Source organism: Marinomonas sp. S3726 (assembly GCF_000967665.1).
In the GTDB taxonomy this organism is placed as follows: Bacteria; Pseudomonadota; Gammaproteobacteria; order Pseudomonadales; family Marinomonadaceae; genus Marinomonas.
The window spans coordinates 1-57671 of sequence record NZ_JXYC01000028.1 but is presented as its reverse complement, the minus strand read 5'-3'; the positions used below and the strand labels follow the sequence as shown (position 1 = coordinate 57671).

48 protein-coding genes (1 of these 48 running past the window's edge) are annotated in these 57671 nt (G+C 40.0%); 27 read left to right on the top strand and 21 right to left on the bottom strand.

Annotation, left to right across the window (positions count from 1 at the left end):
• Positions 1–79, top strand: partial view of a phage tail protein gene (locus TW85_RS19940; RefSeq protein WP_046018906.1) — the 3' portion only. It extends 314 nt beyond the left edge of the window; only the last 79 of its 393 coding nucleotides appear in the window; its start codon lies beyond the left edge, outside the window; it ends in the stop codon at positions 77–79.
• A complete protein-coding gene (locus TW85_RS19935; RefSeq protein ID WP_046018905.1) occupies positions 63–287 on the top strand; it encodes a tail protein X in 225 nt (74 codons plus the stop codon). The genes TW85_RS19940 and TW85_RS19935 overlap by 17 nt, the downstream gene beginning before the upstream one ends.
• 133 nt (positions 288–420) lie before the next feature.
• Here the strand turns inward: TW85_RS19935 and TW85_RS26530 are convergent, their stop codons facing one another.
• Positions 421–564 (bottom strand): hypothetical protein, encoded by a 144-nt coding sequence (locus TW85_RS26530; protein ID WP_238326269.1) that lies wholly within the window; start codon positions 562–564, stop codon positions 421–423.
• Positions 565–739: 175 nt separating this feature from the next.
• Between TW85_RS26530 and TW85_RS26525 the strand changes: the two genes are divergently transcribed.
• The 6 genes from TW85_RS26525 (at position 740) to TW85_RS19900 (ending at position 8377) form a co-directional block, all read left to right on the top strand.
• Entirely contained in the window at positions 740–1291 is a 552-nt protein-coding gene (locus TW85_RS26525; protein WP_238326268.1) for a hypothetical protein, read from the top strand.
• A 1082-nt stretch (positions 1292–2373) separates the two neighbouring features.
• A complete protein-coding gene (locus tag TW85_RS19920; protein WP_046018903.1) occupies positions 2374–4218 on the top strand; it encodes an NACHT domain-containing protein in 1845 nt (614 codons plus the stop codon).
• A gap of 281 nt (positions 4219–4499) precedes the next feature.
• Positions 4500–5183, top strand: coding sequence for an antA/AntB antirepressor family protein (locus TW85_RS25665; protein ID WP_052702325.1), 684 nt, complete (start codon positions 4500–4502; stop codon positions 5181–5183).
• 154 nt (positions 5184–5337) lie between these two features.
• On the top strand, positions 5338–5700 hold the full coding sequence (locus TW85_RS19910; RefSeq protein ID WP_046018902.1) for a hypothetical protein: 363 nt from the start codon (positions 5338–5340) through the stop codon (positions 5698–5700).
• A gap of 350 nt (positions 5701–6050) precedes the next feature.
• A complete protein-coding gene (locus TW85_RS19905; protein WP_046018901.1) occupies positions 6051–6449 on the top strand; it encodes a hypothetical protein in 399 nt (132 codons plus the stop codon).
• 341 nt (positions 6450–6790) lie between these two features.
• Positions 6791–8377, top strand: coding sequence for a leucine-rich repeat domain-containing protein (locus TW85_RS19900; RefSeq protein WP_046018900.1), 1587 nt, complete (start codon positions 6791–6793; stop codon positions 8375–8377).
• Between the two features lie 303 nt (positions 8378–8680).
• Here the strand turns inward: TW85_RS19900 and dctP are convergent, their stop codons facing one another.
• Positions 8681–9799, bottom strand: a complete 1119-nt coding sequence (gene dctP / locus TW85_RS19895) for a TRAP transporter substrate-binding protein DctP (protein ID WP_046018899.1) — start codon at positions 9797–9799, stop codon at positions 8681–8683.
• Between the two features lie 712 nt (positions 9800–10511).
• Here dctP and TW85_RS19890 point away from each other — a divergent pair.
• Together TW85_RS19890 and TW85_RS19885 are read left to right on the top strand one after the other, a co-directional pair.
• Entirely contained in the window at positions 10512–11348 is an 837-nt protein-coding gene (locus tag TW85_RS19890; RefSeq protein ID WP_202904891.1) for a glycosyl transferase family 90, read from the top strand.
• Positions 11349–11382: 34 nt separating this feature from the next.
• Entirely contained in the window at positions 11383–12141 is a 759-nt protein-coding gene (locus TW85_RS19885) for a hypothetical protein (protein WP_046018898.1), read from the top strand.
• 264 nt (positions 12142–12405) lie between these two features.
• On the opposite strand, the gene TW85_RS19880 is transcribed toward TW85_RS19885, so the two are convergent.
• Positions 12406–14202 carry an FG-GAP repeat protein gene (locus TW85_RS19880; RefSeq protein WP_052702324.1) on the bottom strand — a complete coding sequence of 599 codons (1797 nt, stop codon included), beginning with the start codon at positions 14200–14202 and terminating at the stop codon, positions 12406–12408.
• A 322-nt stretch (positions 14203–14524) separates the two neighbouring features.
• On the opposite strand from TW85_RS19880, the gene TW85_RS19875 reads away from it, so the two are divergent.
• The 3 genes from TW85_RS19875 to TW85_RS19865 all read left to right on the top strand — a co-directional run bounded on the left by TW85_RS19875 (position 14525) and on the right by TW85_RS19865 (position 16970).
• Positions 14525–15004: a DUF1203 domain-containing protein gene (locus tag TW85_RS19875; RefSeq protein ID WP_046018897.1), complete on the top strand. Its 480-nt coding sequence runs from the start codon at positions 14525–14527 to the stop codon at positions 15002–15004.
• Positions 15005–15275: 271 nt separating this feature from the next.
• The gene (locus TW85_RS19870) at positions 15276–16019 is read left to right on the top strand and encodes a transporter substrate-binding domain-containing protein (RefSeq protein WP_046018896.1); all 744 of its coding nucleotides are present in this window, start codon (positions 15276–15278) and stop codon (positions 16017–16019) included.
• Positions 16020–16571: 552 nt separating this feature from the next.
• Positions 16572–16970, top strand: a complete 399-nt coding sequence (locus TW85_RS19865) for a hypothetical protein (protein ID WP_046018895.1) — start codon at positions 16572–16574, stop codon at positions 16968–16970.
• A 106-nt stretch (positions 16971–17076) separates the two neighbouring features.
• On the opposite strand, the gene TW85_RS19860 is transcribed toward TW85_RS19865, so the two are convergent.
• On the bottom strand, positions 17077–17550 hold the full coding sequence (locus tag TW85_RS19860) for an FKBP-type peptidyl-prolyl cis-trans isomerase (protein ID WP_046018894.1): 474 nt from the start codon (positions 17548–17550) through the stop codon (positions 17077–17079).
• 266 nt (positions 17551–17816) lie between these two features.
• Here TW85_RS19860 and nadE point away from each other — a divergent pair, with 266 nt between their 5' ends.
• Together nadE and TW85_RS19850 are read left to right on the top strand one after the other, a co-directional pair.
• Entirely contained in the window at positions 17817–18635 is an 819-nt protein-coding gene (nadE, locus tag TW85_RS19855) for an ammonia-dependent NAD(+) synthetase (protein ID WP_046018893.1), read from the top strand.
• A gap of 135 nt (positions 18636–18770) precedes the next feature.
• Positions 18771–19445, top strand: a complete 675-nt coding sequence (locus TW85_RS19850) for a hypothetical protein (RefSeq protein ID WP_046018892.1) — start codon at positions 18771–18773, stop codon at positions 19443–19445.
• Between the two features lie 13 nt (positions 19446–19458).
• On the opposite strand, the gene TW85_RS19845 is transcribed toward TW85_RS19850, so the two are convergent.
• Positions 19459–20388 carry a LysR family transcriptional regulator gene (locus tag TW85_RS19845; RefSeq protein WP_046018891.1) on the bottom strand — a complete coding sequence of 310 codons (930 nt, stop codon included), beginning with the start codon at positions 20386–20388 and terminating at the stop codon, positions 19459–19461.
• A 117-nt stretch (positions 20389–20505) separates the two neighbouring features.
• On the opposite strand from TW85_RS19845, the gene yjjG reads away from it, so the two are divergent.
• A complete protein-coding gene (yjjG, locus tag TW85_RS19840) occupies positions 20506–21198 on the top strand; it encodes a pyrimidine 5'-nucleotidase (RefSeq protein WP_046018911.1) in 693 nt (230 codons plus the stop codon).
• A 75-nt stretch (positions 21199–21273) separates the two neighbouring features.
• Here the strand turns inward: yjjG and TW85_RS19835 are convergent, their stop codons facing one another.
• Entirely contained in the window at positions 21274–22485 is a 1212-nt protein-coding gene (locus TW85_RS19835; RefSeq protein WP_046018890.1) for an ammonium transporter, read from the bottom strand.
• A 286-nt stretch (positions 22486–22771) separates the two neighbouring features.
• On the opposite strand from TW85_RS19835, the gene TW85_RS19830 reads away from it, so the two are divergent.
• Positions 22772–26728, top strand: coding sequence for a PAS domain S-box protein (locus TW85_RS19830; RefSeq protein ID WP_046018889.1), 3957 nt, complete (start codon positions 22772–22774; stop codon positions 26726–26728).
• 41 nt (positions 26729–26769) lie between these two features.
• Here the strand turns inward: TW85_RS19830 and TW85_RS19825 are convergent, their stop codons facing one another.
• The 4 genes from TW85_RS19825 to hemC form a co-directional block, all read right to left on the bottom strand.
• On the bottom strand, positions 26770–28014 hold the full coding sequence (locus tag TW85_RS19825; protein ID WP_046018888.1) for a heme biosynthesis HemY N-terminal domain-containing protein: 1245 nt from the start codon (positions 28012–28014) through the stop codon (positions 26770–26772).
• Positions 28011–29567, bottom strand: coding sequence for a uroporphyrinogen-III C-methyltransferase (locus tag TW85_RS19820; protein ID WP_052702323.1), 1557 nt, complete (start codon positions 29565–29567; stop codon positions 28011–28013). Before TW85_RS19820 ends, TW85_RS19825 begins: the two co-directional genes overlap by 4 nt.
• 9 nt (positions 29568–29576) lie before the next feature.
• Positions 29577–30338 carry a uroporphyrinogen-III synthase gene (locus TW85_RS19815; RefSeq protein WP_046018887.1) on the bottom strand — a complete coding sequence of 254 codons (762 nt, stop codon included), beginning with the start codon at positions 30336–30338 and terminating at the stop codon, positions 29577–29579.
• A gap of 76 nt (positions 30339–30414) precedes the next feature.
• Entirely contained in the window at positions 30415–31341 is a 927-nt protein-coding gene (gene hemC / locus TW85_RS19810) for a hydroxymethylbilane synthase (RefSeq protein WP_272947175.1), read from the bottom strand.
• A gap of 184 nt (positions 31342–31525) precedes the next feature.
• On the opposite strand from hemC, the gene argH reads away from it, so the two are divergent.
• The 7 genes from argH to TW85_RS19775 all read left to right on the top strand — a co-directional run bounded on the left by argH (position 31526) and on the right by TW85_RS19775 (position 40837).
• A complete protein-coding gene (argH, locus tag TW85_RS19805) occupies positions 31526–32926 on the top strand; it encodes an argininosuccinate lyase (RefSeq protein WP_046018885.1) in 1401 nt (466 codons plus the stop codon).
• Between the two features lie 178 nt (positions 32927–33104).
• Positions 33105–33536 (top strand): DUF3015 family protein, encoded by a 432-nt coding sequence (locus TW85_RS19800; protein WP_162197514.1) that lies wholly within the window; start codon positions 33105–33107, stop codon positions 33534–33536.
• A 178-nt stretch (positions 33537–33714) separates the two neighbouring features.
• Positions 33715–35667, top strand: a complete 1953-nt coding sequence (locus tag TW85_RS19795) for a DUF4105 domain-containing protein (protein ID WP_046018884.1) — start codon at positions 33715–33717, stop codon at positions 35665–35667.
• A 226-nt stretch (positions 35668–35893) separates the two neighbouring features.
• A complete protein-coding gene (locus TW85_RS19790) occupies positions 35894–37126 on the top strand; it encodes an argininosuccinate synthase (protein WP_009832246.1) in 1233 nt (410 codons plus the stop codon).
• Positions 37127–37371: 245 nt separating this feature from the next.
• Complete coding sequence (locus tag TW85_RS19785; RefSeq protein ID WP_046018883.1) at positions 37372–38268, top strand: ribokinase; 897 nt, start codon at positions 37372–37374, stop codon at positions 38266–38268.
• Positions 38269–38332: 64 nt separating this feature from the next.
• Complete coding sequence (locus TW85_RS19780) at positions 38333–39277, top strand: nucleoside hydrolase (RefSeq protein ID WP_046018882.1); 945 nt, start codon at positions 38333–38335, stop codon at positions 39275–39277.
• A 318-nt stretch (positions 39278–39595) separates the two neighbouring features.
• Positions 39596–40837, top strand: coding sequence for an MFS transporter (locus TW85_RS19775; RefSeq protein ID WP_046018881.1), 1242 nt, complete (start codon positions 39596–39598; stop codon positions 40835–40837).
• A 16-nt stretch (positions 40838–40853) separates the two neighbouring features.
• Here the strand turns inward: TW85_RS19775 and TW85_RS19770 are convergent, their stop codons facing one another.
• From TW85_RS19770 to metG, 11 genes are all read right to left on the bottom strand, one after another.
• Positions 40854–41183 carry a hypothetical protein gene (locus TW85_RS19770; RefSeq protein ID WP_046018880.1) on the bottom strand — a complete coding sequence of 110 codons (330 nt, stop codon included), beginning with the start codon at positions 41181–41183 and terminating at the stop codon, positions 40854–40856.
• A gap of 194 nt (positions 41184–41377) precedes the next feature.
• On the bottom strand, positions 41378–42712 hold the full coding sequence (locus TW85_RS19765) for an aspartate aminotransferase family protein (protein ID WP_046018879.1): 1335 nt from the start codon (positions 42710–42712) through the stop codon (positions 41378–41380).
• Positions 42713–42927: 215 nt separating this feature from the next.
• On the bottom strand, positions 42928–43908 hold the full coding sequence (locus tag TW85_RS19760; protein WP_046018878.1) for an ABC transporter substrate-binding protein: 981 nt from the start codon (positions 43906–43908) through the stop codon (positions 42928–42930).
• A 589-nt stretch (positions 43909–44497) separates the two neighbouring features.
• Positions 44498–45133 carry an endonuclease III gene (gene nth, locus TW85_RS19750; RefSeq protein ID WP_046018876.1) on the bottom strand — a complete coding sequence of 212 codons (636 nt, stop codon included), beginning with the start codon at positions 45131–45133 and terminating at the stop codon, positions 44498–44500.
• 28 nt (positions 45134–45161) lie between these two features.
• Positions 45162–45935: an electron transport complex subunit E gene (locus TW85_RS19745; RefSeq protein WP_084616443.1), complete on the bottom strand. Its 774-nt coding sequence runs from the start codon at positions 45933–45935 to the stop codon at positions 45162–45164.
• A gap of 26 nt (positions 45936–45961) precedes the next feature.
• Positions 45962–46579 carry an electron transport complex subunit RsxG gene (rsxG, locus tag TW85_RS19740; RefSeq protein ID WP_052702321.1) on the bottom strand — a complete coding sequence of 206 codons (618 nt, stop codon included), beginning with the start codon at positions 46577–46579 and terminating at the stop codon, positions 45962–45964.
• Entirely contained in the window at positions 46579–47640 is a 1062-nt protein-coding gene (gene rsxD / locus TW85_RS19735) for an electron transport complex subunit RsxD (RefSeq protein ID WP_046018875.1), read from the bottom strand. The genes rsxG and rsxD overlap by 1 nt, the downstream gene beginning before the upstream one ends.
• Entirely contained in the window at positions 47641–51405 is a 3765-nt protein-coding gene (gene rsxC / locus TW85_RS19730) for an electron transport complex subunit RsxC (RefSeq protein WP_046018874.1), read from the bottom strand.
• Positions 51405–52004, bottom strand: coding sequence for an electron transport complex subunit RsxB (rsxB, locus tag TW85_RS19725; RefSeq protein WP_046018873.1), 600 nt, complete (start codon positions 52002–52004; stop codon positions 51405–51407). The genes rsxC and rsxB overlap by 1 nt, the downstream gene beginning before the upstream one ends.
• Positions 52005–52013: 9 nt before the next feature.
• Complete coding sequence (gene rsxA / locus TW85_RS19720; protein WP_046018872.1) at positions 52014–52595, bottom strand: electron transport complex subunit RsxA; 582 nt, start codon at positions 52593–52595, stop codon at positions 52014–52016.
• A gap of 289 nt (positions 52596–52884) precedes the next feature.
• Positions 52885–54942 (bottom strand): methionine--tRNA ligase, encoded by a 2058-nt coding sequence (gene metG / locus TW85_RS19715; protein ID WP_046018871.1) that lies wholly within the window; start codon positions 54940–54942, stop codon positions 52885–52887.
• Positions 54943–55203: 261 nt separating this feature from the next.
• Between metG and apbC the strand changes: the two genes are divergently transcribed.
• From apbC to TW85_RS19700, 3 genes are all read left to right on the top strand, one after another.
• The gene (apbC, locus tag TW85_RS19710; RefSeq protein ID WP_046018870.1) at positions 55204–56271 is read left to right on the top strand and encodes an iron-sulfur cluster carrier protein ApbC; all 1068 of its coding nucleotides are present in this window, start codon (positions 55204–55206) and stop codon (positions 56269–56271) included.
• Between the two features lie 48 nt (positions 56272–56319).
• Positions 56320–56901 carry a dCTP deaminase gene (dcd, locus tag TW85_RS19705; RefSeq protein WP_046018869.1) on the top strand — a complete coding sequence of 194 codons (582 nt, stop codon included), beginning with the start codon at positions 56320–56322 and terminating at the stop codon, positions 56899–56901.
• A 26-nt stretch (positions 56902–56927) separates the two neighbouring features.
• Positions 56928–57671: GTP-binding protein (locus TW85_RS19700; protein ID WP_046018868.1), on the top strand; the 744-nt coding region annotated here is incomplete at its 3' end.

The window sequence follows — 57671 nt, the reverse complement described above, 5'->3', positions numbered from 1 at the left end:
CATCATAGACGATGGCACCCCCATCACCTTGTCATTCACCCTAGAGCTAGAGGAATACGCAGGTGAAAACATTACGTAGCCGAGAAGGCGACAGCATCAGCCTTATCCTCTGGATGGGCTTAAAGCGCACAGACGACGAAGCCGAGCGAGCGCTCTACAACCTAAACCCACACCTCATACAATACGGCCCCATCTTACCCGCAGGCTTACTCATCACCTTGCCAGCACTCTCCCTGCAGGCTCAAGAACAAACCCAAACAGACAGCGTGGTAAACCTATGGGATTAGGCTACAAACCAATTGTTCAAGTCACTAGCGAATCAAAGCAGCTTGCTAACATCATCAACTAACGCCTCATCTCATGGAAACGAACCGATGCACCAGGCATACAAACCGATCAAATCACCCTCGTTATCGACACTCAAGACCAAGACGGACTACCCAAAGAAGGCGCCATACTCAACTGGCACGAAGGCGTAGACGACACCCTAATAGACAGAGGGGCATTTAAAATCACCTGAATCACCCCCGTACTCTTCCCGCCCACCATGACAATCGTCGCCACCGCCGCCCCCTTTCAAGTCGAAGACAACACCCGCTTTAAAGAACGACAAACCAAAACCTTTGAGAACATCACCCTTGCCGATCTCTTTCGACAAGTTGTCACCGCCCACGGTTTTAGCCCCAGAGTCGCCCCCGAATATGAAAGCGAACTCATTGAGCACCTAGACCAAACAGATGTGGCCTTTCTGACAAGGCTCGCCAGAGAGCGAGACGCCATCGCAAAGCCGGTTAACGACTTATACGTCTTGGCCCCAAAAGGGCGAGAGAAAACCCTATCAGGCCAGCGCCTACCCACAGTCACTTTATCCATGCCGAGCAAGAACACACCCAGCGACAGCGGCTTTATCAACTGCCAACTAGAGCAATCAAGTCGATCTTCGGTAAATGGAATCAAAGCCAATTGGACCGACAGCGAAACAGGGGAGGAGCACACCATCAGCACAGGCAGTGCGCCTTTTAAAAAGCTGCGGCAAGCCCATTTGAACCAAGGCACTGCCATGAAAGCGGCCAAAGACGAGCTTTTAAAAACACAGCGTAAGCAAGGGTCTAAGCTCACCCTAGAGGTGCCAGGCAACATACCTGATTCTCAGGCGCTGGTTGTTGGGGCTCAGCTGATATTAGACGGGAGCTTCCCTGCGATTTTAGGCGGAGCGTGGCGAATAGAGTCCGTCACCGCCAGCGGGAATAAGCAAGGCTACAGAGTGTTGGTGAGGGCGCGTTTTTTATAAAGATTTAAGAGAAGATTAAAGCTTCGTTTTCTTAAAGGGTAACTGCTTACTCTGGATTAGTAACCATAAAGGTGGTTAGTATATTTATGTAGTGATAAGTACTTTGTTGATATCATATATAAATTTAATAGGGACTAGTAATGTTTGAAGTACAAACATTGGAAGACTTTTTAGGGTTAGCATGGATCTTATGTTTTACTGCTTCTTCGAGCGTTTTTATTTATTACACAATAAAAGTGAACAAATTTAGAAAGGATGTTAAGAGCAAGTTTAATGATCTATATGTTGAGACAACGCCAGAGAGCACTATTTTGTCATCAACAGATAATATGGTGTTTTTTTTATACATACACAAAAGAAAATATCGGTTAACAAATGATACTTCTCACATCGAACTGGGTGATCTTGTATTTAAGTTAGGCGTTGTTTATATATGTACTTTTTCTGCTCTTGCCTTTGTAACATTATATATAATACTGATGTGACTGTTTTACTCTTTAGTTCAAAAAGATAGCCAATTGGACCGACAGCGAAACAGGGGAGGAGCACACCATCAGAACAGGCAGTGCGCCCTTTAAGACGCTGCGGCAAGCCTATTTAACCCAAGCCACCGCCATGAAAGCGGCCAAAGACGAGTTCTTAAAAACACAGCGTAAGCAAGGGTCTAAGTTCACACATATCTAACAGAGAGTCTAATCGAGAGTGTTCCAAGAAACATACCTGATACTTAAGCGCTAGTCGTTGGCGCTCAGCTGATATTAGACGGGAGCTTCCCTGCGATTTTAGCTGGCTTTCCTAAAAGAGAATGGCGAATAGAGTCCGTCATCGCCAGCGGGAACAAGCAGGCTTATCTAGTTTAGAAAGTGAGTGTTGGTGAGGGCTAGTGTGATGAAATAATAAACAATTGTCAGTTTACCATATTTGAAATGTGGAGAAAGTGGCGTAAGATCATGAGCTTATATGCACACACAAGGATAGTGGTCTTTTAGAGAGACATCCTCGTGCTGCCAAGGAGAGAGGCTTTTTTCTATTTTCTTCTTAGTAGATGTTTTAAATTTAGGTTTATATTCGGAGAATATAGAGTGAAAGAAGTCGATCCAAATAAAATTTTTGCCGAAGTCGTTAAGCTGTTTTCAAAGCCCGTTTTTGATGGCGCTAAACTAGCAACTAAAGATATTTATGAAAAATTGAAAGTAAATATCGGTTTTTGCTTTTCAAAATACCTCGAACGTAATTATGTGAAATATTCAAAAACTAAAACTGTTTTATATCGAGGAGCGCCTGTAAATCTTAAAGATTTTTATATTAGAACTAATTTATCTGTTAATGATGTTGAAGTAGATGAGGCTGATTTTTTAAAGAAAATTGAAAAAAATAAAAAATTAATTGTTTCTGGTGCTGCTGGAACTGGAAAATCTACTTTTTGTAAAAGTTTATTTGTAGACTTAATTGAGAGTCCAAACGGAATATTTCCGATATTTATTGAATTAAGACATTTGAATAATAGGAAAAATATCAATTTAATAGATTATATAATTGAGACTATGATTTTAATAGATCCTAGTTTTTCTAAGTCTCAATTGGAGTATGCAATAAGGCTTGGTAAAGTTTTACTAATACTGGATGGTTTTGATGAACTTAATGGTGAATATAGGAGTGACTTTGAAAAAGAAATTGTTTCATTGTCAAATAGTTATCATAATATAATGATGATACTATCGAGTAGGCCAGATAGCCGCTTTGATTCTTGGGATGAGTTTTATAAATATAAAGTTTTACCATTGGATAAAGAAAAAGCAAAAAATTTAATTCATAAACTAGACTATGATAGGAAAGTTAAAAATTCATTTTTAACTTCTTTGGATGAAGAACTTTATGAAAAACACAAAAGTTTTGCCCAAAACCCACTATTACTAACTATGATGCTATTAACTTATGAGCAAATAGCAGAGATACCTAATAAAATTCACTTATTTTACGAACAAGCATTTCTAACATTGTTCAACAAGCATGATTCACTTAAAAGTTTATATAAAAGAAAATCTTTTTCAGGTTTACCACTAGATGACTTTAAAAGACTTCTTTCGAGTTTTTGTATACTTAGTTATTCAAAAAAATTATATTATTTTGAAGAAGAGGAGATACTTAAGTTTTTAGACGATGCGATAAAATTAAGCAGTGTTGATACATGTAGAAATAAATTTTTAGAAGACTTGTTAAATAGTGTATGTATTATGCAAAAAGATGGTCTAGGTTATACTTTTACTCATAGATCATTTCAAGAGTACTTTACTGCACTTTATTTAATAAATATGTCGAAAAAAAATAAATTTGATGTGTTTGAGAGGATTTCTGGATTAAATTTTTTCGATTCAGTTATGCACTTAGCATTTGATATGAACTCAGAGTTAATAGAACAAGAGTGGATTATTCCAAAAATAATAAAATCAAAAGATAAAGTTGAGAGTGATAAAAATGAAACTTCATCTGATTTCAATGTTATATCAAAAATGATTTCTTCTGTTTTTTTAATGGATGATGATTCTGTTAATCTTAGTTTTTCTCTAAGAGGTAGTATGCAAAGTGAATATTTGTTTATTAGGTTTGTTCACTCAATTTATGGTTCTGAATACTCTAGTTTTATAAGATTGAAAAATGGTGTTGATAAAGATTTGTCAAAAGAAAAAAATATAGAATTAGAGAATAAAATAATAAGGGAAATAAAGAAAACAAAAGAAAAAAGCATAGATTTAAAACTAAATAATCTAGGCTTGATAAGTGATGATTTAAAAGAGTGCCTTTCTACATATGGCTCTCTAAAAAGGATTTGTGCTAAATATTATTTTATGGATTATATTCTTTTGAAGTTAAATAAAAAATATGAAAGTAAAGAGGTTGAGTTGTCTGAGCTACTGTTATGTGACTAAATAATTCTTTCATTGACACCCAAACCCTCTTAGGTCTACCATTTAAATGCACTGGCAAAATCCAGTGCCGGGATTAGTACCCCGTTTATACAAAGGCGCACAAGTCGTCTGTTTTATGCATTACGGCTTTTTTTGTGCGTGAGCAACACCATTTATGGTGGGTTGTTCGGGGGGCCCTGTGCCCACCGTTTCTTTGTAGCGGCAGTACTAACCCGTTCAACCTGCCACCTTCAGATTAGTACCTTTTTGTGGCAGGAAGCCATATACAAAGGAGGCCACAGATGGCTATGCAATCCGAAATACAAGTAGAACACTTGAACTCAACCGAAATCCTTTCGCTACATTCTAATATCATCAACGAACAAACTTGCGATACCGTTAACGCACGTGATTTACATACCTTTTTAGAAGTTGGTCGCGACTTTTCAAATTGGATTAAGAATCGAATCAAACAGTATCAATTTGTTGAAAATGAAGACTTTATTTTGATTCGCCAAAACGGGCGAATCAAAAATCAGGGTGGTGATAGACGTTCTCTAAACTACTTCATCACCCTCGATATGGCGAAAGAACTCGCCATGGTAGAACGCAACGAAAAAGGCCGCGAAGCCCGTCGCTATTTTATAAACTGCGAACGCCAACTCAAAGCCACCAACTCGCAATCTCCAGAGTTAGGAAACCAAACCACACAGCACCCAGCGATCGACCCCGCCCAACATAGCCAAGCACTACAAACCAGCATGGTCACCCTAGAAGAGCAGGCCAAGTACCGAATGCTAAACGGCATGGTGAGAAGCTTGGAGTTCAAACAAGACACCTTAGTCATCCCAGCCATCGAGATGATCAACATGGTACGCGCCGTCCGAATGTACCAGAACCAAATCGCTAGGCTCCAAAGCCCAGACTGGGTAAACGACCAAATAGAAACAATCAAAACCTACACCAGCAGAAACTTCTGTGATTAGGTGAATAACTCAAAGAAGAGTCCACATATTCTGTACGCTGATTAGGTATAGGCTGTGGGCTTCTTCAATAAAAGCTGTAAAATCAGAGGCTAACAAACGCCAAGGAAGATGGCTATCCATCATTAATTTTTTAAATAGGTGTAAATAATTCAATATGGCATGTTCTTGTAAGCAATATTCAGACTACTTTGAGCCGCACCCTGATGAAGAGCTTTATGAAATTCTTAAGCCACTATCTCTATTAGATAAAAATATTGATTATGAGCTTTTTACTTGTATTCAATGCAAGCAGTTATATGTTGTTGAAAGAATGTCTCGTGGGCCACTAATTGTTAAAGTAAATTCAGTAAATGACTTTGCTGATTTTAAAGCGGTTGTCTATCGTAAACTGCTTTTTATTGAATATTATGGGGGTGAGTCTAATCGAGAATGCATTCAAGCTGGATGTAAAGAAAACTCACTCGTTGATATGTATTTTTGTGTTGAGCACGGTAATGATTGGGATATGTATTTATAACTCAAGCAAAGGAGTCCAGTGATAGTTTCTCATTTTCATGCCCAAGTAGAACACTAAACAGCATGGTCAGAAGCTTGGAGTTCAATCAAGACACCTTAGTCATCCCCGCCATCGGCTTTCTAATTCAGACAGGTAAACATGGTACGCGCCGTCCGAATGTACCAAAACCAAATCGCCAGGCTCCAAAGCCCAGACTGGGTAAACGACCAAATAGAAACCATCAAAACCTACACCAGCAGAAACTTCTGTGATTAGCTCCCACAAAGCCCACTAAACCAGTGGGCTTTTATCTTAAAGGTGTTTAAGATCAATCTGATAAAAATTAGAACTAGTTCTATCAAGGAAATTATATGGAATTCATACCTCGGCTATTAGCTAAAAGGTTTTCTTATTTTGAGTCTGTTTCAGGCTTTATACTTTGGCCGCTTTGGTTTGTTGTAATATTTGCAATGATGGTGTCTTTAGCTTTTGTTAATGAAGAGACTTCAGATACATTAGGGCCTTTTGTGATAGCTTTCTTTTTGATCTCATTAGCAGGCATTACCTCTGCAAGGCATTTTGCTAGAAAGGCATGGGTACCAACTAACCCTTTAATTGTTCAATTCACTTCGAAAGCTTGGTTTAATTCGATAATTTCAATTCTTGGATTAGTCTCGAATTGGAGTACTTTAGTTTTCGTACATGTACTATTAGCAATGACTGTTTTTTATATCACTGCACCAGTTATTGCTCCTTTATTTGAGTCTTAGCTGCTAGAGCTTCTCTAAAAGGAAGTAAGATCAAATCGCCATATCTAAAGGAAAGTCAAAGCCCAGACTGGGTAAGTACCCAAATACTCTTTATTGTTACAAGCATCAAAGCGCTCTCTAACTTAGACAAGTATTGATTAATTACTGTTGATTAATCGATTACCATACTATGCTTGCAAGTAATCCTCGTTACTATTGAAGTGCAGTGTGCTTTATAAGGTTTGAGTGTTACTAAATACTAAAAAATCTAATACCAACTCTAATAGATCGAATTCACCTTAAAAAATAAAATCTCACCTTGTTTTTTGTACGCATTATTGCGTTGGTTATAGGTGACATGGATGTTTTTACGTTTAGTTCAGTATTGTATTGTTTTTGGTATTTTGAGTGCCTGTTCTTCAGAAAATGATAGTTCAAGCAGCAGTGCGACAGATAGCACATCTTCTGGCGGTTCAACGGATTTGCCTCTAGATGATATTCCAACTGTAAAGATAGATAGCGTATTACCTGTTTATTCAAATTTAGATTTGAACTTAAATGCAGTTGTTGGAAACATTAAAAGTAATCAGTTTTCATATGAATGGAAGCAAACTGGAAAGATCGCTCCTCAAGCAAGCTTTAAGTCTGGTAAGAATGAGACTTCTACCACTATAACTCTGCCAAATTCTAATTATGAAATTAATCTGAGTTTTGCGTTAGACGTTATTCATAACAATAAAGTTGTTACGAGTGAAGAGGTGATTTTTACCTTGCTGCCTAACCCTAGAATTTCTGACTTAGGCAGAATGAAAGGCATCGGTTTGCAGCAATGTTTAGATGGGTACCTTCGAAGTGAGGGCTGGGTATATATGTCTGAGGTGACTACTTTGGATTGTGGCTTTAGAGCTTTAGATACTTTAGTAGGGATAGAGCAATTTCTTGAGCTTCGTACTTTTAGTGATGATTATGGTGACCCTCTTACAGACCATGATCTGTACATTTTAAGCCAATTACCTTCGTTAGAGTTTCTTGGGATAAGGGACCGTGAGGTAAATAATCTTGCATTAGTATCAAACTTTGACTCTCCTTTTTCAGCTTTAAAGACACTTGATTTAATTAATACAAGTTTAAGCGATTTAAAGTGGGTAACTTTGTACCCAAATTTAGAAGCCATCATGCTTGACGGTAATATGATTACTGATTTTAGCCCTTTGACGAGTTTAACAAATCTAGAAGAAGTTTGGCTTGGTGGACACAGTAGAAATGATCAGTTGGATTTTGCTGGCTATGATGTTTTAGAGAGCCTTAAACACTTAACTAAATTAACGCTTTACTATACTAAGAATACTGATATTCAGCGTATTAGCCGCTTAGAAAATATAACTGATTTAGCTCTTAATGGCACTGATGTAACAGATATTTCAAGCCTTGCTAATTTGAACAATTTAGAAAGCTTGCAGCTTTATTATGTTGATTCAAATTTTAGTAGTCAGGAACTAAAAAGCCTTAATACTGTGACTAAACTTGAGTTGTATGGCTCTGATATACCTTTGTCTGATATTTCAAAAATGTCACTTGAGACACTTTTTTTAGATACGATGAAATTGGATAACATTGATGATCTAAAAGGAATGGCGGGTTTAAAAAACTTAAAAATTTCCACTAACAACCTTAAAGATATTAGTGCTTTAGAATCGCTTGTAGGCCTTACTAAATTGAATTTGAAATACAACCAAATCGAGGATATCTCATCATTAGCTAAGTTATCTGATTTAGAAGAGTTAGATTTGAGCGACAATGAAGTTGAGGATATTAGCCCTTTATATTCATTACAAAAGTTGAAGACGCTGGATCTTAGCGGTCTTAATAAAATAACTTGCTATCAAATTAATGAGCTTATGGGCCAAACCCCTACTTTAGTGATAAAGGACACTACGAGCTGCTCTTAGTCTCTTTTGTTGTTTCACTGATGGCTTCTCCTTAATATAAAGCCGTCAGTGCAAGGTATTTTTGATTTACTCAAATACTAATGCAAACTAGAATAAAAATTCGGAATTGGGTTTTGCTATATGTGCTTAAGTGCTTGATTTGTAAGTGGAAATATTTCTATAAAAATTAAAATGAAATTCTCGAAAAAACTTTTGATTCATGACTTTATTCTAGCTCTGAACTGACTTTAACATGGATGAGGTCGGCTGTTCGAATCTGCATAATCTTACCGTTTAACTGTATGAATAACCTTCTAAATTGTTTCAAGAAGTAATGCTATAGCCGTTATTGGTTTTTGTGGCATCGATGAGTTTTTGGAAGGTTTTATCGTCTCCTAATATATTTCTTTTGATTGCGGTCCATGTTTCGTTATTCGGTCCACAGCGTCTAATCCATTCTTCTCTTTCTTCATGGGTGGGTATATAAATGCTAGCACCTAAGTCTTCGAAGCTATTTGTACAATTTGCTCTTATTTGACTGATGCTGCTTAAATGTTCTCTAAAGGTTTTTTCAGAAGCATCCTTGAGCACTAGTTTTAATTCTAAAGGTAAGCGGTTAAACCATTGTTGGCTTACTACTGCTATCCAACCGTCATATACACTTTGAATTTGTGAGATGTTCCCAACTTGATGGCGTAAACCACGAGGGCCATTATGTAGGCCAATCACACTGGGGTCTAATGCTTGAATCCGGCCATGTTTGGCCATGGCAGCAACGCTCACCCAGTCAACATCAACAGGTGATGCGCCAGCTAGTTCATAAAAGGTTTTGAGTGCCTTGCTATTAGGTATACGAAAGATGGTGCCTTTAACTTCGTCGGGCCGTCTGATGATTTTACCGTATTTCATCGTTGAGCTGGCCGTTCTTGAACCCGGTAAGTAATGAAATAAAACATCTAACTTCCCTTGAGATTTTACTCTATTAATAATGAGCTCTTTCCAAGTATTTGAAGTAATAAGGTTTAAGTAAGCTTGGTCTTTAGCGGACCAAAATGGAATATTAAGAATATCGAGCTCGGGGGCTGCGGGTGTTAAGTTTGAAACCGAGACTAATCCTGCTGAGATAGCACCTCTTGCCACTTTCGCCATTAGCTCATGACCTGTTCCTAAAATGCCTTTGTCTTTGATATCAACGTAGATTCTGCCAGAAGACATCTCTTCAATATTCTTTTTAAATTCAAGGTGCATATGAGGGCAGTATTTGTAGGCATCAGTTGCGTAGGGGGAAGCGTAAGTCATTATGTATTCAGCGGAGCTTCGAATTGCAATATCAGCTTCAGAGCTCGACTCAATGGCTGTCAGCAAAGGATGGTTTGTACATAATGCTGCGCATCCACTGCCTTTTATAAGCCTTGAAATCCAAAGGCGTCTAGTTTTATCCATTAGTCTCCCGTCAGGTGAATATATGCTTGTCTAGAGCTTAGTATAGACAAGCTAAATAGGTTTGCTTTATTACTTTAGAATAGAACTTCCTAATTGAGATTGTTTACGCATCTTTAGGTGTGGTTTTTTGTACCCGTATCAGAGACTTTCAGAAAGTCACGAGTGTGAACCGTTATAGCTAATCGTCCTAATTACTTCTAATTAGTTTTTATCTTTTTATATAAGTTACTTACTATCTGTTTATATAAAGTATTAACTATCCATTAATAGCTTATTTTTTTGTTGAAAATAATATGAATATAAACGAGTTGAATATTATAAAGCTAATTCTTAATTTTTAGCTTTATAAAGATTAAAAAATTTTAATCTTACCTTAATATTAAAAAAAGTTAATGTTCGACATTGATAGAGATAATTTGTAAAGTCTTTATTTTTCAAAGGGTTGTACCTTATCTAGTTCATTGTTTATTGCTTAGTTAAGTATTCTCTTTTCCTTTTAGATTACATTTTTTTAATAAAATTATTTAAAATCAGTATGTTAAGTTATCCAGGTGGTTTTGAAATGAACTCTGCTTCAATAAAATTTATTCTCTGGGTGCTTATGGTTTTTTCATCTTCTTATAATAAAACATCTAAACTGATGTTTTATACTGGGGCTTTTATAAGGCTATCCATGCCTTGCTACTTCTTTAAAAAAAGAAAGAAGCGTTTAATGACAATAAGTGATGCTAATACTCAAAAGGTTGAAAGGCGTATTCGTTATTATCTAAAACAAAATACACCTTTTATTACTCCTGATAATGCTAAGTTGATTGGTGATTTCAAAAAAGAAAAGCCGAGCGCTTATTATTACGACCTAAAGCAGTACCTTTATTATTTTTCGAGTGATCTGAAGTTTAATCATAGGTTTGGCGATGAGACGTATTTAGAAGATTATCCTTATATCGTTAAAGCTAGGCCTATTGAAGGGGATAATAAGCATGCCATTTTGATGAATCTAGATAAGCATAGGCATTTCCAGTTTGTTGATGATCCCTACTCATTTCGCCAGAAAAAAGACATGCTAGTTTGGCGCGGTGCCGCTTATCAAGAGCATCGTAGAGAGTTTATGAAGGCGTTTCATGATCATCCTAGATGCGAGATTGGGCAAACTAATAAACCAGCCGAGGATGTGGTTTGGCAGAAAGAAAAATTAACAATTGATGAACAGCTGCAATATAAGTTCATTCTATCTATAGAGGGCAATGATGTTGCGACTAGCTTGAAATGGAGCATGTCCTCTAACTCTCTTTGCTTCATGGTTAAGCCAAAATTTGAAACCTGGTTTATGGAAGGTACGTTAGTTTCTGGCGTGCATTATGTGGAGCTTAAAGAAGACTATTCAGATCTTGATGAAAAAATGGATTACTACCTTGCTCATCCTGAGCAGGCTGAAATGATCATAAAAAATGCCCATCAATTTATAGCGCAGTTTCAAAACCCTAAAGTGGAAGACGCTATTTCTATTTTACTTTTACAGCGCTATTTCGAATTATCTGGCCAGCTTTAGTGCTGAGTCAAAATTGATATTAGGTTTTAATTTTATGAATATTTATTGTATCCATGAACGCCTTGATAAGTATGAAAACCGAATGCTTAATATTCAAAGGCAGCTCTGTGAAATCGAAGATGAATATAATTTAAGTTGGGTCGATTCATTTCCTGCAAAAGACTTTAATCATGGTTGTTATACCCCATTTAATAATTTGCATTTATCTCGGAATAAAGCGGAGAAATCTTGCTTTTGGAAGCATTATGATGCGCTGAAAAGAATCTCGAATAGCGATACTCATGGTTTAGTGCTTGAGGATGATGCAGCTTTTAAATCTTCGATTGTGCGTGATTGTAAAACTTTATTAAACGCATTGGATGGAGAAGATAATTATTACATTAATATTGAATATTGCAGCTATGATGTGCCGATTTGGTATTTAAATAAAACCTTAGTGAAAATGAAAGGCACAAAAAGGGCGGCGGGTTATTTGGTGAGCCCTTTAGCGGCGAAAAAACTCTGTGGTGTGATAGAAGGTTATTTGGCTCGACAAGAAGCCTTTAATTATCCTGCTGACGCATTTGTGACTGCCTGTTGGGAGCAAGTCGAACTAAATATCTTCTGGTCTGTTAAGCCTTTAGTTTGGCAAGGCTCTAAGACTGGCCGGTTTGAAAGTGACTTGTCTTTGAGAAAAAGTACTAAACACTTTTTAGTGAATGAATTTGTTTTGTTTTACGTCATGCCTCTTATCAATAAGGTGAGAGCAAGTTTTAGAGCTAAGATTAAAAATAGAATTTTAGGTTGGGTGTAACAGGTTTCCTTTAATTTTTAGGCTCTATCACATTTTTATTGACATAGGACTAAGGACGCTGCGAACAAGTCGTCCCACCTCAGTGTGTGGATAAGCCTCTAGATTTATGGCTGGGGTCGCAATTTAATCGCTATTCTATTGATAAGCTCCTTCCTAATTTTCTTGCTCTGGTAAGTTAGTCCTAATAAAGGTTATATAAATAATATAAGCAAGAAAGTTTTTAGAGTGAGCTTACCCTCATTAATTTAGGGAATAAATTTTTCTTTAGTATAAGTATACTGCACCAGACGCACTGGCATTATTGTTCGTTTTTTCTCCATTAATGCCTATCGCATTGCTGTCTTCTAAATAGGCTCCGACAGCTAAAATTGATCCATCTGCTGCTAGAGAGACAGCTTCTCCAAACTTGTCACCTTTATCTGTATTGCTTGCTTTTAAATAAGCTTGTTGACTCCAAACAGTGCCATTTCGCACAAAGGTATAAACCGCACCAGACTTGTTCTGAGAGTTATCATTTTGATCTCCATTTAACCCTTCTGTATTGCCGCTTTCACTGATAGCCGAAACAGCTAAAATATTTCCATCTGAAGAAATGTCTAGGTGATAACCAAATTGATCGTCTGTTTGGGTGTTACTGGCTTTTATATAGGCTTCTTGTTCCCAGTTATTACTCATGTCCTTTGTGAAAATATAGACAGCACCAGAGTAAAGTGCATTTTTATTCGTTTGGTCGCCATTAACGCCTATTGAATCACTATCTTCATAAGGTGAGCTAACCGCGAGTGTACTAGCGTCTGCTGAAAGTGCTAAATGATCTCCAAAAAGGTTGATCTTATCTTTAAAGCTTGCTTTTAAATATGCTTGTTGTGTCCATAAAGCATTAGTATCTCTTGAGAAAATATAAACGGCACCTGATCCATCTGTAGAATTATCCATTTGGTCACCATTAATGCCTGTTGAGCCACTGTCTTCGTCTAAAGCGCCAACAGCTAGTAAGTTCCCATCGCTAGATAGTGACACACTGCTCCCAAATAAATCACCTGATCCAGTATTGCTTGATTTTATGTAAGCTTGCTGACTCCAGATATCATTTGAGCCACGTGTAAAGACAAAAACAGCACCAGAATCAGAGCTTGTATTATCGGTCTGTATGTTATTAATACCTGTTGAACTGCTGTCTTCGGAAGAGGCACTAACAGTTAACGTACTTCCATCAGAAGACAGTTTAAGGTTCTCACCAAAATAGTCTTCGCTGTCTGTATTACTGGCTTTTATATAAGCTTGTTGGCTCCATACGTTGTTATTATCTCGTGAGTAAAGATAGACGGCACCTGAATCTATAGCAGCATTATTTATTTGGTCGCCATTTATGCCTGTTGAACTGCTATCTTCTAAAACGGCGCCAACAGCGAGTGTATTACCGTCACTTGTTAGGCTTACGCTAAAACCAAAAAAATCTCCTGCTTCAGCATTACTGGCTTTTAAATAAGCGTGTTGAGTCCAATCGCCAGATGAACTTTTATCAAAGATATAGACGGCTCCAGCGTTGTTTGCCGTATTATCTGTCTGGTCTCCATTTATATCTGTGCTGCTACTATTTTCTGCATAAGCCCCAACAGCTAATGTCGACCCATCACCTGATAGAGATAGGCTTTTGCCAAAATTGTCGTCGTTATCAGTATTACTTGCTTTTACATAACCAATGCTGTCAGTTAAGGCGTTATTAACCGATAGTGTGTCAGAATCAATACACTCACTTGCGTTACAACTTTGTAAAATATATTGGGCATTTATTCTTGAATAGAGTGGTACTAAGTGGCTATAGCTTAGTGTATTACTTGAAATGTCAGTACCTACTTGGATAAAGCCAGAGTTAGAGTCTTTATTTTCTAATAGCTTGTAGTGAGTTGCTCCACTTTGAGCTTGCCAGCTAAAGTCAAAACTTTTAATGGAAGAGAAGCCTAAAGTGAAGCTCGATCCTGAAACATTATTATTTGTTTCTGAGCTGCCTCCACAAGCAGTTAGTATAAAAGTCATAGCAATGAATATGGCTTTTCTCATCCTTGAAAAACATCCTTTAAAAAATTAACAATCAATTTAGGAGAGAGTGAGGCAAAAATGCTGTCGTTCATTACTCACTCTCAATTGGCAAAAGAGATTATTAATAAATTAAATTGCTATCAATAAAAATAATGACAAATAAGCCCCTATATCTTTTCTGTTTATATCAAAAGATTCAAAATTTATAGTTTTATGTGGTCAAATAAAGTCAAATTTTGCTTCTAAAATACAAAAACAATATCTGGATGTTTTGCCTTAAAGACTCAGTTTTTAATGATCACTTATTTGTTTGAATGATAGTAACAACGATGAGTGGTTAAAGATGAAGTATCAAATAATACCAATTAAGCCTGAGTTTTTAGATAAAGTTAGGGTTGAAGGGCTGGATGATCAAAACCAAGCTGTTGAGATAATAACGGCTTCTGGTGGCGAGCCATGTCGAGATGTATTTAGGCGTGCTAAAGCTGGAGAGAAGTTAATCTTAGCAAGTTATTGTCCTTTTAATGTATCGGGTCCTTATAAGGAATATGGGCCAATATTTGTACTAGCGAATGCGAGTAATGAAGCCACTGGAGATCTGACCTTATCAAATTTGAATGATGATAAAGTAGGTTATTTTTCTGGCCCATTTGTTCTAAAAGCCTACTCTAAAGATGAACGAATACTAGATGCCAAGTTAGCTTACTTAGAAGAAGCGGAGGCCGATCTGGTTGATTATCTTTCACATGAGCGAGTGGCTTTTGTCATTGCGAGATATGCGGCTTTTGGATGCTTTAGTCTTAGGGCAGAGCTTTGTCGTTAAAAGGGGAGTCGGTTTTTTTGAGTTAGAGTTAGGTATTTAATTACCCTTAAATAGCTAGATGAGTTGTGTATGAGGGGCTGCTTATTACGGAGAAACAAGAGCAAAGGTTGTGCTTCTCCGCTATGCTAACGACATATGAAAATTTGATTAGTTAGGGCAGAATGGCACTTTGATAAAGTGTACTAATGCTAGGGATAGCATTATTTAAATGACACAACTAGGCTAAAGGTGTGAGGAGAGCATCGACAGTTTTTGAGAGGGGCTAAATCACATGCACTTGCGTTTGTTATCTCTTTTACTCATCTTGTTGAGCAATTTTGCTCGTGCTGACCCTCATTTAGAATTAAGAATCGTTACTGAGAATTTCCCGCCTTATAATTTTGAAGTTAAAGACAAGGCAGAAGGCGTTTCGAGCGAAGTGGTGTTAGCTGTGCTTGAACACGCAAATCTTGATGCTGATATTGAGTTCCTTCCTTGGCCGCGAGCTTATAGAGCGGCTCAGCTTGAGCCTAATACTTTAATTTATTCTATTGCTCGTATTCCTGAACGTGAATCCATGTTTGCTTGGTTGGGAACCATCGCGCCTTATAGAACCTCTTTTTATAAGTTAAAGTCGAATACAGATTTACATATTCATTCATTTGACGAAGCCAGATCGCATAAAATTGGTGTGTCTCAGGAAGATGCCATAAAAATGTATTTGGAGAACCGTGGTTTTAAGCATTTAGAAGTCGCAAATGCGGATCAATTTGTTGTACGTATGCTGATTTATGGACGTATGGAATTAATTGCTTATGATGAGGCGTCACTTCCATATCAGGTGAAGGAGGCTGGGTTGGATCTTGATCTGATTGAACGAGTACTTAGGATAGATGACTTATCTGAGGAGCTCTATCTTGCTATGCACCCTGAAAGCGATCCTGTGTTAATTCAAACGTTAAAAGATAGCCTGGTGGCTATTAAAGAGAGTGGCCAATATCAAAAAATCCTATCTCGTTATTTTCCTGAATATTAAGGAACCTGCGATTAAGTCACCTCTTCTCGGTCTTTTCAGAAAAAGTGTCACACAAGGCGTTACTTTGACGTAATGTAGGTGCCTTTCGAGAAGTGACAACATAGGGTGTTACTTTATCTGAAATGCCGTTTAGGTATTCTTCAAAGACCCGAAGGGCGTGGTCTAAAAAACCTATCTTTATGTTGAGAATCTTATTAATAGAATAACTATTAAGTTACGCTCCTCGTCATAAAACTAGCGGTTTTTATTCACACGCTGAGGCGGGAGGATTTATTCGTAGGTTCCTTAAGCGATAAGGTCCAATAACAATTTAAACGCTGCATATTATTGGTGTCTATTTGTGTGTTTTACTAAGGTTCCATTGGACCATGACTAAGCTAAGTGAAGGTCTAATTCTCCATCATGTTGAGAACTAACTCTTCTGAATTTCGGTTTAATGCAGTTTATTTATGGCTCTTCCTTATTTATTTCTCTTATTGCTGGTTTATCTCTGTTTTTTTATTGCTTATATCTGGTTTAATAAGCGGATAAGATTTTTAGTAGGAATGAAGTATGTTGGTGTCAGGCTATAAAAAGGAACTTTTAATTGTAAATGATCAGCCAAATTTGATGGCTGAAATTACTAAGCTGGACAGTGACGACGGTATTGCAGAGATAGTTTGGTCTATGGCCATATATGACTTCAACCAGCAAAATATCACAATGGAAACAATGGATTACACTTTAGCTGCAAATGATATTAAAGCTTTATGTCAGTCTCATTCTGATTCAGTTGGGCTAGAAGGTAGTTGGCATATCATCGCAGGATTTAGTTCGTTAGGTATGAGTAGTTTAGGAGAGGGACATTTTCAATCTCCAAATACCAGAGCGCATGTAACAATTGATAATGCTAAGAGCTTGAGCCCACTGACACTCAATTTCCAAGTTGTTGGCATATTAATAAATGGCTAATAAGCCTCATTCTGGCGTGTGAAAAATGCCAAAGATTTAAAACGAGAATTAAAACTTAAAAGCCATCACTTATAATCAAGTGATGGCTTTTTTCTTGATACTTTATTTAGTTAATTTCAAGTAATTCAACATCAAAAATTAGGGTGGAGCCTGGTGTGATAATACCGGCAGAGCTTTGGCCATAGGCAAGTTCGCTTGGAATAAATAAGCGACGCTTTTCACCAACGACCATAAGTTGTACCCCTTCAGTCCAGCCTTTGATTACCTGATTTAAACCAAATGAAATTGGCTCTCCACGATCGACTGAACTATCAAAAATACGGCCATCAACTAAGGTGCCATGATAGTGCACTTTGACTTGGTCTGTGGCATTTGGGTGCACATCACCTGTGCCTTGTTGCAAGATTTTAAATTGTAGGCCTGAATCTGTTGTTACAACATCTGGATCTTTTGCATTTTCAGCTAAAAAAGCACTACCAGCACTGGCATTTTCTATGGCCAGTTGTTTATTTTTCTTGCTCTTGTTAAACCATAAAAAGGCAAGGGCAACTATGATCACGAGTAGGATAATTTTAGACATAGGCTTAACTCAAAACACCATAAAATAAAGGAATGAGCACTTTATCTGGGTTAATGCATTTGCTCAAGGGGGAATTTAGTTCTTCCTCAGACAAATAGGCGTTTGCACCCATTCACTATCACTTTTAAAATAGCGTCATATTATTTTCATACACTCCCTAAGCACAAGCTTTAGTAAAAGATTATCTGGTGGATAAGTGTGGCCCGATAAATGCTTTGTTTTAGTGAGTTTGAAGAATCTGAATTAACCATGAACAGGACAGATTAATGGAAGCCTTAAAACAGCAAATAGTGGCAGAGATGCGTGTTCAACCTAGCATTGATCCGGATCAAGAGATAAGTCGACGTGTAAACTTTATTAAAGACACACTTAAAGCATCTGGTATGAAAGTACTCGTGCTAGGTATTAGTGGCGGTGTTGATTCGTCTTTATGCGGTCGTTTATGCCAGTTAGCTTGTGAAGAATTGGGTGACGAATATAAGTTTATTGCTGTTAGGTTACCTTACGGTGTTCAGGCAGATGAAGACGACGCGCAGCTGGCGCTTAGCTTTATTAAACCAGATATCTCCTTAGCAATTAATATTAAGTCTGGTACAGATGGTATTCATGAGTCTGTGATGACAAGTCTGGTTGAGGCTGGTATGGAAGCGCCGAGTGACTTCAAGCGGGACTTCACCAAAGGAAACTCTAAAGCACGTATGCGCATGATTGCACAGTATGAAGTGGCAGGCATGTATAACGGCTTAGTACCTGGTACTGATCACAGCGCGGAAAACATCTCAGGCTTTTATACCAAGCATGGCGACGGTGCCTGTGACCTTGCACCTTTGTTTGGCCTTAATAAACGCCAAGTTAGGTTATTAGCACAAACTCTGGGTGCACCGGCTTCGGTTCATGGTAAAGCGCCAACAGCCGACCTTGAAGATGATAGACCTCAATTATTAGACGAGGTGTCTTTAGGGGTTACTTATGACGAGATAGATGACTTTTTAGAAGGTCGTGAAGTGAATGCTAAAGCAGAAGAAACTATCTTGGCTAACTATTTAAAAACTCGCCATAAACGTGATGATATTCCAACGCCCTAAGCAATAGGCGTAAAGAGGGTAAAGTTAGTGTCATACTAACTTGCTCTCTTTGTTTGGTTTTTGCGGTTTGTTAATGCCAGTGTTATGGTCTGTTTTCGTTATTTAATTCTGCTTTATCATCACAAGGAAATTAGTTTGAAAGCTCTTGTTTTACCTCGTTTTAAGTCGCTTTTATTGGGCGCTGTTAGTGGTTTTTTTTGCTTATCTTTTAGTGTCACAGCGCAGGCTGAAGGCACCTTTTTAAGTATTGATGAGGTAGAGACAGAAACGGGTTTTTATCAACCTGATTTCTTATTAGAGCTAGGTTATGGCCCTGATATGAGTCATGTTGAAATCGGTATGGATTTCCAAAAAGAGCAAAGTATGGGGTTTGCGGGTTTGTATTTCTCTCGTACTGAATATGATATGACAGCATCAGAAACCGCAACTATGACTGCTATTGGTATTCGTGGTTTGAAATACAGTTCGCCGATTAATGATACTGTGGGCGCTGATTTGCACTTAGGTATTAATCAGACCAAAGCTGGTAGTTATGAAAGAACAGGGATAGAGTTCGCGTTAAGCTTTTATGAAAGCTTCAACGAATCAACTTCAATGATAATTGGCTTTAGCTTTCGACCTGAGTTTCTTGCCTTTGATTGGAATGAAGGTGTGATTACCGAATCTGGTTATGAGTTAGGAATAAATCATCAATTCTCACCACAATTAAACCTGTTTGCTAAGTATTACTATGAAAACTTGTGGCAGGATAATTTTACCTCTGACCGCATCAATGATGGTGCTATGCTAGGTGTTAATTATCTTTTTTAGATAAGTTTTTTTTCTAAGACAAACCTTGATCCCAAATAGGCGTATCTCCTCCTATCTCTTGTTGGAGAAATTCAATAAAGACTTTCACTTTAGCAGCGAGATGCCTACGTTCTGGAAAAATGGCATAAATGCCATGGATAGGTTGAGGGTAGTTTGTTAAAACTTGAGTAAGCTTTTTATTCACAAGGTCTGGCCCGACAATAAAGGTTGGCATGTTAGCTATGCCAAGCCCTGCCAAAGCGGCATCATGTAGGGCTTCAGAATTATTAACTCGATAATTACCTTTAGGAGTGACTTTAATAAAGTCATTCTCTTTTTTGTCTGCTTTTTTATGGAAAAGCCAATCTTGCCCTGCTCTAAAGTATGAATAATAAAGGCAGTTATGTTGGCTCAAATCTCTTGGGGTTTGAGGGATTCCACTATTTGATAAATAGGCATTTGAGGCGCAAATAACACTGCGACAAAGGGCTATTTTTTTTGCGACTAGACTGGAGTCTTCAAGCAACCCTATGCGTATGCCTATATCGAACCCTTGCTTGATAAAGTCTTGGCGTTTGTCATCCATGATCATTTCAATTTGAATGTCTGGATAAAGTGCGAGGAATTTAGGTATCAAATGACTAATGTAAAGTCTTCCAAAGGTCATGGGAACGCTAATTTTGAGTTTCCCTTTGGGTTTTGCTTGTAATCGACCCACCGCATATTCCGCCTCTTTTGCTAGGCTAATTGCCTGGCTTGCATAGTCATAATATTCTTCTCCTGCTTCTGTTAAAGTCAGGCTGCGAGTGGTTCGATTAAAAAGGCGCACACCCAAGTCACTTTCTAATTGGCTAATACGTTTGCTAACAGCTGATTTCGAAGTATTAAGTTGCTCACCCGCTTTGGAGAAACTACCCGCTTCTACTAGGGCAACAAAAATAGGTAAGGTATTAAAGTTCGACATTTGGCACCAAAGAAAATAAACATTGTTGAGATTATAGCAACAATATGTGTCATTAAATCAGGATTGTTAGTATTAAATCAGAATTATATACTGCATTTTTTAAGGAGTAAGATGTTAATGAAGTACCAATGGCTTTTGTTTGATGCCGATGAAACCTTGTTTTCTTTTGATGATTTCGCAGGCTTAAAAAAGCTATTTATTGACTATGATATTCAGTTCTCTGAACAGGATTATTATGAATATAAGGAGGTCAATAAGCCCTTATGGACAGCCTATCAGGAACAAAAAATTAGTGCGCAAACACTTAAAACAGAACGATTTAGCCTTTGGGCCGACAAGCTAGGAGTGAGTGCGAATGAGCTTAATTCTGGCTTTTTAAATGCTATGGCCCAAATATGTGCGCCGTTGCCTGGTGCTCTTGCGCTGTTAGAGAGCTTATCAAGTCGAGTTAATATGGCCATTATTACCAATGGTTTCACAGAGTTACAGCAAGCTAGGTTAGAGAATACAGGCCTAAAGCATTATTTTCAGGATGTGGTCATTTCTGAAGAGGTAGGCTTAGCGAAACCAGATGTGGCTATTTTTGAGCATACTCTGGCTAAGTTGAATCATCAGGATAAAGCCACTGTGCTCATGGTTGGAGATAACCCGCACTCGGATATATTAGGTGGAATGCAGGCAGGAATTGATACCTGTTGGTTGAATCACCATAATAAACCTGTGCCTGACAATATTGAACCTACCTATGAAGTGGCTAATTTAGATCAATTGAGGCGTTTGTTACTGGATGATGCCTTAACGAAGGCCTAATGCGCTTTGATGAGAAACGCCCTAGCAAGTAGGGCGTTTTAGTTAAGCGCTTTAAGTCGCTAATGACTGCTTCTTCTAGTCTTTATTCATGGCATTAATTTTATGGATAGAAAGGTCAGCACCGTTAAATTCATCTTCTTCACTGAGACGAATGCCTGTTACCGCTTTCATTACGCCATATACGATAAAGCCGCCTATTAGTGCTACAGCAATACCCGCGAGTGTCCCAATCACTTGAGACGCAAGGCTCACACCACCTAACCCACCCAATGCTTGGCTGCCAAAAATGCCAGCGGCGATACCGCCCCAAGCACCACAAATACCATGAAGAGGCCATACACCTAATACATCATCTACCTTTGGCATTTTTTGTTGGATAACAACAAACAACCAAGTGAAAAGGAAGCCTGCGATAGCGCCTGCTATCAATGCGCCAATTGGGTGCATGACGTCTGAGCCCGCACATACTGCCACTAGACCTGCTAATGGACCGTTGTGGATAAAGCCTGGATCTTTTTTACCAAAGACCATAGCACTCAAGATGCCGCCAACCATGGCCATTAGGGTGTTTACAGCAACTAAGCCGCTGATACCATCAAGTGTTTGAGCAGACATGACATTAAAGCCAAACCAGCCTATGCATAAAATCCAAGCGCCTAACGCAAGGAAAGGAATATTAGATGGGGCAAATGCCATTAGCTTACCACCACGCATTCTGCCATTACGTGAACCTAATAGCATGATAGCTGCAAGAGCTATCCAACCACCGACACCATGAACAACAACTGAACCTGCGAAGTCATGAAAACCGTAACCAAATTGATTTTCAAGCCAAGCTTGGAAGCCATAATTACCATTCCAGATGATGCCTTCAAAGAAAGGGTAAACCAGACCAACTACCATGGCTGATGAGATTAACATAGGGTAAAACTTAGCGCGCTCCGCTACACCACCAGAAATGATGGCAGGGATAGCTGCTGCAAATGTCATTAAAAAGAAGAACTTAACTAGCTCGTAGCCATTGTTTTGAGCCAAAGTTTCTGCACTTGCAAAAAAGCTAACGCCGTAGGCAACTTGGTAGCCAACGAAGAAATAGACCACAGCAGAAACGCCAAAATCTGTCATAATTTTGACTAGCGCATTTACTTGGTTTTTGTTTCGTACTGTTCCAACTTCTAAGAAGGCAAAGCCTGCATGCATGGCGAAGACCATAATGGCGCCAAGTAGAATAAACATAGTGTTTGAACTTGAGACGAGTATCTCAACAGCACTGTTAATAGGTGTCATAGGTTTTCCCTTGCTTTATTTCGGTGCGCAAAAAGTATTTTTGCACTTATTTTTATCGTTTTTTGTTTTGGTTTGGTGCGTCTTTATTGTTTTGGTGCACTCTGGGGCATATTTTGCAATTAGTGTGCCCAATGTGCTTTTTTGGTGCTTTTGAGTTATTTAATGCTTGTTGGTAGGGCGTGGCGTTAAAAAGTTATGCTAAATCAAGATATATTGAAAAAAGGAATAAAAGCGGGCTCTTGAGTTTGGTAAGCTGTTTGTCTCAATAAGTGGGCGAGGTTAATGGATGTTGTTTGGACAAGTGTCCCAATTGCTGAATCGAGCGACAAGTAAATCTATTAAGGCGTGGTTGCCTAACTATGGCGTTGCTTTAGTTGTTTTGCTTTTAGGTATTCCTGTCGCCAATTACCTTGCGCAGCAACAGGGGATAAATAATGCGAAACGAATTGAATTTGATTTAAACCTTCAATTACAGAACTATAAGAAACGGCTTCAAGATGAGTTTCGTTATTATGAATATGCACTGACAGATTTGCAGGCATTGGTGAATAGCGTTGAAGACAACATATTGACCCAACAACATTTTAAAAAGTTTTCAAAAGCAAAAAACTACTCTCGAGAATTTCCCAATATAACCAGCTTTGGCATTGTTAGGTTTGTTCCTCGTAATGATAAACAAGACTTTGAAAAGTGGATGTCAGAACAACTTGGTAGCAAATACATTATTACCCCAGCACGTGAAGATGCTGAAAACTATTTTGCTGTCCAGTATACGAATGCCCCACTCGAACAATCCATGCAAGGTTATAATTTTGCTTTTAATGCTGTGAGTCATGAGTCGGCATTAAATGCGGCTTTACATAATAACTTTCAAATCACACCTCCTATCTTTTTTAAGAAAACAGCTTCAATTGATGAAAGAGGATTCCTGATTTTTTTTCCTATGTATAAAGAGTCCCGTTATACACAGGCAAATGAGTTTAATGAAAGGGATTTAATCGGTTGGAGTTACGCTAAGTTTTTGGGTAAAAATCTAGCGCAAGCAATTGGTATAAAGTCTGGCGCTTTGGCTTTTAGTATGCGTGATGTTACTAATTTGAATGACCAAGTGTTTTATCAACAAAAGGTGGCTGACCCAACAAGGTATAAAGTAAGTGCTGATCTTAATTTTTATAATCGAAGCTGGCACATAGAGCTAGTTGCAGGACAAGATTATATTGATGCTATGCACCTTGTTGATGAGAGTAGTGTGCAAAAAACTGTCTTAGCTGGCGCACTTCTTTTTTCTGCGGTTATCTTCTTTTTAATCACGTCTTTAACCAGACGTCGACAAGTTGTTCGCCAGAGTATCCGACTTAATTCTATTTTAACCAGTGTAAATGAAGCCATTATTAGCCTAGATAATGATGATTGCGTACTTAGTTGGAACCCAGCCGCAGCCTTGCTTTTTGGTTATAGTGAAGAGGAGTCCTTAGGTCGCTTTTTGCCCGCTATGATATTACCAAATGATAAATGGGCCGAATATGATATGGGCAAAGGCTTTATCGAAAAAGGTCAGTCTTACAATATTCTAGACACCCAAAGACTACATAAGGATGGTCGCTTACTCTCTTTAGGTTTACATGTGACTCCCATGATTGACAGTAAAAATCGCCCAATGGGAATGACAATTGCGGCAGTTGATATTAGCCATATGAAGCGAGCTGAGAAAGCACTACAGCGTTCTAATGAAGAATTAGAAGAAGTGGTTAGACTAAGAACAGAGCAGATGAAATCTGTGCTGAACCTACAATCTGGCATTCTCAACAGTACTGCCTTTGCCGTAATAGCAACAGATCTAGAGGGTTTGGTTACCTTTATCAATCCCGCGACTAAATTCTTATTTCAATATACAGAACAGGATGTCATCGGCAAACCAGATAGCGTGCTGTTTGCTGATGAACTTGGTGTTGATTATCCCACTTATTATAGCCAAGGCTCTCAGTTGGCGAGATATATGAAGCGTACCCTGATTGAAAATGAGCTATTACACAGGGGTAAGCAGCAGCATAATCATGAAGATCAGGAAAGAATCTTTTTACGTAAAGACCTCAGCCAATTTCCAGGTAACTTAAGTGTGAGCTTGATCCATAACGATCAAGGGGAAAATATGGGTTATCTTGCCATAGTGACGGATTTAACTCGGCAAAAGTATCTAGAGTTTGAATGGCAACTTGAAAAAGTATCGACTCAAGCAACGTCTGATGCTGTGTTTTGGATGGATGAAAGAGGAGATATGATTAAGGTTAACCAAGCGGCTTGTTTAGCGCTTGGCGTCGAGAGCCAAATGCTGCTTGGCCGTAAGTTATTCGATATTTTCCCAGATCACTCTTTTAGTTGGTGGCAGCCTTATCAGGTCGAATTACAGAAATCGAAAAAAGTATGGTTTGATACCAGCTTTGTGAATAATCAAGGTGAAGAAAAGCATGTATCAGTCAATGCTAACCTAATTTATTTAGATGGTAAGGAGTACGTCCACCTTGTTGCACGAGACATTAGTGACAGGCTTAAAAAAGAGCATGAATTAGCCAGAGCGAAAGACAGAGCCGATATTGCTAGTGAAGCAAAATCAAGCTTTTTAGCTAATATGAGCCATGAATTAAGAACGCCAATGAATGCGGTTATCGGCTTGCTTGAGCTGATCAAGAAAACCTCTTTGTCACCTACTCAATCAGACTTTATTGATAAAACCCAAGTGGCAGCAAACTCTCTTTTAAAAATACTTAATGATATTTTGGACTTCTCAAAAATTGAAGCGAACTCTATGTTGATTGAAAAGCATGAGTTTGAGCTTTTTAGTTTGATTGATGAAATGGCATTAATACTGTCAGCAAGCCTAAATAACAAAGAGATAGAAGTCTTATTCGATATAGATAAAAGTTTGCCCAATAAGGTGCAAACAGATGCTCTTAAGCTAAAACAAATATTATTAAATTTGGGCAGTAATGCGATTAAATTTACACAATCAGGCCATGTATTAATCAGTCTGAAAATGGTGTCAGAAAAAGAGCTGGCAATTTGTGTTGAAGACTCTGGTATAGGGATGAACTCAGATCAACTAGAGCATATTTTTACTGACTTTAAGCAAGCTGAAGCTTCAATTAATCGACGCTTTGGTGGTACCGGACTCGGGCTTGCGATTACTAAAAAGTTGATTGAGTTAATGGGTGGAAGCATCCGAGTTGAAAGTCAGGTAGGCAAGGGAACGTCATTTCATGTGCTATTGCCGTTACAGGTGCATCCTGTGCAAAGAGAAACCTTGGTATCTACCTCTTTGCAAGAGCGTATTCACAAGGTTTTGATTGTCGATGATGATGAGCGTTCTATTAATGTACTTGAGCATCAAATGGATCAATTTGATTGTCAGATAGACTCAGTGAAAACCGGATTAGAAGCCATTGCCAAACTGACGAGTGTAACTGACTACGACCTCGTTATTCTAGATTACAATATGCCTGCATTTAATGGTTTGGATGTGATTGAACAGATTCATCAACTAGACAATAAGCTTATGCCGGCGTGTTTATTAATGGTGACGGCATTTGATCAACAGAACTTGTTAGAAAAAGCCTTGGTTTTAGATAACTATCGTGCGATCACCTTAGATAAACCTGTTACCAAAACCGCTTTGTTGAAAGCTCTTAAACGCCTCTTTTTTACTTTGAAAAGTGTGAAAAAAACCGATTTACTTGAGGTAGATTACCTTAGTGAAATGGACCTTAATACCTTTAAGTTAGCCAAGACAAATCAAGAAATCTGCGATATGTTGGCAGATGATTATGCTTACCTTGATGATTTAGCAGGTGAAGATAAAGCGTCTCTAGTGGGAATCAACTTGCTGTTAGTTGAAGACAACCCGATAAATAGTCTTGTTGCGGCTGGTTTGTTGCAACATGCTGGTGCAAATGTTGTATCCGTTGAGTCTGGCGTTGAAGCTCTTTCTTATTTGAGCCAAGACAATGATACCAATTTAATCTTGATGGATATTCAAATGCCGGACTTTGATGGTTATCAGACCACAGCTGTGATTCGAGAGGAGTTGGGGTTAACTCTGCCTATTATTGCTATGACTGCCAATATTCAATCAGAAGTGATTGAGCATTGTTTGACTGTAGGTATGAATGCCCACGTTCCTAAGCCGTTTGATTTACACCATTTGGTGGGCACGATTCAAAAGATGTTAGAAATGGAAGAGGTGGAATAAAGAGGCGAAATTTTCGCCTCTTTATTTAGGTTTGTAGCTTATTAGTGCTGATGACTTGTTGGAAGAGGGAGAGCTTGCTGCGGTTTTCCTTGGCCATTTAAACTCGCCAAAAAGAGTGCTTGGCTTGCTTCATTATCACCTAATGCATTAAGTAAGCGACCTAAATCTGAGATAGCTTCAGGCTTGGCTTGTATATCAATAGATGATTGATAATAGTCTCTGGCTTTACCCCAAAGTTGCTGTTTCTGGCTAAGGCGACCACAGGTAAGCAATAGTTCAGCGCTATCTGAATGCTTGCCTAACCAAGACTCTGCTTGTTGTAGTGCTTTTTTCGCATTCTTGTGATTAATCTGGCCATACACAAGGACAAGTTGATCTGACCAAAGCTTGTTCAAGCATTTACGAATGAAGTTTTCTGATTTTGTCTCGTCACCAAATTGTGTCATTGCCTTAGCATAAGTAATACGCATGCTTTCATCATCTTCTAAACCATCGAGCTTTTGCCAAACAGATTCAACCGTTTTAAGAATCTCGTCATGGCTGTGGCCTTGTAGAGACTTATGTTTAAAGTGCTCAAGCAAGGCGTTAAACGCTTTTTTCTCTAGGTCTAGCATGTTCTCATCATTCAGAATGCCTTCTTTTTTCAGCATTGGTGTTAGGTTTAGCAGCGCTTGCCAATCTTCTAGCTGGCTATAGGCTTGCACTAACATTTTGAGAACTTGTCTATGCTTTGGTTGGATCTTATGAAGGCGGAGTAATGTTGCTAGGGCGCTTTCAAAGTGACCTTGGCGCATTTGAATTTGGCTTTGAGCAAAACTAATAGCAAACTCAGCTTCAGGTGATGAACGGTGAGCTTCCCTTAATAGGGTTTTTGATCTCTCATGGGCATCTTGCTCACTAGCTGCATAGGCTGCTGCAATATGGTTGATAAGTGGATAGGAGACATTGTTCGCACTCTTGGTTAGAAGCTTTTCAGCTTTAGACCAGTTACCACCTACTAGCTCTAACAGGCCTCGAATGGTATTTCGAGATGCGCGTTTTTGATGCATATTGCCTGTTAGTTTAGCGAGTGAACTGCCTGGCCTTAAGCTAGCAAACAAAATACGTTTAACCCAACTAAGAACAAATAGCAGCACCAAGATAAAACAAGCAAATACCCAGATACTCGTCTCTAGTGTGATGTTGCCATAGGATACTAGAACATAGCCTGTATCTTGTTTCATCAACAGGCCTAAGGTACCGCCGGCCACTAAAACCGAAACGATAATTAGGAATAAGCGTCTCATAGGCTAGTCTCCTGTTCAGAGGTAGCGGGTGCTTGGATAATCGCTTCTTCTGTCTCTGCTTCTGTTGCAGCTTGCTCTGTAGCACTAGTTTCTGAAGAGTCAGGTACTTGTTGGTTAGTGGGCTGCTCTGTTTGAGCATCAACTGAAGGTGTTTGTGTATCAGGCTCAGGAGTGAGCTCTTCTGCTTTTGTTGCAACCACGTTTTGCTCTTCGACTTGCGATCCTGCTACAGCCTCTGCGCTTTTAGGGACGACTTTAATTAACTCTGGTACGTCCTGAGCTTGTGGTTTAGCGACTATGTCTTGCTCTTGTGTTATGCCTAATGTTTCTGCAGGCGCTTGAATTGCCTGTCTATTGTTTTTCCCCGTGCCATTCCAGTTTTGCATCAAATCTTTCATGCTTGCTAAAGAACCGCGAGGTAAAGGTAATTCAGGTGACACATTGATTTGTTGTAGTGCAGTTAAACTGGTGAGATAACCTGATACCGCAGCTGAATCAATATCAAAGTGCTCATTAACCGCATTGGCAATATGTTCAAGGGCGATCTGGTAAACACTGCTTTCCTGCTTCATTAACGCAAGTTGAGCTACATTGACTTGTAACTGAATACCAGTAATAAGTTGCTGATATTCTGTGGGGGGTAATAATGGCTTAATAGGTTTGCTGTTGTAATTGATGACAACTAAAGACCTAAGAGTTTGCCAAATGTCCTGCGCTAATGCTTTTGCATAGCTGACTTCACCTGTTTCATTTATGTCTTCAGGTGTTGCTTTCTCCGTATTTTGGCTAAAAAGCTTGCTCGGCTCTTTTTGAGGTAAGCTATTTACCAAGGCAGAAAGAGCATCTAACTGCAGGTAAACCCCTTCTAAGTCGAAAGAGCGAGTTGATTTGAGTGCTTGAATGTCTTTAGCAAGTGCCCGTCTTGTATCAAAAAGAATAGGGTCTTTCATTTCTGCAAGTATGGTATCTGCACTTACTAATAATTGCTCTGCGCCACTAATGTCTTTTTCCATTAATAAGCGTTGATTTGCTAGACGTACTAAATATTCTGCTTCAGCTAACTTCCAGTCTTCTTTGCTGGTGTTTTTTAAGCGGCTAAGTTGTTTTCTGACTGAGGTGATCTCAGAGCCTAGCTTAGCGCTATTCTCCTGAATATTCTGACCATCAGTTTCCAGTTTTTTTAACGCCGGAATAACTTTGCTTAAAGAAGATTGAATTGGCGCAACCTGTGCCACCGCTTGGGTTTGTTGTGCCAGAATGGTTTCTAGTTTGGCATTGCTTTGACTAATACGAGCAAGTTTTGTGTCGTATTCTTGTAATTCTGCTTGATAGAACTGCCAACCACTTAAACCAAAAGCACCCGCACTGAGTAAAAGGGTGGCATAAATAAGGCCATTTTTAGCATTGTTTGATGTGCTGGTAGGTGTTTGATTATTGGGCGTCATATTAGTGTCTTGGTTTTGTGTTTGACTAGTTGTGGCTGACGAATCTTGGTCTAATTGCGTTTCTTTATCTTCTGCGCTTTTTTCTTTGTGTTCGATTTGGTCGGCCATCTATGAATCCTATAACTGAGTTAGGGCGGCGTATAAGCTGTTGTCATCGGCACCATTTGCATTAACGGCATTTTTCCAACCAAGTTGCAGAGCAATATCCGTTACTCTTTGGCTAGGTGTGAGTATCAGCTTATTAAACCAGTTTGTATCATGTTGGGAGAGAGTATCAACTAGATTTTCTAGCCCTTCACCACTTGTAATCAATATTACTTCACAGCTTTCGGCCTCGGCAACCTGTTCTGCTTTATAGTCAATCTTATTTCGAGAATAGAGGGGGAGATGGTTTACTTGGGCACCGCGTTCAATCAGACTTGTTTCTAATTTACTGCGGCCACCTTCGCCAGCCATGATCAATATTTTTTGCCCTGTAACCTCTTGCATGCAGGCTTGGTTGAGCAGCTCTTCCGAAGTATGGCCTGATTGGTCCATTGCTAAGGCTTGAATGCCTAAATCATGTCCAAGCTCATTTAAAAAATGGCTCGTGCCTTTCCCTATCCCTATCCAAGTAATGCCAACGGGTAGCATGGGCCAACAGTCTTCTATCCATTCAACTCCGTGACGTACTGCGTTCTTACTGATAAAAATGACTTTGTCGTAAAGGTCTAGGTCGAAAATTTGAGATTGAATATAGGTTTTTTGATCTGTTAAAGCCGAAATTTCCATCATGGGTAAGGGGAAGGTGGTTGCGCCCCATTGTTGAAATCGCTCACAACTAACTTGGTTCTCAGGCTGAGGACGTGTAATTAAAATGTGTTTGCCAGATAGTTGCATCGAATGCCTTTAATATATCAATGGGGTAATCGGCTTTGCCAATTCCCCCATCCATTTAGTTAGAACAAAATATCGCTTAGTCTTTATTAATCTCTGCAAGTAGCTTGTCAGCGCCTGCTGCGATTAGCTTTTCAGCTAGTTGAACACCTAGTGCATGAGCATCATTTTTAGATCCACGTATCTCATCACGTAAAATCACAGACCCGTCAACAGAGCCCACAAGCCCTCTTAAATACAACTCATCACCTTCAAGTAGTGCAAAAGCAGCTATAGGTGCTTGGCAACCGCCATTTAGTCTCTCGTTAACTGCACGCTCTGCAGTTACTCGGTAATAGGTCTCTTGGTGTTGTAGTGGCGCAAGAAGTTTGATCATGTCAGCATCATCGCTACGGCACTCGACCCCCATTGCACCTTGTCCGCCTGCAGGTAAGCTGTCTAGGTCAGAGATACGTTCTTTAATGCGATCTGTCATTTCAAGACGCATTAGACCTGCTGTGGCTAATATGATTGCATCATATTCTTCATTATCCAGTTTACGTAAGCGCGTATTAACGTTACCTCTTAGGTCCTTTATTACAAGATCAGGACGAGCGAGGGCAAGTTGAGATGAACGGCGTAAACTTGAAGTACCCACAACGGCACCTTGTGGTAATGATGCAAGGTTGTCGTATTTGTTAGAAACAAACGCATCAGTTGGGTCTTCTCGCTCACAAATAACAGCAAGACCTAAACCTTCAGGGAAGGCCATAGGTACGTCTTTCATTGAATGCACTGCGATATCGGCGCGGCCTTCTAATAGCGCATGCTCTAGTTCTTTTACAAACAGGCCTTTACCGCCAATTTTAGAAAGCGGTGAGTTTAATATTTGGTCACCTTTGGTCGTCATGCCAAGTAACTCAACCTGTGTATCTGGGTAAAGTGCTTCTAGGGAGTCTTTAACATTATTAGCTTGCCAAAGGGCTAGCTGGCTTTCACGGGTGGCGATGATGATTTTATCTTTCACTAGGCATCCTGACATTGATAGAGAATGAATGTTAGAAGATTTAAAAAAACCTCTAACTAAATTGCGACCATGATACTAAGAATGAGTCTAAGCGTCATCCTTATGGTGCTTTATATGTGGTCTTGGATCAGGTAATCTTGCAGTCTTTAAAGCTAGCCTTAAATTACTATGTGGGAAGGAATAAATGACTGACACGAATAAAGCCACTAACCAGCAATGGGGTGGGCGTTTCTCTGAGCCTGTTGATGCGTTTGTAGCACGTTTTACTGCATCGGTTGAATTTGATCAGCGTATGGCTGCTCAAGATATTCAAGGTTCTGTTGCTCATGCGAAAATGTTAGCCAGTGTGGGTGTACTAACTGACGCAGAACGTGACCAGATCATCCAAGGTTTAGCTGAAATTAAAGAAGAAATTGAAAAAGGCGAATTCAATTGGTCGGTTGAGCTTGAAGATGTACATATGAACATTGAAGCTCGCTTAACACAAAAAATTGGTATTACAGGTAAGAAGCTGCATACAGGTCGTTCACGTAATGACCAAGTTGCTACAGATATACGCCTTTACATGCGTGATGAAGTGGACTTCCTTTTAGAAGAACTAACACGTTTACAACAAGGTATTTTAAGCCTTGCAGAAAAAGAAGCAGACACCATAATGCCTGGCTTTACTCATTTGCAAACTGCGCAACCTGTTACTTTCGGCCATCACCTAATGGCTTGGAATGAAATGGTTCAGCGTGACTATGAGCGTCTTTTAGATTGTCGTAAGCGTATTAATATCTTACCACTGGGCGCGGCTGCACTTGCAGGAACAACCTACCCAATTGATCGTAATATGACGGCTGAACTTTTAGGCTTTGAGCGTCCTACTTATAACTCGCTTGATTCAGTCAGTGATAGAGATTTTGCAATTGAGTTCACCTCAACTGCAGCTATCATCATGATGCATATGTCCCGTTGGGCAGAAGAAATGGTGCTTTGGGTATCGGCTCAATTTAATTTTATCTACCTACCAGATCGTTTCTGTACCGGCTCTTCTATTATGCCGCAGAAGAAAAATCCAGATGTTCCAGAGCTGGTACGTGGTAAAACAGGTCGAGTTTATGGGCACCTTATGAGCTTATTAACCTTGATGAAGTCACAATGTTTGGCTTACAACAAGGATAACCAAGAAGATAAAGAACCTTTATTTGATACGGTTGATACCTTAAAAGGTTCTTTGCGTTCTTTCGCTGATATGATTCCTGCAATCGAATCTCGTAAAGACCATATGTATGAAGCAGCTCGTCGTGGTTTCTCAACGGCAACTGATTTAGCCGATTATTTAGTTGGTCAAGGTGTTGCTTTCCGTGATGCTCATGAGATTGTTGGTAAAGCGGTTGGCTTTGGTGTAGAGCAAGGTCGTGACCTTTCTGAGATGACATTAGAAGAGCTGCAAGGTTTTGGTGACATGATCAAAGCAGATGTATTTGACGTATTAACACTAGAAGGCTCTGTTGCTGCCCGTGATCATATCGGTGGTACCGCGCCTGCTCAAGTACGTGCTGCGGTTGCCCGCGCTCAAGCTGAAATCGCTAAGCGTTAATAATAAGTTCTAATAAACTCGTGCTTCTTAATCCCTAATTAGGACAAGAAGGTAGGTTATTTGAAAAGCCAAACTTATGTTTGGCTTTTTTATTGAAAAAAGGTTAATAAAGGTTTGTAAGCATATTGTTTATTATGTCAGAATGCTGAAAATTACTTCAATAAATGGAATGAATGAAATGAAAGTATCAAAAATTTTAGCAACAGGATTATTAGCGCTTTCTCCACTTGCAGCCATGGCTAACCCAGGTTGTGGTATGGGTTCTCAAGTTTTTGATGGTAGCAAAGGACTTTTTACCCACTTATTTGCACTGACAACCAACCAAACAGGTGCTGCTTACTCTATGACATCTGGCACATCCGGTTGTGATACCTCTAAACCTATTGTGGCTGCAACAATCTTTATTGATCAGAATATGGAGCAAATTGCAGAAGACATGGCTATGGGTGACGGTGAAGTTGTATTTGCTTTGACTGAGCTACTTCAGGTGCAAGAAAAAGAAACTTTTATTAATCTGATGCAAGAAAATTTCGACCAAATTTATACTTCTGACAGCATGACTGCAGAAGAAGTTATGCAGAATATCCAAGGTGTTGTGATTGCTGCCTAACATGTAAAACAAGTAGTTAAGGAACTCAATAGTCGACTTCCCCTTTGTTTGGCTATTGAGCGACTTATGCTTCCTAGGCTAGTTTGAGACTAGCTGTATCTCCCTTCTTATTTATCACTTCTACTAAATGTTTTTTCGGTCGCTACTGGCCTGATTAATAAAGGAATGAAAATACATTATGGTGCGCTCCGCCTTATTAAGATTGAGACTAGCTCAAGCTGTTTTTCTCTCTTTATTTGTCTTTTCTCATTCTGTAAGTGCAAATGAAAGTGAAGCTCGTTCCTTATCTTTGCAAAAGAACGATTTAAGACAAAAACTTATTCAAATAGCACTCGATCAAAATTTGTCTCAGGCACCTAGGTGGCATAAGTTGCTGCATTACAAACCTGATTGGCAAAAAGGTCATGAAAGTATTGTTGATGATGAAAGCTTTTTTATATCAAATCTAGGTAAATACAGGCCCGAATTAGAGCTAGTGGCCAATGTTGAACTCTTTTTGAGTGAGCAGGAAGCAGACAAAGACACAGCTTGTCATTTTCCTGCTAGAAATCGGTTTTTATACGAGGCGCTGACCCCAAGGTTAAGTGAGCAGGATAAGGCTTTATTAGCAGAAATAGGTTTTGATGGTAAATCATCTTACTGTCAGGAATATTTGGTTTGGCGACATGAGAATCCAGTTGAGCAAGCTTGGCTTATTTTTCCAACAGCTTTTTTGAATAGCCCTTCTTCAATGTTTGGCCACACCTTGTTGCGTTTAGATTTAAAAGGCAAATCCACCCTTTTATCCAAATCAATTACCTATGCCGCTCATGCGGAAGATGACCACCATGGTGCTATGTATGCGATAAAGGGGCTTTTTGGTGGGCACCCAGGCTATTTTTCTATCCTGTATTATCATAAGAAAGTTAAGGAATATACCCGTACAAATAACCGCGACATATGGGAGTATCAGCTTAACCTGAATGAGGATGAGACTGATTGGATTATGGCGCATTTGTGGGAACTGCAAGAGGTTAGGTTTGATTACTACTTTTCGACACAGAATTGTTCTTACCAGTTATTAGCTGTTTTAGATGTTGCCAGGCCTGAGCAGGATCTAACCGCTGAATTTGATTATTTGGCGATTCCTGTTGATACCATTCGAGCGTTAGAGAAAAGAGAATGGATTGAGAAAAAACAGTTTAGACCATCTGAAAATCGCTTGTTTTACACATATCTTGAGCATTTGAGCCAAGCAGAGAAAGATTTGGTATTTGATTTACAGGAAAACAAATATGAGTCACTTGCTGAGCAAATAAAATTATTGCCCCGTGATAGGCAAAGGCTGGTGTTAGAAGCGGCTTATAAGCTCATAACACTCAGAGGGAAAGATGCGAAAAACAAGAAAAAACGATTAGGCCTACCTCTTCTAAGAGCGAGGAGTAAATTGGGTAAATCAAGTGATGAATTGCAAGTTACACAACCAGTGGCACCTGAGAAAGGGCATTTAAGTCAAAAGCTGGGCCTAGGTTTTGTAAATACTAGTGAGCAAAATAAAGGTGTACTCGATTTAAAACTCACTCTGCATAGTTTGGATGACCCTGTTTATGGTTTTGATAAAGGTTCACAGATTAACTTCTTACAACAAAAAAGTGTATTTGATGAAAATGACGTCAAACTTGAAAGTTTTGATCTACTCAATATTCGATCTTTGACGCCTTCTGATAAGTATCTAACCCATACCGCTTGGCAAGTGAGTACGGGTTTAGAGAGACATCTTATGCCTGATGATAGTCGTAGACTTAATAAACAAGTCATCGCAGGCTTTGGCCATAGTTGGCGTTTTAATCAGCTAGATATGTATGCTTTGTTTGGTGGGCAGTTAGAAGGTTCAAATGAGTTTCAAGACTATTTGGAATTTGCGCCTAAAGTCGATGTCGGCTTGCTATTGCAAAATGAAGTCTACACTAGTGAGTTACACGCTAGCCAATATCGTTTTTTAAATGCAAAGTTTAGCCGGATGAAACTGCGCTGGACGGGCAGTTGGACTTGGCAGCAAAATCAAAGTATGAGTGTAAATGCCGAGCGTGAAGAAATATTAGGTAAAACGCACTTTAGTCAATTCTCTCTACAATATAATCATTTTTTCTAAGTGAATTTTCATATCTTAAAAATTTCATAGAGTAAAAAGTGACAGTGAAATGAGTGGGCTTAAAAAAGAGTGGGAAATGGGGCTCACTAAATGGCATCTAGGCTTGCTATGACTGGGCCTAGGTCATACACTAAGCCCCTATTTTATTAAACTCAACTTTTCGTATTTTGAGACCTGTAATTACTCAAAAATACCAAATTGAACCTCATTTAGGAGTAAATAAGTAATGTCTGACGTGAAGAAGGTTGTTTTAGCCTATTCTGGCGGCCTGGACACTTCCGTAATCGTGAAGTGGCTTCAAGAAGAGTACCAGTGCGAAGTAGTCACTTTCACCGCTGACCTAGGTCAAGGTGAAGAAGTTGAACCAGCACGTGCTAAAGCACAAGCGTTAGGCATTAAAGAAATTTACATCGAAGACCTACGCGAAGAGTTCGTACGCGACTTCGTATTCCCAATGTTCCGCGCTAACACCATTTATGAAGGTGAGTACCTACTAGGTACATCTATTGCTCGCCCACTTATCGCTAAGCGTTTGATTGAGATCGCTAACGAGACAGGTGCTGATGCAATCTCACACGGCGCAACTGGTAAAGGTAATGATCAGGTTCGTTTTGAACTAGGTGCTTATGCACTTAAGCCTGGCGTAAAAGTGATTGCGCCATGGCGTGAATGGGATCTAACTTCACGTGAGACTTTGATGGCTTACTGTGAAAAGCATGAGATCCCAGTAGATTTTTCTACGACTAAGAAAAAATCTCCTTACTCTATGGATGCTAACCTTCTACATATCTCCTACGAAGGCGACATGCTTGAAGATCCATGGACAGAAGCTGAATCTGATATGTGGCGTTGGTCTGTATCTCCAGAAGATGCACCTGATGAAGCAACTTATATCGAAATCGGTTACGAAAAAGGTGACGCTGTTTCTATCAATGGTGAAGCATTATCACCTGCTACGATTCTTGAGCAATTAAACAAGATTGGTGGCGCGAATGGTATTGGCCGTGCTGACATCGTTGAGAACCGTTTTGTTGGCATGAAAGCACGTGGTTGTTATGAAACACCTGGTGGCACCATCTTGCTTAAGTCTCACCGTGCAATTGAATCTATCACGCTAGATCGTGAAGCTGCTCACTTGAAAGATGAGATGATGCCTCGTTACGCGAAAGTGATTTATAACGGTTTCTGGTGGTCTGAAGAGCGTAAGATGATGCAGGCTATGATCGATGCTTCTCAAGAGTTTGTGACTGGTACTGTTCGTCTTAAACTATACAAGGGTAACGTTATTGTTGTTGGTCGTCAGTCTCCTTACAGCCTGTTTGATAGCTCTATTGCAACATTTGAAGATGATGCTGGTGCTTACGATCAAAAAGATGCAGCTGGTTTTATTAAGCTAAACGCATTGCGTATGCGTATTGCTGCTCAAAAAGGACGTTCTTTCCTTAAAGATGAAGAATAAGTTTCAATAGGGCTCAATTGCAGTAAGCAAGACAGTCTGATATTTGCACCTCTAAAGGAATGCAAATAATAAAAACGCCTCGTTACTCATACCAGTAGGTAAAAGATAGCGAGGCGTTTTTCTTTTTTATGTACTCAAGCTTTTGAACTTGAGTATTATTAAAACTAATGTTTCAATCTATGCACTTTTGTTATTTGTAGTAAAATAACAAGTTTAATAGATAGATAATAAAGAGGATGTGCGCCATGACGATTTATAATTTCGGCTCGATTAATTTAGATCACCTTTATCAAGTTGATCACTTTGTTCGACCTGGTGAGACCATGGCCTCTACCCAGTACCAGCTATTATTAGGCGGAAAAGGGGCTAACCAGTCGGTAGCCTTAGCAAAAGCGGGTGCGGATATTAAACATGTTGGTGCTATTAATAGTGCTAACCAAGATATTTTGATGCAGCTGTCAGAATTGGGTGTGAATACGGATTTAATCGCACAAGTTCCTGAAGCAACAGGCCACGCTATTATTCAGCTAAATAAAGAAGCTGAAAATGCCATCATTTTATTTCAAGGCGCCAACCATGCTTTAACGGAAGCACAAGTCGATTCTGTTTTAGCACAAGCGAGTTCTGATGATTGGGTGTTATTGCAAAACGAAACTAATCTTGTTGCATATACCATTGAGAAAGCTCATGAACTCGGTATTAAGGTTGCTTTTAACCCAGCTCCTATGGATGCAGATTTAACGCGTTCCGTGCTTGCTTGCGTTGACTTACTTATCGTTAATGAAGTTGAGGCTATGGATTTGATGCAAGTAACAAGCATTGATGACGCAAAACTAAGCTTGGCAAATACCTATGCTGATCTTGCCATATTGATGACACTAGGAAGTGATGGAGTACGTTATTTAAATGCTGGGCAAGATGAGTTTGTGCCTGCGTTTAAAGTAACGGCACAAGATACGACGGCGGCAGGTGATACCTTTATTGGTTTCTGCTTGGCGGCATTAACAAACAATCTAACTATGACGCAAGCCATGCAGCGTGGTTGTGCTGCTTCTGCAATCTGTGTCACCCGTATGGGTGCAGCGCCAGCTATTCCAAGCGTTGAAGAGGTTGATGCATTTTTACAAGAACACGCCAAATAATATTAGTAGGCAAAAAAATAAAAGCCGCTAAACAGCATAGCGCGATAAAAAGAGGAAACGGGAAATGACACGTAAAATTATTATAGATACAGATCCAGGTATTGATGATGCTATGGCCATCTTTTTTGCATACAAAGCAAAGGGGATTGAAGTACTGGGTTTGACAACAACCTTTGGTAATGTGCCAGTTGAGAAGGCGACAGAAAATGCGCTGACATTAAATGAGGTTGCAGGTGTATCCGTTCCTGTTGCTAAAGGTGTGGCGTTACCATTAAAAAGAGAGCCGTTACCTCATCCTGACTTTGTCCATGGTAAAGATGGTTTTGGCAATATTGACTGGCCAGTATCGACAAACCAGCCTGTTGCTGAAAGTGCTGCTGAGTTTATTGTGAATACAGTTAAAGCGCATCCTGGTGAAGTCACTATTGTGGCTTTGGGGCCATTAGGTAACTTAGCAACGGCGCTTGAGCTAGACCCTGAAATTGCAGGCCTTGTGGATGAAGTTGTGCTTATGGGTGGTGCTCACCTTGAGTATGGCAATGTCACTCCTGTTGCTGAAGCAAACATTATTAATGATCCAGATGCAGCAGATATCGTGTTTACAGCTAATTGGCAAGTGACCATGATCGGCCTTGATGTGACACATCAAGTGCTGTTAGATAATGAAAGGCTCGCTCGTATCAAACAAGCTAATCCTGTTGAAGGGGATTTCTTGATGCAAGCTGCTCAGCATTACATTAATTTCTATGGTGAAACATTTGGGGTTGAAGGGTGTTATTTCCATGATGCATCAACCATTGCTTATGTATTGCAACCAGAGCTTTTTGGTTTAGAGCTGGGTACTGTACGTGTAGCCTGTGAAGGTATTGCTATCGGGCAAACTATCGTTGCGCCAGAAGGAAAAATTTTCCCAGCAGAAGCGTGGAAGAATATTCCAACCTCTCAAATATGTATGGAAGTTGACAGTGAAAAGCTGCTAGCACTTTTCGAAGAAACTTTATCTAACTAGTTCCTGAGTAATACACTTTTTTAAAAGAGTATTGCTTGATTTGACTCTTAGTGGGTATGGCTTTAGGTCATACTTACTTTGGCTCACTCTCTCATTTTGCTACCTAGGTGTAGCTTTTATTCCTCCATCAAGAATCTTCCCCAATAATCCCTGAGTTTGTCTTTCAAAGATAAAATTAGGTCGGGATTCGAGTTATCTTCTCCCCATAAAAGCGAATAATGATAGTTTGCCCTAAGGCAGGATCTGAAGCGTGACCTAGCGTATCTAAATGGGGACCAGCCCAGCTAAATACGCCTTATTTATGAGGGATAGTTAATCATGTTTATGGCACTTGTATTTGCTTTAAACCAGATCTTAAGCCATGGTTTTGGGCTTTTTCTTTTTGCAGCACTTGTGCCTATGATGCGTGAGGACATCGCAATAACGCATTGGCACCTTGCTTTAGTTGGCGCTTTGACCCAAATTGCTTATCTTGCTGGTGCACTGTTGCTTGGAGCGATAGGACCTAAGGTAGGTACTTCACGTTTATCTGTGATTACTGGTATTACAACGACGTCATTGTTAATGAGTTTATCCATCATTGAAGACCCTGTGCTTATTATCATTTTGCTTTCAATCATGGCGGCGAGTGCTTCAATCAGTTGGGGAACCATAGTTGAAATCATCAGCCGTCATGCTAATCCTAACCAATGCGCTACTTTTTTAACGACGGCATCCAGTGGAACGGCTTGGGGCTATGCAATTAATGGTGGCTTGATCCTTTTTATTGTGCCTCTTTTAGGTTGGCAAGCGAGTTGGTTGATTGCCGCTTTATTTGGCGCATTAGTTATGGGATTAACCTGTTATTTATTACTAAAGCTTAAAAAAGCTGAAGTGGAAGTAGAGCTTGAACCCCATAGTGACGCTAAAGCCAATGTTAAGCGTAAAACGAATCAAGAAGCCTTATCCTTTAAAGCCTTACTAAGTACGGTGGTTAATCATCCTGTTGCCTTTTTTGCTTGTGCTGTTTGCTTATTTGTTGGTTTTGCCACCATGCCATTTGCGAACTGGCTCAATACCTATTTAGATAGCCTTCATTTACCTGCTGAGTTGGGTGGCTACACTTGGACGACTGCCGGTATAAGTGGCATGTTCGCGGGTTTTTTAATTGGGAAACTGGCGGATACTAAAGGGCATCCTAACGCGCTTATGCTGATTTTTAGCGGCTTTTTTCTTTGTTGTTTAGCTTTTTTGTATGACGCCGCTTTCTTTGCACCTGTGGCTGGATTTGGTTATGGCTTGATGTATTTTCCCATGTGGGGAGTGATTGCAGGTTGGGTAAGCCAATCATTTAGTGCAACTGCTACCATGCAAATTAATGGTATTTGCATGGTTTCATTTGGCTTTGGTGGTACCGCAGGTAATGTTTTAGCTGGCTATATTTTCGATATAACTCAGTCTTTAGACTTGGTTTATATGATTATTGCTGCGGATGCATTTTTGTTAGTAATGTTAGGGCTTTATATTATTCAGCACCAAAAAAGAGCTGCGGTTGCCTCTTTACAAACTGAATTAGGGTAGGTGCTTGATACGCTAGCTAAGCATGGGCCTTTACGAATTTCTCTATAAAGTCACTGTCTTCTTGTTTGATATTTTCAAAATGTAGCTTGATATAGTGCTTATCATGTTCATTTAAGACATCTAAATCCATCGCGCAAATTGCTTTAATATGTCGGCTTTCTCCTTCATGAATGGCATCTAGCTCTAACATGATTTTGGGAGAGCCTATTAAGGCTTGCGGAATCTCAACTTCAACTTGTTTATTGGAAATATGAGTACAGTGAAGAGGGAGATACTTGCCATTTAATAACTGCATTCTTCCTGTCCAAAAGCAGCGAACATAGGCCTGTGAGGGGTTCTTAGCCATGCTAAACCTTAACGTTTAAAGATTAATAATTTTTATATTCTAACCTTAAGTGACAGGGTTTTAGTGCTTTTTAAGCATTTTTATGACAAATCGCAAAAACTACTTTTTCTAGAAGTAAAAGTTGGCTTAGCATTTTAACAAACAAATAAAAAAGCCCCACTTAGTTAGCAGGGCTTTCTCTGGCTAGTTTAATGTTACTCTGTTTCTTTCATTGAGTCCGCGAGTGCGTTAATCATATTATCCATTTCATTTTTACTGGTTGAAAATGGAGGTGCCATTTGAATGGTGTCACCACCATAACGAACATAAAAACCTTTTTCCCACATGCGCATAGCAACTTGGAAAGGACGCTTGCCTGGCTCGTTATCAACGGGTGCTAAAGTTAAGCCTGCTGCAAATCCATAGTTTCTAATGTCTGTCACCATGTCACTGGTGGCTAGCTGGTGGACGCAATCTTGGTAGGTGTTGCTCATTTCTTTAACACGGCCAATTAAGCCTTCTTCTTCCAATTCATCAAGTGCTGCGAGTGCGGCAGCACAAGCTACTGGATGGGCGGAATAAGTATAACCATGAGGGATTTCAAGTTGGTAATTTGGGCCACCGTGTTCCATAAAGGTGTCATAGATTTCTTGTTTAAAGGCAACCGCTCCCATAGGAATAGCCCCATTAGTGACCTGTTTTGCCATGACGATAGCATCAGGAGTCACACCAAAAGCTTCAGAACCTGTTTTGGCTCCCATGCGACCAAAACCTGTGATGACCTCATCAAAAATAAGCAAAATGTTATGCTGATCACAGATTTCACGTAAACGGTTTAGATAGCCAACAGGAGGAATAATGACTCCAGCAGACCCTGACATAGGCTCGACAATCACAGCGGCAATATTAGATGCATCATGTAAAGCAATCAGGTTAATAAGTTCTTCTGCTTTGTGTGCTCCTTGTTCTGGCATGCCTTGGCAAAACTCGTTACCTGCCACTTGTGTATGAGGTAGGTGATAGGACTCTAACCCTTGGCCGTAAAGAGCGCGGTTAGCTGGAATACCACCGACACTAAAACCGGATATCCCTGCGCCATGGTAGCCTTTAGCACGACCAATAAACTTGGTTTTAGTTCCTTGGCCTTTTTTACGCCAATAAGCTCTCGCTACTTTTAAAGCAGTATCTACTGACTCCGAGCCTGAACCAGTAAAGAAAACACGATTCAATCCTTCAGGCATATATTGTCCGATTCGTTCAGCTAGCTGGAAGGACTTTTCATGGCCAAACTGAAAGGCTGGTGAGTAATCTAGTTGTCCCATTTGCTGGCTAACAGCTTGGTTAATGCGCTTAACATTGTGGCCAAGACCACAAGTCCATAAACCAGATAAACCATCAAAAATTTTACGACCGTCAGCATCGGTATAATAATTACCATCAGCGCTTTGGATAATTCTTGGATCTTGTTTAAATTGACGATTGCCTGTGTAGGCCATCCAGTGTGCATCAAGTTGAGCTTGAGTAAGTGTTGATTTAGCTATATGTGTCATGGCCCTATCCTATAAAACTGAATCTGTCTGTGTGCGAATAGGGTCAGTATTCAATGTCATGAAAGTTTATTAAATTCATTGTTATTTATACTTAGTTAAGTAAAAAATTAACTAAGTGATGGGGATATTTGGAGGAAAGTATAAGAGGGCTGCTGTTCGTTAGTAGAAAAATCAGGCAAGCTAAAATTAACTTACCTGATAAATCTAACTTGAGATTAAAGGGACTTGAGTACTTTTTGAGATATCTCTTTTGGTAGCCAGGCTTGCCACAATTCTGGATACGTTTCAAAGAAGTGGTACATTGCTTCTTCGCTGTCTGCCTGATTATCTTCCATCCAAGCAAGTAACTTACTCATTTGGCGATTATTAAAACTTCGCTTACTTATGTATTCATAAGCAGGAGGAGAATTAATAGCAAAGGACTCTGTGGTAATGCTATATACGGGTGATGCCGGATACATGGTTGCCTTAGGTTCAAGGCAATCTGGTTGAGTAATACAGGTTTGGTAACCCTCAATATCTGTCCCTGTACCAAAGTCCACTTTGACCATGTCGTATTTACCTAGCACTTCCGTTGGCGACCAGTAATAACCAAACCAAGGCTCTTTTCTTGTAAAGGCCTTAGCGATAGATCCTGATAGACCTGCTGCGGAGCCCGGGTCGACAGTCTCAAAGCCTGCTTCTTCTAAGTTTAAAGCCTTGAATAAATTTTCAGTGGTAATTTGGCATACCCAGCCAGCTGGACAAGAGTAAAAGGCTGAAAGTTCAGAGTCTTCAGGGTGCGTGAAGATATCAGCATTTTCCTTTATGCCTGCTAGCGTATTTATATTTGGATACTCTTCGAGTAAATAAGCAGGGATCCAAAAGCCTTCTTCACCACCTTCTGATAAAGAACGACCTGCTTTACGTAGACGTTTTTCAGCAATACCTTCTGCAAGGGCTTCTTTGCTGCCATTCGTCCAAAATTCTGGAGCGATATCCGGCTGGCCTTTATTGAGCATGGAAGTAATGGTTGGAATGCTATCACCTGGGATGAGCTCGGCATCGCAATCAAACCCTTGATTTAAAATATATTGGTCAATATGTGCCATTAAGCTGGCAGAGTTCCAGTTCATATCCGCGATGGTGATATTACCGCATTCCTCAGCTTGTAAATTGCTTGAGATAAGAGCAAAAAATATGAGTGATTTTTTCATAGTGTTTTCTTTTAAAAGTGAATAAAACAGAGTTGTAATGGCGAAATTCTACGCTTGATAGATGAATAATAAGAGTAAAATTAAGTTAAAACTAATCAAAGCTAAGCTGATTCTAATGAAGCTAGGTTTTATTGATTTATGGCGTAATAAGGTTTGAGCGAACAAAGCGCCGGGCCAACCACATAAGGTGATCAGAAGAAATAACGTTGTTTCTCGAATGCGTCTCTGTGATCTGATTGACGCCTGCTTGTCGAAGGCAAAAAAGACGAAGGTGACTAGGCTCATTATGAAGTACAGAAATACAAGGTGCCAACTTAATACGGACACAAGAGAGAGGAAAGTCAGTAAGAATAAAAATATTGTAGCGAAAATGAGTCTTAGCATAAATATTAAATCTATCTTACTTTGAAAATTTGTTTGTGTGTACTTGCTAACCTTGATCCGCCTTTAAATAGGCTTTTCCAATAAAAGGTTTGTCGTAATTAAAAGGTTAGATGCTAAAAATACCTTACTATTCTAAATAGAGGCGTTACAAAGAAAGGTATTGTTTAGTTGAAATGACATACTCAGTCCTTGAGTAATAAGGGCGTTAGGTGCTGGTTTTTTCTTTGAATTCACATAGATCTTCGATCAAGCAGGCATCGCACTTAGGCTTTCTGGCAACACAGATATAGCGGCCATGTAAAATCATCCAATGGTGCGCATCTAGCAAAAACTCTTTAGGTACAAATTTCATCAGTTTTTGCTCTACTTCTAGCACATCTTTACCTGGGGCAACTTTAGTACGATTCCCAAAACGGAAGATATGAGTATCAACCGCCATGGCGATTTGCCTAAAAGCTGTATTTAACACGACATTCGCTGTTTTACGGCCAACTCCTGGTAGAGCTTCTAAAGCTTCTCGTGTATCTGGTACCACACTATCGTGCTTTTCAACCAAAATACGGCATGTTTTGATTGTGTTTTCTGCCTTAGCATTAAAAAGGCCAATGGTCTTGATGTACTCTTTTAAGCCATCTACACCAAGGTCCAGAATAGCTTGAGGAGTGTTGGCCACAGGAAAAAGCTTACGTGTGGCCTTATTAACACTCACATCCGTAGCTTGAGCTGATAATAGGACTGCAATAAGAAGTTCGAACGGGCTTGAGTATTCTAGCTCTGTTTTAGGTTCTGGGTTTTCTGCTCTTAAACGGCTAAAAATTTCATGGCGTTTGGCTTTGTTCATTTTCTACTCTAGCTTCTTCTAAGACTTGTTAGCCTGTTACTCTAACACGACGATCGACGGCTTCGGTATTTGCCTTATTCTTTTCTGCTCGCTCTTTTGCTTTTTCATCCCAACTATTTTTTAAGGCGATGAGCAAACCAAGACCGATAAAAGCACCAGGTGGCAGAATAGCAAAAAGAACATCCGGGTAATCAGTGAAAACTTCTATTTTCCAATTAACCGCAACATCACCTAGTAAAAGTTGCATGTCAGAGAATAGAGTCCCTTGGCCAATCAACTCTCGCATAGCGCCAAGTATGACAAGTACTGCCATAAAGCCTAACCCCATCATCAAGCCATCAAGGGCAGAAGGGATAACTGGATTTCTTGCTGCAAAAGAGTCTGCACGGCCTAAGATGGCACAGTTAGTGACGATTAATGGGATGAAGATACCTAGAATTTGATAAAGCTCATAGGTATAAGCCTGCATGATCAATTCGATTGAAGTTACAAATGAGGCAATGATCATGACAAAAGCAGGTAAACGGACAGCATCTGTTACATAGTTACGGATTAAGGAGACAGCAATGTTGGCGCCGATTAATACAACCAAGGTAGCAAGTCCTAAACCAATCGCATTGACCACAGTGCTGGTGACGGCCAATAGAGGGCAAAGACCCAATAGCTGGACCAGTGCAGGGTTATTCTTCCAGATACCGTTGTAAATAATTTCACTGTAATCAGGCCCAGTTGTCGCTGGCGTTTCTGCCTGTGTTTCAGTACCTTCTGTTTCAGTGCTTAGTTCTGTTTCTATCGTACTCATAAGCTGATTCTATCTTGTCTTAGAGGTTATAACTTAATCAGTTCATCTTTATGTTGATGAAAATATTCTAGTGTGTTTTTGACACTTTTCACTATGGCTCTTGGTGTGATTGTCGCCCCAGTGAATTGATCAAAATGGCCATTGTCTCGTTTTACTTTCCATTGCTTTATATCCAAGTTCTCAAAGGATTTATTTTCAAACGAGCGCATCCAGTCAGACTTTTTCATATCAATTTTATCACCAAGACCTGGTGTTTCTTGATGGCGAATTACACGGCTTCCTGTGACAACACCATCGCGGTTAATTGCGACAAGTAAAGACATGCTGCCGTTATAGCCACCTGGTGCAATAGACTCGAAAATAATGCCAGAGAATTCACCATTAACACGGCCTATGTAAGCAAAGCTCGCCTCTTTAGTACCAAGTAGTAGGTCTGGATCAAGGGTTACTTGGCTTTTATATAGGTCATTATCATAATATTGATCAGGCAAAATCTCGCTAAACGCTGCTTGTTGCGCCTGCAGAACATTACTTTCAATTCGCTCTTGAGTTACTTGCTGTGTGACGGCGATAAGTCCGGCTGTCACTATGGCGAAGATGCCTAACCCGATACTATTTTTACGGATAGAACTAATCACTTCCATTACTTGTTAGCTCCTGTTTTTAAACCTTTCTTGGCTTTCTTATGACCATAGGTTCTTGGTTGAGCATAATAATCAATAAAAGGTGCGGCAAAATTCATTAGTAGCACAGCAAAAGCAACACCATCTGGATAGCCACCCCAAGTGCGTATTATGTAGATTAGAAGCCCGATTCCTACACCAAAATACAGTTTGCCTTTATTACTTGTACATGACGACACAGGATCTGTTGCAATTAAGAAAGCACCGAACATGGTGGCGCCTGTGGTGAGATGGAACCAAGGTGTTGCGGCATTACTGATGTCGATTATGAAGAAGAAACCTGAGATAACAGCTAGAGCAGCCAAGATAGCAACAGGTGCATGCCACGTAATGATGCGTAAATAGATTAAAAATAAGCCGCCAACTAAGTAAGCTAGATTAACCCATAACATGGCATCTAAATTAGCTTGGCTCAGGGCTTTTACACTAGCAAAAGCTTCTTCGCTCATTAAGCCTTCTTTGTGTTTGAAAGCATCAAGCGGTGTGGCCATGGTATAAGCATCAATATTTGCAATGCCTGATGAGAAAATGGTTTTAATGCTATCGACAAATGGCAGAGTTTGCTGAGCAAGTGATAACTCAGATACTGTTAGCCATTGGGTCATAGGTACAGGGAAAGACACTAGTAAGAGGGCATAACCTACCATAGCCGGGTTGAAAGGGTTATTACCTAAGCCCCCATAAAGCTGTTTACCTACTATCACAGCAAAAGCCACACCTGTGACAGTTAGCCACCAAGGAACAATAGGTGGAATGGCTAATGCTAATAATAAGCCTGTTAGAAGGGCGCTATAATCTTTAAGGAAGAAGCTTAAGCTACGCTTTCTAAGTTTTAGAACTAAGGCCTCACTGGCAAGCGCTGTGACAATAGCGATCATGACATTGATTAAAGTGCCATAGCCAAACAGCCAAGTTTGTACTAGCAAACCTGGTAAAGTAGCTAAAATCACCATCTGCATAACCCATGATGTACGGTGACCTGCACGTTGTGTGTGGGGCGATGTAATCCTTAATAAGGCCATTTAGTCTTTCTCTTGCACTGATAGATCATTTAATTTTGCCAAAATACGTTGAGCTTGTTTTTGCTCAATCCGCACTTGGTCCATTTCTATACGAATAGCCTTTGCATTATCCGGTTCTTTGTCTAAACGTATTTGTAACTTCATCAATTTTGCTTTTGCCATGGCAGCTGCGATTTTTTGTTTTTTACTTTCAGCCGCTCTTTCGCTTTCATCTAAATGTTCAAAGCTTGGAAGCTCAGGAAGTAAGTCATCAGGCTTAGGTTTAGCAGTAGGCACAGGCTTGGTTAAAGGTCCACGTTTAGCAATGCGTTCTTGCTCGGCTTTAAGTGTGTCTTCTTGATCCATTTGGCTTTCAACTTGGGCCAATAGACGCTCTTTTTCTGCTTTTTCTTGAGGTAGATTCGTGGCTGTGATGTCCGCTTCACTAGCACCGTCATCTTGCATTCGTCTTATGGATAGCAAAACTTTATTGAGCGCTGCCTTTGCCATCGCATGCTCAATTTTTAATGATTTCTTGGAATCAGATATTGAGCTTGCTTTAGGTTCTGGTTCAGATGCTGCTTTTATGTTCTGAGTAACGTTTTCACCTGAAATAGCGGCTTTTAAGTTCTCTGCTAATTGCTCTGCGCGAGCAAGGCTTGCTTGGTGCTGGCTGGTTAAATCAGCTAACTCATCAAGTTCCAGTTCTTGTGCTCGTTTAACCGCTTTTTCGATTTTAGCGGCTGACGCTTTTGCCATAGCTGCTTCTATCTTAAGTTTTTTAATTTCGGCGTCGTTTAAACTCGTTTTGGGCTCAATGTCAGCTTTTGCACTTTTTATCTCAGGGTTGGTTGAAGGCTTAACTTCTTCCTTCTCTGCTTGAGGTTTTGTGTCAGGTGCGTTTAGAGCATCTAGAGAGTTTTGTGCCTCTTCATGCTTAGCTTCTAGCAGCTTAACCTGATCAATTAACTCTTGATTATCTGGCTCTTCTACAAGTTTCTTTTGTACCTTTTTAAGTTTGGTACTCGCCATAACAAGATCTATTTTGGCTTTTTTGATTGCTTCTTTTGAGGCCGCAGGCGCTGCTTTTACCTCTTGGCTAGCAAGCTTTTTTGTTTCCGCTGTTTCTTCGGCTTTTTGTTCTGAGGTAATTTCCGCTTTAGGTGAGTTTGTGATCGCCTCTAATGTAATTTGAGCCTGTTTCGTTTCTTGCTCAAGCGTTTCAACTTGTTCTTTAAGCGTTTGGTTGTCTGAATCTTCAGCTAGTTTTTTCTGCGCTTTCTTGAGCTTGGTACTCGCCATTGCAAGAGCGATTTTAGCTTTCTTTACTTCGTCCGATGCAGGGATAGGCGCTGCTTTTGCTTCTTTAACCGGTGCGACAGCATTTGTATTATTAAACTTGTCTAACCTAGCCTGAGCATTTGACTGTGCGGCTTCTTGCTGACTGATTTGCGCTTTTAAATCTTCGTTTTCAGGCTCTTGCTCTAATTGTTTATTTAACTTTTTAAGCTTAGTACTAGCCATAGCTAGGTCGATTTTTGCTTTTTTCAAATCGTCGCTATTTACTTGTACCGCAGGCTGGCTGACACTCGACTCTTTCGGAGCCGTGTTTAATTTATCAAAATCGGCTTGTGCACTTTCAACTAGCTTCTTTTGTTCTGCTAATTGGGTTTGTAAGTCGCTGTTAGATTCATCCGCAGCTAGCTGTTTTTCTAGCTTCTTAAGTTTTGTGCTCGCTATGGCAAGGTCGATTTTAGCCTTTTTCAAGTCAGCACTCATGCCTGAGCTTGTTTTTGCTGCAGGCGCTGCTTGGGGCGTTTCGCTATTGGCTTTGTCTAATGCCGCCTGTGCTGTTTTTACCACAGCTTCTTGTTCACTGATTTGTTGAGCAATATCAGTATTAGTGTCATCTTGGCTGAGTTGTTTTTGTAACTTCTTAAGCTTGGTACTGGCGATCGCAAAATCGACTTTTGCTTTTTTAACAGCATCACTGACAGCGGGTTTTGCTGTGCTAGGCGCTGACGCTTTGGCTTTTGTATTAGTTGCAGTATCTAATTTTGCAAGAGCTTGTTCTAGCTCAGATACTACAGCTTGCTGCTCTTTTTGTGCCTGAGTTAGGGTATTAATTTGCTCAAGATCAGCCGCCTCTTGCGCTTGGGTTAGCTGCTTAGTCGTTTTCTTAAGCTTGGTATTGGCAATCGCAATATCAATTTTAAGCTTTTTAATCTGGGCTTGATTATCGTCTTTGGCTTCCGCTTTTGGCTCTGCTTTAGCTTGCGCTCGAGTTTTAGCATCTTCGTTTGCACTTAAATCCGCTGCACGTTTCGCTGCGCTTGCTGCCGCTTTAGCACGAGATGCCAAACGTTTAGCTTCTTTTTCTGCTGCTTCTGCTTCAATACGAGCCTGTCTTGCTTCGAAGCGAACTTTAGCATGATCCGATTTAACCGCAGCTTCTCTTGCTTCTCTAATGGCACTTTTTGAATGACGGTAGTATTGCACTAGGGGAATGCTACTTGGACAAACATAAGAACAAGCACCACATTCAATGCAATCGAATAGGTTATGATGTTCGGCTTTATCATGCTCTTGGCTTTTACTAAACCATAATAGTTGTTGAGGTAATAAGCTTGCAGGGCAAGCTTGTTCACACATGCCACAACGAATACAAGCTTGCTCAGGAGCCGGTGTTGGCAGTTCTTGTTTACTGGCCGCTAGAATACAGTTACTGGTTTTTACCACAGGAACCTGACTATCCGTGATGGTGAAACCCATCATAGGGCCGCCCATGACCAAACGCTCAAGTTGCTTACTATTAAAAGCGGCATAATCTAATAAGTGCGCGATAGGAGTACCTAACAAGACTTCAACATTCTGAGCTTGGCCCATAGCATCACCTGTTAAGGTGGTGATACGTGAAATAAGGGGCTTACCTTGATAAATGGCATCATAGATAGCAACGCAGGTACCTACGTTCTGGCACATAACGCCAATATCAGCAGGTAATTGACCACTAGGGACTTCCTTACCTGTAATTAGCTGAATTAGCTGCTTCTCACCACCAGATGGGTATTTGGTTGGCATAACAACCACATCAATTGTTGCTTTGGTACGCTCAATTTCGTCTACCAAAAGCTTAATCGCCGTTTGCTTATTATCCTCTATGCCTATGATGGTTCGTTCAGCTTCAATTAAGGTTTGTAATACTTGAATACCCTTAATTAACGCTTCTGTTTTCTCTCGAATAAGCATGTCATCTGCTGTTATGTAAGGTTCACATTCAGCCGCATTGATAATAAGTTCGTGTATCGTATGCTTGGTCGCACCAGCAAGTTTTACTTGAGTCGGAAAACCTGCACCACCCATACCCACTATGCCCATTTCAGCAAGGTGTGCAACGACATCGGCTTTGGGAAGCTCTAACCAGTTATCCAGTTGAGTTAACTCTGTCCAGCTGTCGTTCCCGTCAGGTTGTAATTCAATACATACTTCATCTAAACCAGAAGGGTGAGGTACTCCATGATAGTCAATGGCAAGAATTTCGCCTGAGGTAGGAGCGTGTAGAAAACTACTCAAAAAGCCATTGTTGATCGCAATTGCCTGACCTTTTAAAACCTTATCGCCGACCTTAACTAAAGGCCTTGATGCCTGACCAATGTGCTGGCCAAGGGGCAAAATAAGACGTTCAGGCAGTGATGGACGGCCTAAAGGTAGTTGCAGTGATTGTGTTTTATTTTCTGGAGGGTGAATGCCACCATGAATTTGAAACTCGGCCTGGTGTAAGCTCATTAGTGCACCTCCGTGAAGGGGGTTTTATCAGTTGCAATAATTTGCTGACTTGAAAGGGCAACACCAGCGGGTTGTTGCCAAGACCAATTACGAGAGGTCACTGCTACTTCTACCATATCAATACAATCTACTGGGCAAGGCTCAACACATAGGTCACAGCCTGTACATTCATCACTTATTACTGTGTGCATTTGTTTTGCTGCACCTAAAATTGCGTCCACAGGGCAAGCTTGAATACACTTAGTACAGCCAATACATTCATCTTCACGAATAACGGCAACTTGTTTTTTCGGCTCTTCTGCAGCATCTCCATCAAGTGGAATCGCTTCTACATCCAATAAGTCAGCTAAAGCTTGGACTGTTGCTTGGCCGCCTGGTGGACAACGGTTAATTGCTTCGCCGTTTGAGATAGCTTCTGCATAAGGACGACAGCCTGGGTGCCCACATTGGCCACATTGAGTCTGAGGTAAAATAGCGTCGATTTGTTCGACGATTGGGTCACCTTCAACATGGAACCTCACATTGGCATAACCTAGTAAGGCACCAAAAATAAGACAAAGAAGAACAAGAATGCCAACGGCTAAAATGATAGTTGTCATCGCTAGCTCCTATATCTGCACTAGGCCAGTAAAGCCCATGAAAGCAAGCGCCATTAGGCCTGCTGTGATCATGCCAATTGCTGAGCCTTTAAATACACTAGGCACATCAGCAAAGTTGATGCGTTCACGCATAGCAGAAAAGAGAATTAAGACGAAAGAGAAACCGATTGCAGCACCAAAACCGTAGAGAATCGATTCAACAAAACCGTTTTGTTTACTAATATTTTGTAGCGCAACACCCAGAACAGCACAGTTTGTTGTAATTAGTGGAAGAAACACCCCTAGTACTCGATACAAAAGAGGGCTGGTTTTACGTACGACCATTTCGGTGAATTGCACTACAACTGCTATCACTAAGATGAAAGAAATGGTTTTTAAGTACTCAAGCCCAAGAGGCTCAAGAATAAATTCGTAAGTTAAAAAACTACATAAGCTGGATAAGGTAAGGACAAAAGTAGTCGCTAGCGCCATGCCGATAGAGGTTTCAAGTTTGCTCGATACACCCATGAATGGGCAGAGTCCAAGAAATTGCACTAATACAAAGTTATTTACCAATATGGTACTAACAAGTATCAAGAGATATTCAGTCATGGCTTTTTAGTTAGCTCTTTAAAGTTGTGTAAAAGAAAGTAGCAAAAGTAGAGATCGCCTAATTTTATAGGGGCAATGATACCAAGCTCTATATAAGTAACAACAATAATAATTCGATTTTATAGTCTAATTTCGAATAAGTATAATTGGATTCATAAATATAGAAATAAGCCTCAAATGCGGTTTCGCGTTTGAGGCTTATGACAAATCTGAACCAGACTTGGTTATTTTAGTGCCTTTGCCATTTTATGAGTCTGGCAAAGATCACTTTTAAGGTTTTTAGCCTTAACTACATAACACGCATGCCTGGTTTTGCGCCCGCATGAGGCTCTAATAACCAAAGCTCATCCCCACCTGGGCCTGCTGCTAAGACCATACCTTCAGATAACCCAAATTTCATTTTACGTGGTGCAAGGTTTGCAACCATAACCGTATGTTTGCCTTCTAAGTCTTCTGGCTTGTAAGCTGATTTGATACCAGAGAAAACAACGCGAGTTTCACCACCAAGGTCTAAGGTTAGCTTTAATAGTTTGTTGGCTTTCTCAACATGCTCAGCCTTAGCAATAAGAGCAATACGCAGGTCAACTTTAGCAAAATCGTCAAACTGAATTTCGTCTGCGATTGGATCCTTGCTTAGTTCAGTTTGTTCTTCTTTCTCAGTTGTCTCTTGGCTTTCATTTGCTGCTGCTTCAAGAGCGGCTTCGGCTTTACCTTCTTCAATCATAGCATCAACTTGCTTTTGGTCGATACGCGCCATTAGAGCTTTAAACTTATTCACGCTCTTACCAAAAAGAAGCTCTTCACGGTTATCCCATGTTAGCTCTTTACCTAGGAAGGCTTCGGCATCAGCCACCATGTCTGGCAGAATAGGTTTTAGATAAGTCGCTAGAATGGAGAAAAGGTTAAGTGACACAGTACATACTTCTTGTACCTTAGGTAGCGTCTCTTCATTTTTAGCTAAAACCCATGGTGCTTGATCGGCAATATAGGTATTTGCAACATCAGCAAGGCGCATGATTTCTCTGATTCCTTTGCTGTATTCACGATTTTCAAAGCAGTCAGCAATCATGTCGCCAGCATCAATGAAAGATTGGATCATTTCAGCTTCACTGACTTCTGTTGCAAGTTGATTATCAAACTTCTTATTGATGAAGCTTGCAGTACGACTGGCAATGTTAACTACTTTACCAACAACATCAGAGTTAACTCGTTGAATAAAATCTTCAAGGTTCAGATCAATATCGTCAGGTGTAGCATTTAACTTAGCAGAGAAATAGTAGCGTAAGTATTGCGGATCAAGATGATTCAAGTAGGTACGTGCCTTGATGAAAGTACCACGAGATTTAGACATCTTCTTGCCATCAACGGTGACATAACCATGAGCATTGACCGCCGTTGGTGTACGATAACCTGCGCATTCAAGCATTGCAGGCCAAAACAGCGCGTGGAAGTTGATGATGTCTTTACCAATAAAGTGGTAAAGCTCAGTATCTGATCCTTTAGCCCAGTAATCATCAAAGTTTAAACCGTCAGTGCGATCACATAGGTTTTTAAAACTCGCCATGTAGCCAATAGGTGCATCTAGCCATACATAGAAGTATTTGCCTGGTGCATCTGGAATTTCAAAACCAAAGTAAGGTGCATCACGACTGATGTCCCACTCTTGTAAGCCTGAGTCTAGCCATTCAGCCAGCTTATTCGCAACTTGATCTTGCAGTGTGCCACTGCGAGTCCACTCTGCTAAGAAAGCTTGGAATTCAGGCAGTTTGAAGAAATAGTGCTCAGACTCTTTTTCAACAGGTGTCGCCCCCGAGTAAACTGATACTGGGTTAATCATTTCCATTGCTGTGTATGTGGCAGAACAAACTTCACAGTTATCGCCATACTGATCTTCGGCTTTACATTTTGGGCAAGTGCCTTTGATGAATCTGTCTGCCAAGAACATTTCTTTTTCTGGGTCGAAAGCCTGAACAATTGAGCGAACTGCAATCTTGTCGTTATCTCTCAAAGTTTTATAGATATGACTTGATAGCTCACGGTTCTCTTCTGAGTGAGTTGAATGATAGTTATCATAGCCAATCATGAAATCATTAAAGTCAGCCATGTGCTCTTGACGAACGCCTTCGATCAACTGCTCTGGTGTTTCACCGTTTTTGTCAGCTTTGATCATGATGGCTGTACCATGAGCATCATCTGCACAAACTGCCGTACATTGATTGCCTCTTAGTTTTTGAAAACGCACCCAAACATCTGTTTGTATGTGTTCTAGCATATGGCCTAAATGGATAGAGCCGTTGGCATAAGGCAGTGCGCTAGTAACAAGTATTTTTCTTTGTGATTGAGCCATATAAAAGCCTATTGGATTCGTAAAAGATGGTTAGTGTTAGCTGCGAATCTATATGTGCTTATGGAGCAGAGGCTGGCAGAGCTAACTTTTTGACCGCCCAATTATAAGAGGCGCAAAATTAGGTGCAAGCGCTGGGCTTGCTTTTCTTTAAATTGCCCCCATTTTTCCTGTCAATAGAGCCGACTTTATTACTTTTTCGCTTTTGTCCTAGAGTCAGTTAAGTGCTCATACCTTAGATCGCGAGTTTGGAGAATGAAAATAATGCTTACTGATACGCAAATCTTAGCTCAATTAGCAGAGCTTGAAGATAAAAATACCGGGCAAGCCTATGGCGCTGTTTGGCAGCTTCTAAGTGATGATAAACGCCTTCATGTCCGCCTTTCTCTTGCTTATGCCGCATTGGGTGAACAGGCTGAGCTAGAGCAAAGAATCGCAAAGGCACTCAGTGATGATAGACAAATAATCTTGGATATCGATTTAGCCATAGAAGCTCATGCAACCCAAGGTGAGTTGGCTGGACTTAAGGGTGTGAAGAATGTCATTGCTGTTGCTTCTGGCAAAGGAGGGGTTGGTAAGTCGACAACCACAGTCAACCTTGCGCTAGCTATGGCAAAAGAAGGGGCAAAAGTCGGTATTCTAGATGCCGATATCTATGGTCCGAGTCAAGGCATGATGATGGGCTTTGCACCTGATACTAGGCCTAATGTCCGTGATGAAAAATTCTTTGTACCACCTATGGCTCATGGGGTACAAGTGATGTCTATGGCGTTTCTAACAACGCAAGATACGCCTATGGCTTGGCGTGGTCCTATGGTGACTGGCGCTCTAATGCAAATTATTAATCAAACAGATTGGGATGACCTTGATTATCTCTTTATCGATATGCCGCCAGGTACAGGTGATATTCAATTAACGCTTTCACAAAAAGTGCCAGTTGCTGGCTCTGTGATTGTCACGACACCACAAGATATTGCGCTTTTAGATGCAAGACGTGGTATTGAGATGTTTAACAAGGTAAATATCCCTGTGTTAGGTGTGGTTGAAAATATGTCTGTGCATATTTGTTCAAACTGTGGGCATCATGAAGCCATTTTCGGTGATGAAGGCGGTGCAGCCCTTGCGAAGGAATATCAAGTTGAGGTTATGGGGAAATTGCCACTCAGTTTAGATATACGCCAACAATGTGATTCGGGCTACCCAAGTGTTATTCAAGATTCAGATTCAGAAGTTGCTAGAATCTATCGTAGCATTGCGCGTAAAATAGGGGCCGGTTTAACAATTAAAGAAAATCAATTCAGCATGCCAACCATTGGTATGAGTGACGACTAATGCAAGTTGCCTGTAAGGCAACTTTTGTTATCAATTTAGGAAAACATAATGCGCTTATGCGATCGCGATATTATCGCCGCTCTTGATGAAGAAAAAATTATTATCACACCAAGGCCAAATAACTCTGTTATCAGTGGTGTTTCTGTTGATTTAACCTTGGGTAATTCTTTTCGTATTTTTCACGGGCATCCAGCCCCATATCTGGATTTAAGTGGACCTAAGGAAGATTTAAACAAAGCGATCGAATCTGTGATGGGTGATGAAATTTTGCTAGATGATGGCGAACCTTTCTTTATTCATCCTGGTGAGCTTGTGTTGGGCGTGACAAAAGAGTCTGTCACTTTACCTGATGATCTAGTTGGTTGGTTAGATGGCAGATCATCTTTAGCACGACTGGGGTTAATGGTACATGTAACAGCCCATAGGATTGATCCAGGTTGGAGCGGAGCCATTGTTTTGGAGTTTTTAAATGGAGGTAAATTGCCAATTGCTTTACGTCCAAGCATGACAATTGGTGCGATTAACTTTGAAACCATGTCAGGGGCTGCAGATCGTCCTTACAATAAGCGTGATAACGCTAAATACAAAGATCAAACATCGGCTGTTGGTAGCCGTATTTCTAAAGACTAATCTGGCCTTGTGAGGGCACATTTTTTATGACGGAATCTTTGCCCTCATATCAAGGTATTAAAGTTAACTTGATCACAGGCTTTTTAGGTGCAGGTAAAACAACGCTAATAAAGCATCTTTTAACGCAAATCCCTAAGGGGGAACGCTGGGCTGTATTAGTAAATGAGTTTGGTGAAATTGGTTTAGATCAGACGTTATTAGAAACTAGCCTTACCTCTGGTAAGTATAAAGCGTTATCTGAGCAAGTTGCGATTAAACAAGTGGCTGGTGGATGTGTTTGTTGTGCTACATCTGCTGCTTTTCAAGTTGCTTTAAATGCTCTAATCAAGGCGCAAAACCCAGATCGTATAATCATTGAGCCGACAGGCTTAGGACATCCTCGTAATATACTCAAACAACTTAATGGGCCCCATTATCAAGGTGTTTTAGATATTGAGCCTAGCGTATGCCTGCTAGATGCGCGTAATTTAGGTGATGAAAGGTACACCTTACATCCAAACTTTATAGAGCAGGTGGCCATGGCTGATATTCTGGTGGCAAGTAAGAGTGAAACTTATCAGACTAATGATTGGCAAGCATTTGAGCGCTATTTAGAGGCTCTGGAGCCAGCTAAAACAAGGGTTGAAAAAATAGCTAATGGCCAGCTATCTTTAAGCCAAATATCTCTTGATCAAGCTGAATCTGCTTTACATACGATTCTTGATAAGAGTGAAATAAGTCTTGAGCACTCCCGGCATAATCACTCTCATCATGACCATGACCATGACCAT

What these genes read in the sequence shown, in the direction of transcription:
- TW85_RS25665 (WP_052702325.1), top strand. Translation starts at nt 4,500, where the DNA reads ATGGCTATGCAATCCGAAATACAAGTAGAACACTTGAACTCAACCGAA.
- TW85_RS19910 (WP_046018902.1), top strand. Translation starts at nt 5,338, where the DNA reads ATGGCATGTTCTTGTAAGCAATATTCAGACTACTTTGAGCCGCACCCT.
- TW85_RS19905 (WP_046018901.1), top strand. Translation starts at nt 6,051, where the DNA reads ATGGAATTCATACCTCGGCTATTAGCTAAAAGGTTTTCTTATTTTGAG.
- TW85_RS19900 (WP_046018900.1), top strand. Translation starts at nt 6,791, where the DNA reads ATGTTTTTACGTTTAGTTCAGTATTGTATTGTTTTTGGTATTTTGAGT.
- dctP (WP_046018899.1), bottom strand. Translation starts at nt 9,799, where the DNA reads ATGGATAAAACTAGACGCCTTTGGATTTCAAGGCTTATAAAAGGCAGT.
- TW85_RS19890 (WP_202904891.1), top strand. Translation starts at nt 10,512, where the DNA reads ATGACAATAAGTGATGCTAATACTCAAAAGGTTGAAAGGCGTATTCGT.
- TW85_RS19885 (WP_046018898.1), top strand. Translation starts at nt 11,383, where the DNA reads ATGAATATTTATTGTATCCATGAACGCCTTGATAAGTATGAAAACCGA.
- TW85_RS19880 (WP_052702324.1), bottom strand. Translation starts at nt 14,202, where the DNA reads ATGAGAAAAGCCATATTCATTGCTATGACTTTTATACTAACTGCTTGT.
- TW85_RS19875 (WP_046018897.1), top strand. Translation starts at nt 14,525, where the DNA reads ATGAAGTATCAAATAATACCAATTAAGCCTGAGTTTTTAGATAAAGTT.
- TW85_RS19870 (WP_046018896.1), top strand. Translation starts at nt 15,276, where the DNA reads ATGCACTTGCGTTTGTTATCTCTTTTACTCATCTTGTTGAGCAATTTT.
- TW85_RS19865 (WP_046018895.1), top strand. Translation starts at nt 16,572, where the DNA reads ATGTTGGTGTCAGGCTATAAAAAGGAACTTTTAATTGTAAATGATCAG.
- TW85_RS19860 (WP_046018894.1), bottom strand. Translation starts at nt 17,550, where the DNA reads ATGTCTAAAATTATCCTACTCGTGATCATAGTTGCCCTTGCCTTTTTA.
- nadE (WP_046018893.1), top strand. Translation starts at nt 17,817, where the DNA reads ATGGAAGCCTTAAAACAGCAAATAGTGGCAGAGATGCGTGTTCAACCT.
- TW85_RS19845 (WP_046018891.1), bottom strand. Translation starts at nt 20,388, where the DNA reads ATGTCGAACTTTAATACCTTACCTATTTTTGTTGCCCTAGTAGAAGCG.
- yjjG (WP_046018911.1), top strand. Translation starts at nt 20,506, where the DNA reads ATGAAGTACCAATGGCTTTTGTTTGATGCCGATGAAACCTTGTTTTCT.
- TW85_RS19835 (WP_046018890.1), bottom strand. Translation starts at nt 22,485, where the DNA reads ATGACACCTATTAACAGTGCTGTTGAGATACTCGTCTCAAGTTCAAAC.
- TW85_RS19830 (WP_046018889.1), top strand. Translation starts at nt 22,772, where the DNA reads ATGTTGTTTGGACAAGTGTCCCAATTGCTGAATCGAGCGACAAGTAAA.
- TW85_RS19825 (WP_046018888.1), bottom strand. Translation starts at nt 28,014, where the DNA reads ATGAGACGCTTATTCCTAATTATCGTTTCGGTTTTAGTGGCCGGCGGT.
- TW85_RS19820 (WP_052702323.1), bottom strand. Translation starts at nt 29,567, where the DNA reads ATGGCCGACCAAATCGAACACAAAGAAAAAAGCGCAGAAGATAAAGAA.
- TW85_RS19815 (WP_046018887.1), bottom strand. Translation starts at nt 30,338, where the DNA reads ATGCAACTATCTGGCAAACACATTTTAATTACACGTCCTCAGCCTGAG.
- argH (WP_046018885.1), top strand. Translation starts at nt 31,526, where the DNA reads ATGACTGACACGAATAAAGCCACTAACCAGCAATGGGGTGGGCGTTTC.
- TW85_RS19800 (WP_162197514.1), top strand. Translation starts at nt 33,105, where the DNA reads ATGAAAGTATCAAAAATTTTAGCAACAGGATTATTAGCGCTTTCTCCA.
- TW85_RS19795 (WP_046018884.1), top strand. Translation starts at nt 33,715, where the DNA reads ATGGTGCGCTCCGCCTTATTAAGATTGAGACTAGCTCAAGCTGTTTTT.
- TW85_RS19790 (WP_009832246.1), top strand. Translation starts at nt 35,894, where the DNA reads ATGTCTGACGTGAAGAAGGTTGTTTTAGCCTATTCTGGCGGCCTGGAC.
- TW85_RS19785 (WP_046018883.1), top strand. Translation starts at nt 37,372, where the DNA reads ATGACGATTTATAATTTCGGCTCGATTAATTTAGATCACCTTTATCAA.
- TW85_RS19780 (WP_046018882.1), top strand. Translation starts at nt 38,333, where the DNA reads ATGACACGTAAAATTATTATAGATACAGATCCAGGTATTGATGATGCT.
- TW85_RS19775 (WP_046018881.1), top strand. Translation starts at nt 39,596, where the DNA reads ATGTTTATGGCACTTGTATTTGCTTTAAACCAGATCTTAAGCCATGGT.
- TW85_RS19770 (WP_046018880.1), bottom strand. Translation starts at nt 41,183, where the DNA reads ATGGCTAAGAACCCCTCACAGGCCTATGTTCGCTGCTTTTGGACAGGA.
- TW85_RS19765 (WP_046018879.1), bottom strand. Translation starts at nt 42,712, where the DNA reads ATGACACATATAGCTAAATCAACACTTACTCAAGCTCAACTTGATGCA.
- TW85_RS19760 (WP_046018878.1), bottom strand. Translation starts at nt 43,908, where the DNA reads ATGAAAAAATCACTCATATTTTTTGCTCTTATCTCAAGCAATTTACAA.
- nth (WP_046018876.1), bottom strand. Translation starts at nt 45,133, where the DNA reads ATGAACAAAGCCAAACGCCATGAAATTTTTAGCCGTTTAAGAGCAGAA.
- TW85_RS19745 (WP_084616443.1), bottom strand. Translation starts at nt 45,935, where the DNA reads ATGAGTACGATAGAAACAGAACTAAGCACTGAAACAGAAGGTACTGAA.
- rsxG (WP_052702321.1), bottom strand. Translation starts at nt 46,579, where the DNA reads ATGGAAGTGATTAGTTCTATCCGTAAAAATAGTATCGGGTTAGGCATC.
- rsxD (WP_046018875.1), bottom strand. Translation starts at nt 47,640, where the DNA reads ATGGCCTTATTAAGGATTACATCGCCCCACACACAACGTGCAGGTCAC.
- rsxC (WP_046018874.1), bottom strand. Translation starts at nt 51,405, where the DNA reads ATGAGCTTACACCAGGCCGAGTTTCAAATTCATGGTGGCATTCACCCT.
- rsxB (WP_046018873.1), bottom strand. Translation starts at nt 52,004, where the DNA reads ATGACAACTATCATTTTAGCCGTTGGCATTCTTGTTCTTCTTTGTCTT.
- rsxA (WP_046018872.1), bottom strand. Translation starts at nt 52,595, where the DNA reads ATGACTGAATATCTCTTGATACTTGTTAGTACCATATTGGTAAATAAC.
- metG (WP_046018871.1), bottom strand. Translation starts at nt 54,942, where the DNA reads ATGGCTCAATCACAAAGAAAAATACTTGTTACTAGCGCACTGCCTTAT.
- apbC (WP_046018870.1), top strand. Translation starts at nt 55,204, where the DNA reads ATGCTTACTGATACGCAAATCTTAGCTCAATTAGCAGAGCTTGAAGAT.
- dcd (WP_046018869.1), top strand. Translation starts at nt 56,320, where the DNA reads ATGCGCTTATGCGATCGCGATATTATCGCCGCTCTTGATGAAGAAAAA.